Here is a 48058-nt window from a genome sequence, read left to right as displayed (position 1 = left end):
TTTCTTGCCGGAGGTAGAGCACTGGATAGCCGATGGGCCCGACCAGGTTACTGACGTTAGCCAAACTCCGAATGCCGGTAAGTGAGAGCGCAGCAGTGAGACTGCGGGGGATAAGCTCCGTAGTCGAGAGGGAAACAGCCCAGACCATCAGCTAAGGCCCCTAAGCGGTGACTAAGTGGAAAAGGATGTGGAGTCGCATTGACAACCAGGAGGTTGGCTTGGAAGCAGCCACCCTTGAAAGAGTGCGTAATAGCTCACTGGTCAAGTGATTCCGCGCCGACAATGTAGCGGGGCTCAAGTCATCCGCCGAAGCTATGGCATTCATGCGTTAACTAAGCCGCCTTTTGGGTTGGTTCAGGTGTGTGGATGGGTAGGGGAGCGTCGTGTCGCGAGTGAAGCTCCGGGGTGACCCAGGGGTGGACGCGACACGAGTGAGAATGCAGGCATGAGTAGCGAATCACGTGTGAGAAACACGTGCGCCGAATGATCAAGGGTTCCAGGGTCAAGCTAATCTGCCCTGGGTAAGTCGGGACCTAAGGCGAGGCCGACAGGCGTAGTCGATGGACAACGGGTTGATATTCCCGTACCGGCAAAGTAGCGCCCATGACGAACCTGGTGATGCTAACCACCCGAAACCTTGCTTACTGAACCCTTCGGGGGGATGGGGCTTGGCGGAGCGTGGGACCCGAGCTGGTAGTAGTCAAGCGATGGGGTGACGCAGGAAGGCAGCCCAACCACGGCGATGGTTGTCCGTGGCCAAGGATGTAGGGAGCAGTGTAGGTAAATCCGTACTGCTGACTTTGATGTCGATCCTGAGATCTGATGGGGACCCAATTGTGGGGAAGTGGGTGATCCTATGCTGTCGAGAAAAACCTCTAGCGAGCTACGCGCCGCCCGTACCCCAAACCGACTCAGGTGATCAGGTAGAGAATACCAAGGCGATCGAGCGAACCATGGTTAAGGAACTCGGCAAAATGCCCCCGTAACTTCGGGAGAAGGGGGGCCCGATCTGTGATCCCACTTGCTGGGGGAAGCAGTGACGGCCGCAGAGACCAGGCCCAAGCGACTGTTTACTAAAAACACAGGTCCGTGCGAAGTTGTAAGACGATGTATACGGACTGACTCCTGCCCGGTGCTGGAAGGTTAAGGGGACCTGTTAGACGCACTTGTGTGTCGAAGCGGAGAACTTAAGCCCCAGTAAACGGCGGTGGTAACTATAACCATCCTAAGGTAGCGAAATTCCTTGTCGGGTAAGTTCCGACCTGCACGAATGGAGTAACGACTTGGGCGCTGTCTCAACCGTGGACTCGGCGAAATTGCACTACGAGTAAAGATGCTCGTTACGCGCGGCAGGACGGAAAGACCCCGGGACCTTTACTATAGTTTGGTATTGGTGTTTGGTTCGGCTTGTGTAGGATAGGTGGGAGACTGTGAAGCATTCACGCCAGTGAGTGTGGAGTCATCGTTGAAATACCACTCTGGTCGTACTAGATGTCTAACCTAGGTCCGTGATCCGGATCAGGGACAGTGCCTGATGGGTAGTTTAACTGGGGCGGTTGCCTCCTAAAATGTAACGGAGGCGCTCAAAGGTTCCCTCAGCCTGGTTGGCAATCAGGTGGCGAGTGTAAGTGCACAAGGGAGCTTGACTGTGAGACAGACATGTCGAGCAGGGACGAAAGTCGGAACTAGTGATCCGGCGTCGGCATGTGGAAGCGACGTCGCTCAACGGATAAAAGGTACCCCGGGGATAACAGGCTGATCTTCCCCAAGAGTCCATATCGACGGGATGGTTTGGCACCTCGATGTCGGCTCGTCGCATCCTGGGGCTGGAGCAGGTCCCAAGGGTTGGGCTGTTCGCCCATTAAAGCGGCACGCGAGCTGGGTTTAGAACGTCGTGAGACAGTTCGGTCCCTATCCGCCGCGCGCGCAGGAAACTTGAGAAAGGCTGTCCCTAGTACGAGAGGACCGGGATGGACGAACCTCTGGTGTGCCAGTTGTCCCGCCAGGGGCACGGCTGGTTAGCTACGTTCGGAAGTGATAACCGCTGAATGCATCTAAGCGGGAAGCACGTTTCAAGATGAGGTTTCCCACCACTTATGTGGGTAAGGCCCCCAGCAGAACACTGGGTTGATAGGCCGGAGGTGTACAGCAGCAATGCCTAGCCGACCGGTACTAATAGGCCGAGGGCTTGTCCCACAACCACTCAACCAAGACAACAACCACGTTGCATGAGTGCTCGCGTCCACGAATCCAGAACACAGTTCGACCCCACGATAAGTGGGTGCACGACACATGTGAACAGAGGCTTGGCCACACCCGGCTGACAACACGCCAGGGTGTGGACCGCTAGAGTTACGGCGGCCATAGCGAAAGGGAAACACCCGGTCCCATCCCGAACCCGGAAGTTAAGCCTTTCAGCGCCGATGGTACTGCAACCGCGAGGTTGTGGGAGAGTAGGACGCCGCCGGACAACACTTGAAGAACAGCGCCATCCCTCCGGGGATGGCGCTGTTCTGCATTTCCTAGTGGAGTTCGCCCATGCCGTGCGGGCGCCAGTTGTCGTCCACCGAGCCGGCTCGGGCTCGAGCGTCCACAGATGAGGCGGGTCGAGCGTCGGGACGTCGGCGCTGGCACCGAGCGTTGGTCCCGGAGGTGATGTGCAATGTCTGCACGCACGAAGGAGAAGGTCAGCGCTGCCGGGGGCGCCGTCGAGCACGTGAACGAGGTGCGGCTGGTCGGCCGGGTGTCGCTCGCTCCGCACGAGCGGGTGCTGCCCAGCGGGGACGCGGTGTGGGTGTTCCGCCTGGCGGTGACGCGCACGGGGGACCCCGGCCGCTCGAAGCAGACCGTCGATGCGCTGGAGTGCGCGGTGTGGGCGGCCCGCCCACGCCGTTCCGTCGCCGGCTGGCGGGTGGGCGACGTCGTCGAGGTGACCGGCTGCCTGCGCCGGCGGTTCTTCCGTGCGGGCGGAGCCGCCGCGTCCCGGACCGAGGTCGAGGTTCGGGCGGTGCGGCTCATCCGTCGGGCAGCGACCGGATGAGGACCCCGAGGCTCGGCTTGGGCTGGAAGGACGTCGCCTTCTCAGGCAGCAACCGGTCCGCGGCGACGATCCGCAGGACGGTCTCCACCCCCGGGGCGGGCAGCAGCACGGCGGTGCCCGCCTGCGGCGAGGCGTGGGCCAGCGCGTCCTCGGCCGAGTGGTGGTAGCCGATGCGGTGCGGGCCCCGCGGGAGCGCCGGCACCAGGTCCTCGTGCAGGACCTCCACCGGCAGGCGGGAGTGGTCGACGGTCACCTGGAGCGACGCCCAGCGCCGCCCGTCGGTCACCACCAGGGTGTCGGGTGCGAGGGCGTCGACGGCGGCGAGGTGCGCACGCTCGCGGAACCGGGCGCCGACCGCGTCGGCGGCTGCGCGGACGTCGTCGAAGTGGCTCCCGGCCAGGGTCCGGTGGATCGCGCCCAGGAACAGGGGGGTGTCGTCCTGGTCGACCAGCATGGCCAGCCCGCGGTCGTGGGCCGTGCCGGGGAAGCGTCGCTGGAGGCGGAGGTAGGCGCCGTACCGGTGGTGGCCGTCGGCGATGAGCGCCCGCGCGCCGCGGAGCTGCGTCGCGACGGCCCGGAGGCGCTCGGGGTCGCGCACCGCCCAGACCCGGTGCTGCTGCTGCGCGCGGTCGGTGAACTCCGACTCCGCCGGTTCGGCCTGCACCCTCGTCAGGAGGTCGCGCAGCTCGGAGCTGCCGCGGTGCACGAGCAGGATGGGTGCCGGGTTGAGCCGCATCTGCTCCATCCGGTCGGCCAGCTCGTCGGCCTGGGTGGGGTGAATGCCCTCGTGGGGGAGGACCGCTCGGTCCTCGGGCCTCCCGGCCCGCCTCGAGACGTCGAGCGCGCCGACCAGCCCACGGACGGTGATGCCGCCGGCGGTGTACTCGTGGAGGTACAGGGCGGGCTCGTGGTCCCGGGTGAGGTGCCCGCGCTCCTGCCACTGGGCGAGCCGGCCCGGCACGGCGGCGTACGGACGGGCGAAGGCGCGCGCCGACGCCGGGTCGCCCACGCGGCGGGGAGCGAGCCGGAGGGCCGCGAAGGGTCGGAGCTCCAGGGGACCCGCCACGTAGGGCGGTGTCACCACTGCGCTGGAGTCCATCGACGCATCGTAGGGTGCGTCGACAACGACGCCCGGAGGAGGCAAGCGTGCTCGGCAGCTCGGTGACCGCCCTGGTCGAGGCCCACGACCTGGCGATGCTCGACCTCGACGGTGTCGTGTACGTCGGCGGCGAGTCGGTGCCCGGAGCGCCCGACCACCTGGCTCAGGCCCGTGCTGCTGGCATGCGCCTGGCGTTCATCACCAACAACGCGTCCCGCACGCCCGCGACCGTGGCCGAGCACCTCACCCGGCTCGACGTGCCCGCGGGCCCGGAGGACGTCGTGACGTCGGCGCAGGCCGCTGCACGCGTGCTCGCCGAGCGACTTCGCGCGGGTGCCTCGGTGGTCCTGCTCGGTGCCGCCGGGTTGGAGGAGGCGGTACGGGCCGAGGGGCTGGTCCCGGTCGGCGTGGAGGACGAGGCCGAGGCGCTGGTCACCGGGTACGGCCCGGACGTGCTGTGGCGGGACATCATGCGGGCGTCGGTCCGGGTCCGCGACGGCCTGTGGTGGGTGGCGTCGAACACCGATATGAGCATCCCGACGGCGTACGGCGCGGCTCCGGGGCACGGCGTGCTGGTCGACACCGTCCGCCGGTTCGCCGGGGTGGACCCGGTCGTGGCCGGCAAGCCGCAGCGTCCGCTGCTCGACGAGACCGTGCGTCGTGTCGGTGGCGAGCGACCGTTGATGGTGGGCGACCGGCTCGACACCGACATCGAGGGTGCGCGTGCTGCGGGGATCGACTCCCTCCTGGTGCTGACCGGCGTGACCGGCCTGCCCGAGCTGCTCGCCGCGCGGCCCGAGGAGCGTCCGACGTACCTGGCCCCGGACCTCGCCGGCCTGCTCGAGGCGCACCCGTGCGCGGAGCCGGCCGAGGACCGGTGCGTCGTGGGCGGCTGGACCGCGGGGGTGGTCGACGGCCGGTTGCAGGCGCGTGGTGACGGCACCCCGGGTGACTGGTGGCGTGCCGTGGCGGTGGCGGGCTGGGCGCACGCCGACACGACGGGGGAGCCGCCCGACGCCTCGGGGCTGACGCCGCCCGCGACCGGCGGCGAGAGGTAGCCTCGCCCGCATGAGCGAGCAGCCCGACCTCCCTGCCGAGGGGACGAGCCCGTCCGAGCCCGTCCGCACCGGCGTGGAGCGGGTGGACCAGGTGATCGCCGCCGTCGAGGGGCTCGAGGAGCGCCCGCTCGAGGAGCACGTCGGCGTGTTCGAGACCGTCCACGACGAGCTGCGGCGCGCGCTGGACGCCGACCCGGGACCCGCCGACGACGCCGCCCCGCCGGCCGGCGACCCCGCCTGAGACCGCCGTGCCTCCTCGTCGCCTGCGGCTCGACGCCGAGCTGGTCCGCCGTGGGCTGGCGCGCTCCCGCGAGCACGCCAGCGAGCTGATCGCGGCGGGCCGGGTCACCGTCCAGGGCGCCCGGGCCACCAAGGCGGCGACCGGTGTGACCACCGACGTCGCGCTCGTCGTCGCGGACGACCCCGACCGCCCCGACTACGTCTCCCGGGGTGGCCACAAGCTGGCCGGTGCCCTCGCGGCGTTCGAGCCGCTCGGCCTGGCGGTCGCCGGCCGGCGCTGCCTGGACGCGGGGGCGTCGACCGGCGGCTTCACCGACGTCCTGCTCCGGCACGAGGCCGGCCAGGTGGTGGCCGTCGACGTCGGGTACGGCCAGCTCGCCTGGCGGCTGCAGCAGGACGAGCGCGTCGTCGTGCACGACCGCACCAACGTGCGCGAGCTCACCGTCGACCTGATCGGCGGTCCGGTCGACCTCGTCGTCGGGGACCTGTCGTTCATCTCCCTCGAGCTGGTGCTGGACGCGCTGCTCGGCGTGACGGCCGAGGACGGCGACCTGGCGCTGATGGTCAAGCCCCAGTTCGAGGTCGGCAAGGACCGGGTCGGCAAGGGCGGAGTGGTCCGGGACCCGGGCCTGCGCGCCGAGGCGGTGCTCGCGGTCGCCGACGCGGCGGCGCGGCGCGGCTGGGGTGCGCGGGCGGTGACGGTCAGCCCGTTGCCCGGTCCGTCGGGCAACGTCGAGTTCTTCCTGTGGCTGCGCCGCGGCCCGGCCACGGTGACCGCGGAGGACGTCCACAGCGTCGTGCGCGGCGGTCCGCCGTCGTCGGTGCCGGGTGAGAGGGTTGACCCGTGACCACGACCGAGCCGCCGACCCGGCGCGTCCTCATGCTCGCCCACACCGGGCGCGAGGAGGCGCGCGAGGTGGCGCTCGAGTTCTGCAAGGCGCTGAGCGCCAGCGGGATCGTGGTGCGCCTGCTCGCGGGCGAGGCGGCGGACCTGGGCCTCGACCCGACGGCGTACGACCCCTGCATCGAGATCGCCGAGGGCGAGGACGGCGCCGCGGCCGACTGCGAGCTGGCCGTCGTCATCGGGGGCGACGGCACGATCCTGCGGGCCGCCGAGATCACCTACCGCAGCCGGACGCCGGTCCTCGGGGTCAACCTGGGCCACGTGGGGTTCCTGGCCGAGGCCGAGGTCGACGACGTGGCCTCCACGATCGAGGCGGTCGTCGAGCGGCGGTACGTCGCGGAGGACCGGATGACCCTCGACGTGCGGGTCTTCCGCGACGGCGAGCTGGTCACCAGCACCTTCGCGGTCAACGACGCCAGCGTCGAGAAGGCCGCCCGCGAGCGGATGCTCGAGGTGGTCGTCGAGGTCGACGGCCGTCCGTTGTCCCGGTGGGGCTGCGACGGCGTGGTGTGCGCGACCCCGACCGGCTCGACGGCGTACAACTTCAGTGCGGGCGGCCCCGTCGTGTGGCCGGGCGTCGAGGCGCTGCTGATGGTCCCCATCAGCGCCCACGCGCTCTTCGCGCGGCCGCTGGTCGTGGCGCCCACCTCGGTCCTGGCGGTCGAGGTGCTGGCGCGGACCGAGGGCGCGGGCGTCCTGTGGTGCGACGGCCGCCGGACCGTGGACCTGCCGCCGGGCGCGCGGATCGAGGTGCGCCGCGGCGAGCACCCGGTGCGGCTGGTGCGGCTGCACGACTCGCCGTTCACCGACCGGCTGGTGGCCAAGTTCGGCCTGCCGGTCGAGGGCTGGCGGGGACAGGCAGAACGACGACGACGGGAGGTCTGAGGTGCTCGAGGAGATCCGCATCGGGTCGCTCGGCGTCATCGACTCCTCGACGCTCGAGCTCGGACCCGGCCTGACCGTGATCACCGGCGAGACCGGTGCCGGCAAGACGATGATCGTGACCGCGCTCGGCCTGCTGCTCGGCGGCCGGGCCGACAGCGGCGCGGTCCGCTCCGGCGCCCGCGCCGCGCGGGTCGAGGGCGTGGTCGACGCCCGTGCGCTGGCGTCGTTCGCCGCAGCGGTCGATGAGGCCGGGGGAGCGGTCGAGGACGACCGGGTGGTGCTCGCCCGCAACGTGGCGGCCGAGGGCCGCTCGCGCGCGTTCGTCGGCGGGGCGTCGGTCCCGGTCGCGACGCTCGCCGAGCTCGCCGAGCCGCTGGTCGCCGTCCACGGGCAGTCCGACCAGCACCGCCTGCTGCAGCCCCGGGCCCAGCGCGAGGCGCTGGACCGGTTCGGCGGGGCCGTGGTCACCGAGCTGCGCGAGCGCTACCGCGAGACCTACCGCCGGCTCGAGGCGACCGAGCGAGAGCTCGGCGAGGTGGTCGCCAGTGCCCGGGACCGTGCTCGCGAGGCGGACCTCCTGCGCTTCGGCCTCGAGGAGGTCGAGCAGGTCTCGCCCGAGCCCGGCGAGGACGAGACCCTCGCCGCGGAGGAGACTCGTCTGGGCTTCTCCGACACGCTCCGGACCGCCTCCGAGGTCGCTCGCGAGGCGCTGTCCAGCGAGCAGGGCTCCCCGGACGCGCTCGCGACCGTCTCCGCCGCCCGGTCCGCGCTCGAGGGCGTGCGCGAGCACGACGCCGAGGCCGGTGAGCTGGCCGACCGGTTGGCGGAGATCACCTACCTGCTCTCCGACGTCGCCGCCGACGTCGCGTCGTACGCCACACGCATCGAGACCGACCCGGCCCGGCTGGCCGCGGTCTCGGAGCGTCGGGCGACGCTGACGGCACTGACCCGGAAGTACGGCGAGACGATCGACGAGGTGCTGGCCTGGGCCGAGACGTCGTCGCGGCGGCTGCTCGAGCTGGACGGCACCGACGAGCGGATCGAGCAGCTGCGGACCGAGCGCGAGTCGCAGCGCACCGAGCTGGGCTCGCTCGCGGCCTCCCTCAGTGTGGCCCGCACCGAGGCGGCGGGCCGCCTGGCCGAGGAGGTCACCGCCGAGCTCGGGCTGCTGGCGATGCCGCACGCGAGGATCAGTGTCGAGGTGCGCCAGACCGTGCTCGACCCCGCCGCCCACCCGGGTGGGCTCGCCGGCCCGCACGCGCCGCTGCCGGTCGATGACCGCCACCTGCGCTACGGCTCGTCGGGCGTGGACGAGGTCGAGCTGCTGCTCGCGGCCAACACCGGGTCGGACCCCCGGCCGCTGCACAAGGGCGCGTCCGGTGGTGAGCTGTCCCGCGTCATGCTGGCGCTCGAGGTGGCCCTGGCCGGCACGAGCCCCGTGCCGACGTTCGTCTTCGACGAGGTCGACGCCGGGGTGGGCGGCACCGCCGCGGTCGAGATCGGCCGCCGGCTGGCCCGGCTCGCGCGCTCGGCCCAGGTGCTCGTCGTCACCCACCTGCCCCAGGTCGCAGCCTTCGCCGACCGGCACGTCGTGGTGGAGAAGTCCAGCGACGGCACGGTGACCAGCTCCGGGCTCACCGTCCTCGACGACTCCGCCCGGGAGCGCGAGCTCTCGCGGATGCTCGCCGGAATGACCGAGAGCGACACGGCGCTCGCCCACGCCCGTGAGCTGCTGGAGGTCGCCTCCACCGCCCGCGCCCTCGCCTGAGGTCGCGCCGGACCGGTCGACGCGGCTCGGGTGACCTCCACCACGCCGACGCGCCCGGCCGGGCACGGTCCGGCGAGGGGCAGGCGGCGCCTGTGACCATGGACGGGCCATGAGACTCACCACCCGACAGCAGACCGTCGACCTGCCCGGGGTGGTCGGGACGGCCCGCACCGACCGCCGTACCCGATCCCTGATCCCGCGGCTGCGGCCCGGCGACATCGCCGTCCTCGACCACCCGGCCCTCGACCGGGCCACGGCCCAGCGCCTCGTCGCCGCCGACGTCGCCGCGGTCGTGAACGCCTCGCCGATGGTCTCGGGTCGCTACCCGAACCTCGGTCCCGACGTCCTGCTCCGCGCAGGCGTGCCGATGGTCGACGGCCTCGGCGCCGCCGGGCTGGACGCGATCCCCGACGGCCGCCCGGTGCGGCTGCACGAGGGCCGGCTGCTCGATGCGACCGACGCCGGTGGCACGCGGGTGCTCGCCGCCGGCCGGGTCGTCGACGCCGACCGGTTGGCCGAGGACCTCGCCCGGGCCCGGCAGGGCCTGGCCACCCAGCTCGAGACCTTCACCCACAGCAGCACCGCCTTCCTCCACCGCGAGCAGGACCTGCTCCTGCACGGCATCGGCGTCCCGGCGCCGGCGACCCGGATCGCCGGCCGGACGGTGGTCGTCGTGGCCGGGGGGCACGACGTGGAGGCCGAGCTGCGGCGGCTGCGGTCCTACCTGCGCGAGCAGGAGCCGGTCATCGTCGCCGTCGGCCGCTCCGCCGACACGGTCGGGGAGGCCGGTCGTCGCGCGGACGTGGTCGTGCTCGACGCCGCCGAGCCCGGCGACGTGCCGACCGCGCGCTCGCTCAAGGCGGCCCGGGACGTCGTCGTGCGCACCGGCCGCGGCACCGACGGCAAGGAGACGGTCGACTCGCTGGACCGGCTCGGGGTCCGCGGGCTGCTGATGGAGACCGACGCCACCGCCGAGGACGCCGCCCTCGTGCTCGCCGACGCCGGGGACGCCTCGGTGGTCATCGGCGTGGGGATGCACGCGACGCTCGAGGAGTTCCTGGACCGCGAGCGCTCCGGCCTCGCCAGCACCTACCTCACCCGCCTCAAGCTCGGGCCCCGGCTGGTCGACGCCACGGCGGTGCCCTACCTCTACTCCGGGCGGGTGCGCCCCCACCACCTGCTCCTGGTCATGCTCGCCGGCCTGGTCGCCCTCGTCGCGGCCGTGGGCGTGACCCCCGTCGGCCAGGAATGGGCCGACCAGCTCTCCGACACCCTGCAAGGACTCCTCCCGTGATCACCTACCGCCACCACGTCGTCTCCCTCGTCGCCGTCTTCCTCGCGCTCGCCGTCGGGGTCGTCCTGGGCGGCGGGCCGCTCAGCGAGCTCGGCCGTGACGACGACCAGCAGGCGCCGGCCCGGACCGTCACCCAGCAGGCGCGCCTGGCGGCGGGGTACGGCGACACCTTCGCCGAGTCCGCCGCCGAGCGGCTCTACGACGGCGGTCTGGCCGACCGCCCGGTCGCGCTGCTCGCGATGCCCGGCGCCGACGACACCACCGTGGCCGGGCTGACCGAGCAGGTCGAGCTCGCCGGCGGGTCGGTGACCGGCCGCTACGACGTGCAGCCCGCGCTGGTCGCCGCGTCGGAGAAGGCCCTGGTCGACACGCTGGGCAGCCAGCTCGCCGCTGACCTCGGCACGGGCGTCGTGGACGCCGAGGCGTCGACGTACGCGCGGATGGGCCAGCTGGTCGGCGTGGCCCTGGCCACCACCGGCGACGAGGGCAGCCCGGCCACCGACGAGGCCGAGACCGTCCGCCAGAGCCTCGCCGCGGCCGAGCTCGTGGTGTCGCCGGAGGGCGAGGTCTCGCGCGCGCCGGTGGTGCTCGCGGTGCTCGGGGACACCGCGGCGACCGAGGGCGAGCTCGCGGTGCTCGACGGGTTGCTGGGCGGGATCGCCGAGACCTCCGCGGGTGTCGTGACGGTCGGGGACACCGACTCCGCGCGCACCGGGGGAGTGCTCGCCGCGCTGCGCCGCGAGCCGGTCGCCGACGTCGTCACGACCGTCGACGGGGTCGAGTCGGCGCTGGGACAGGTCACCGCGGTGCTCGCGGTCCTGCGGCGTCTGTCCGGCGAGGGCGGGGCGTTCGGGGCCTCGGGAGCAGACGGCGCCGTGCCGTTGGGCTGACCGGGACGATCCTGGGATAGCATGGAGTCCCGTGAAGAACCCGACGCCCACCAAGCACGTGTTCGTGACCGGAGGCGTCGCCTCCTCGCTGGGCAAGGGTCTGACGGCCTCCAGCCTCGGTCGGCTGCTCCGCTCGCGCGGACTGCGCGTGACGATGCAGAAGCTCGACCCGTACCTCAACGTCGATCCCGGGACGATGAACCCGTTCCAGCACGGCGAGGTCTTCGTGACCAACGACGGTGCGGAGACCGACCTCGACATCGGTCACTACGAACGCTTCCTCGACACCGACCTCAACCAGATCGCCAACGTCACCACCGGGCAGGTCTACTCCAGCGTCATCGCCAAGGAGCGCCGCGGCGACTACCTCGGTGACACCGTCCAGGTGATCCCGCACATCACCAACGAGATCAAGGACCGCATCCGCGCCATGGCCGGCGAGGGCGACGACGCCGTCGACGTGGTCATCACCGAGGTGGGCGGCACGGTCGGCGACATCGAGTCGCTGCCGTTCCTGGAGGCCGCCCGACAGGTCCGGCACGACGTCGGCCGCGACAACTGCTTCTTCATCCACGTCTCGCTGGTGCCCTACATCGGTCCCTCGGGCGAGCTGAAGACCAAGCCGACCCAGCACTCGGTCGCCGCGCTCCGCCAGGTCGGCATCCAGCCGGACGCCGTCGTCTGCCGCGCCGACCGCGAGCTGCCCGAGAGCATCAAGAAGAAGATCGCGCTCATGTGCGACGTCGACGAGGAGGCGGTCGTCACCTGCGCCGACGCCCCCTCGATCTACGACATCCCCAAGGTCCTGCACCGTGAGGGCCTCGACGCCTACCTCGTGCGGCGCCTCGACCTCCCTTTCCGCGACGTCGACTGGACGGCGTGGGACGACCTGCTGCGCCGGGTGCACCACCCCCGCGAGGAGGTCACGGTTGCGCTCGTCGGCAAGTACATCGACCTGCCCGACGCCTACCTCTCGGTCGCCGAGGCGCTGCGCGCCGGCGGCTTCGCGCACGAGGCGAAGGTCAACCTGCGCTGGGTGCCCTCCGACGGGTGCCAGACGCTGGCCGGTCAGCAGCGGCACCTCAGCGACGTCGACGCGATCTGCGTCCCCGGCGGCTTCGGCATCCGCGGCCTCGAGGGCAAGGTCGGCGCGCTGACGTACGCCCGCACGCACGGGATCCCGACCCTCGGCCTGTGCCTGGGTCTGCAGTGCATGGTGATCGAGTACTCCCGCAACGTCGGCGGTCTCGAGAAGGCCGACTCCACCGAGTTCGACCCCGGCACCGCCGAGCCGGTCATCGCCACGATGGCCGAGCAGAAGGAGTACGTCGAGGGCGCCGGCGACCTGGGCGGCACCATGCGGCTCGGGCTCTACCCCGCGCGCCTGGCCGACGGCTCGATCGTCCGCGAGCTCTACGGCGCCACGGAGATCCAGGAGCGGCACCGCCACCGCTACGAGGTCAACAACGCCTACCGCCAGCAGCTGCAGGACGCCGGGCTCGTGTTCTCCGGCACCAACCCCGAGCTGGACCTCGTGGAGTTCGTCGAGCTGCCCCGTGAGGTGCACCCGTTCTACGTCTCCACCCAGGCCCACCCCGAGCTGCGCTCGCGCCCGACGCGCCCCCACCCGCTCTTCGCGGGCCTGGTCGGCGCGGCGATCGAGCGGCAGCGCGAGTTGCGGTTCCCGATCGACGTGGACGCGCCCGCCGAGGCATCGGTCGAGGCCTGACCCGCCGGCCCGCCACGGCGGCCGGGGGAGTGGTCTCCCGGTCCGCGGTGCGGCCGACGCGACCTGGTGGGCGCCGGTCCGGAGGGGGCTGGGTACCGTCGCCGGCATGTCGACGCACCCGCTGGAGGACCGCCCCGAGCGGTGGTCGGTGACCGAGAGCAGCTACCTCTACGAGGGCGACTGGGTGGTCTCGCTCCGCGCCGACCAGGTACGCCGCGCAGGGGCCGATGGCGAGGAGCCGTTCCGGCGGCTGGTGCTGGAGCACCCCGGCGCGGTGATCGTGCTGGCTCTCGACGACGGCGACCGCGTCCTGTGCCTGGCGCAGTACCGCCACGCCGCCGGCCGCCGGTTCGTCGAGCTCCCCGCGGGGCTGCTGGACGGCCCGGCCGAGGAGGAGCCGCTCGACGTCGCCCGCCGCGAGCTGCGCGAGGAGGCGCTGCTGGAGGCGGAGGACTGGACGCACCTGGCGACGACATGGTCCTCGCCTGGGATCTCCGCGGAGGTCATGCACCTCTTCCTCGCCCGCGGCCTGAGCACCGTCGACCGGGGGGACTTCGTGCTGGAGCACGAGGAGGCCGACATGGAGACCTTCTGGGTGCCGTTCGCCGAACTGCGGGACGCGGTGCTGGAGGGCCGGGTCGGCGACGGTCCGCTCGTGCAGGCGGTGCTCCTGGCCGAGGCGAAGGGGCTCGTCCCCGGGGCCGAGAACGACTCCGCACTGTGACCTGTGTGACACCTCCGAGCGGTAGGGTCGCGGCGTCGCCACAACGGTGTGGCGGCGTCCCCGGAGCAGACAGGAACCCACGCCCGTGAAGGTCGGTGTCCCGAAGGAAGTCAAGAACCACGAGTACCGCGTCGCGATCACGCCGATCGGGGTGCACGAGCTCGTCGCGCACGGCCACGAGGTGCTGGTCGAGGCGGGTGCAGGTGTGGGGTCGTCGATCCCGGACGAGGAGTACGTCGCGGCGGGCGCGAGGATCGTCGGGGACGCCGACGAGACCTGGGGTGCGGCGGAGATGGTGCTGAAGGTCAAGGAGCCGGTGGCCGAGGAGTACCACCGGTTGCGCGAGGACCTGACGTTGTTCACCTACCTGCACCTGGCGGCCGACAAGCCGTTGACCGAGCAGCTGTTGGCCGCCAAGGTCACCGGCATCGCCTACGAGACGGTGCAGCTGCCCTCGGGCGGGCTGCCGTTGCTGTACCCGATGTCGGAGGTCGCGGGTTGCCTGGCCCCGCAGGTCGGTGCCTACAGCCTGCTCAAGGCCGAGGGTGGCCGTGGGGTGCTGATGGGTGGTGTCGGTGGTGTGGCGAACGCGAAGGTCGTCATCATCGGTGCCGGTGTGAGCGGGCAGAACGCCGCGAACATCGCGTTGGGCATGGGTGCGGACGTGACGCTGCTCGACACCGACCTGGACAAGCTGCGGATGTCGTTCTGGCGCTACAACAACCGGGTGCACGGGTTGGCGTCCTCGAAGCTGGCGATCGAGCAGCAGGTGACCGAGGCCGACCTGGTGATCGGTGCGGTGCTGATCCCGGGTGCGGCGGCGCCGAAGCTGGTGACCAACGAGCTGGTCTCGCGGATGAAGCCGGGTTCGGTGCTGGTCGACATCGCGGTGGACCAGGGTGGGTGCTTCGAGGACACCCGGCCCACGACGCACGCGGACCCGACGTACCAGGTGCACGGGTCGACGTTCTACTGCGTGGCGAACATGCCGGGGGCGGTGCCGAACACCTCGACGTATGCGTTGACCAACGCGACGTTGCCCTACGTCGTGGCGCTGGCCGACAAGGGTTGGGCGCGGGCGTGCCGGGAGGACGCCTCGCTCGCGCTGGGCCTGAACACCCGTGCGGGGCAGCTGACCAACGCCCCGGTCGGGGAGGCCGTCGGGATCGACGCGGTCGCGCTCGACGAGGTGCTGGCCTGAGCACCACGCAGAGGGAGCAGCGGGAGCAGCAGGAGCACCCGGAGCAGCACCCGGGACGGCAGCGGGCGAGTGCGGTCGCGCGGGCGGTCCGCACCTACCTCGACCACCTGGCGGTCGAGCGGGGCCTCGCGGCGAACACGCTCTCGTCGTACCGCCGGGACCTGCGCCGGTACCTCGAGCACCTCGACACCGAGGGGGTCACCGACCTCGCCGGGGTCAGCGAGTCGACGGTCTCGGGCTTCCTGGCGCGCCTGCGCGAGGGCGACGCGGACCACCCGCCGCTCAGCTCGACCTCGGCGGCGCGGACGGTCGTCGCCGTGCGCGGCTTCCACAAGTTCGCGGTGGCCGACGGACTGGCCGAGGTCGACCCGGCCAGCGCGGTCAAGCCGCCGACGCCGGCCAAGCGCCTGCCCAAGGCGCTGCCGCTCGCGGACGTGGAGGCGATCCTGGAGGCGGCCGGTGCGCCCGGGACCGCCCTGGCGCTGCGCGACCGGGCACTGCTCGAGGTGCTCTACGGCACCGGGGCGCGCATCTCCGAGGCCGTCGGCCTCGACGTCGACGACCTCGACGGCGTCGACGGGACGGTGCTCCTGCGCGGCAAGGGCAGCAAGGAGCGGCTGGTGCCGGTCGGGTCCTACGCCCGCGAGGCCGTCGACGCCTACCTCGTGCGCGGCCGCCCCGAGCTGGCGCAGGCCACGTCGCCGACCGGCAACGGCGGCGCGCTCTTCCTCAACGCGCGAGGCGGCCGGCTCTCCCGCCAGTCGGCGTGGGCGGTGCTCGTCAAGGCCGCCGAACGGGCCGGCGTGACCAGGGACGTCTCGCCCCACACGTTGCGCCACTCCTTCGCCACGCACCTGCTCGACGGGGGCGCCGACGTGCGTGTCGTGCAGGAGCTCCTGGGGCACGCGTCGGTCACCACCACCCAGGTCTACACACTGGTCACCGTGGACAACCTGCGTGAGGTCTTCGCGACCGCCCATCCCCGAGCCCGCGACTGATGGCGCGGCTCGAGGTACCGACCACCTCCGACCCCGACGAGGTCTACGACGCCCTGAGCGGGTGGGTGGAGTCCCAGGGGCTCGAGATGTACCCGCACCAGGACGAGGCCCTCATCGAGCTGCTCGGCGGCAGCAACGTCGTGCTGGCCACGCCGACGGGCTCCGGCAAGTCGCTGGTGGCGGTCGGCGCGCACGCCGCGGCGCTCGCCACGGACCGGGTCAGCTTCTACACCGCGCCGATCAAGGCGCTGGTCAGCGAGAAGTTCTTCGCCCTCTGCGAGGTCTTCGGCGCCGACGACGTCGGCATGCTCACCGGCGACGCGTCGGTCAACCCCGACGCCCCGATCATCTGCTGCACCGCCGAGGTGCTCGCGAACCTCGCTCTGCGCGAGGGCACCCGCGCCGACGTGGGGCTCGTGGTCATGGACGAGTTCCACTACTACGCCGACCCGCAGCGCGGCTGGGCCTGGCAGGTGCCGCTGCTCGAGCTGCCCCAGGCGCAGTTCCTGCTCATGTCGGCGACCCTCGGGGACGTCACCGAGCTCGCCTCCGACCTGACCCGGCGCAACGGCCGCGAGACCGCGGTGGTCGACCAGGCCGAGCGTCCGGTGCCGCTGCACCCCAGCTGGTCGCTGACCCCGATGGCCGAGCAGCTCGAGGAGCTGGTCACGACCGGCCAGGCGCCGGTGTACGTCGTGCACTTCACCCAGGCCGCGGCCGTCGAGCACGCCACCTCGCTGCTGGCCGCCAAGAGGATCGAGAGCTCCGACAAGGAGGCGCTGGCCGAGCGGCTCGCCGGCTTCCGGTTCGGTGCCGGCTTCGGCAAGACCCTCGCCAAGCTCCTCAAGCGCGGCATCGGCGTCCACCACGCCGGCATGCTGCCGCGCTACCGGCGCCTGGTCGAGCAGCTGGCCCAGGCAGGCCTGCTGACGGTCATCTGCGGCACCGACACCCTCGGCGTCGGCATCAACGTCCCCATCCGCACCGTGCTCTTCACCGGGCTGGCGAAGTTCGACGGCACCCGGCAGCGGGTGCTGCGCTCGCGCGAGTTCCTGCAGATCGCCGGGCGCGCCGGCCGGGCCGGCTACGACACCGTCGGGTACGTCGTGGTGCAGGCGCCCGAGCACGTCATCGAGAACGAGAAGGCCAAGGCCAAGGCCGAGGCCAAGAACGCCGCGATGAGCGAGGAGAAGCGCGCCAAGCGCAAGTCCAAGGCGCAGCTGAGGAAGGCGCCCGAGGGCGCGGTGGTGTGGACCGAGCAGACCTACGAGAAGCTCGTCGCCGGCACGCCCGAGCCGTTGACCAGCCGGATGAAGGTCGACAACGCCATGCTCATCAACGTCCTCGCCCGCGAGGAGGACGCCTTCCCCGTGCTGCGGCGCCTGGTCCAGGACAACCACGAGGACCGGCGCAGCCAGCTGCGGCTGAGCCGGCGTGCCGTACGCCTGGCCCGGAGCCTGGTCCGCTCCGGCGTGATCACCCGGCTCGACGAGCCCGACGAGCACGGTCGTCGCTACGTCCTCACCGTGGACCTGCCGCCGGACTTCGCGCTCAACCAGCCGCTCGCCCACTTCGCGCTGGCCGCGCTCGACGTGCTCGACCCCGAGGCCGAGGAGCACACCCTCGACATCGTCTCCGTCGTCGAGGCCGTCCTCGAGGCGCCCCGGCAGATCCTCTTCGCCCAGCAGCACGCCGCCCGCGGGGAGGCCGTCGCGGAGATGAAGGCCGACGGGCTGGAGTACGACGAGCGGATGGCGCTGCTGGAGGAGATCACCTGGCCCCAGCCGCTGCGCGAGCTGCTGGAGGCGGCCTACGAGCTCTACCGGGAGGGCCACCCCTGGCTCCCACCGGTCGAGCAGAGCGAGTCGCTGGCACCGAAGTCGATCGTGCGCGAGATGTACGAGCAGGGCATGACCTTCACCGACTTCGTCTCCCGCTACCAGCTGGCCCGCTCCGAGGGGCTCGTGCTGCGCTACCTCACCGACGCCTACCGGACGCTGCGCCACACCGTCCCCGAGAGCCACCGCACCCCCGAGCTCGAGGACCTCCTGGAGTGGCTGGGGGAGACGGTGCGCCAGACCGACTCCTCGCTGCTCGACGAGTGGGAGGCGCTCAACGACCCCGCGCACGTACGCCGCGACGTGGCCGAGCACGCCCCGCCGCCTCCGCCCCGGCCGATCTCCAAGCAGGACCGGGCCTTCCGCGTGATGGTCCGCAACGCGATGTGGCGCCGGGTCGAGCTGGTCGCCCGCGACGACCTCGACGGCCTCATGACCATGGAGCGCGCCGACGCCGACCGGACCGACCCGCCCGCGGAGGTGGTGATGACCCGCTCGGCCTGGGACCAGGCGATCGAGGCCTACTACGCCGAGCACGACACCGTCCTGCTCGACGCCGACGCGCGGGGTCCCCAGCTGCTGGAGACCCGGCCCGGCGACCCGCAGGAGGGTCGCACCTGGCACGTGCGCCAGACGCTGCACGACCCCGAGGACCACCACGACTGGGTCGTCGACGCGGTGGTCGACCTCGACGCCTCCGACGAGGCCGGTGAGCTGGTGCTGCGGACCCGGGCCTTCCACCGGCTCGGCGGGTAGCCGGCCCCGGGGCCCGGGTTTGGTCCAGGGGGCCGCAGGCAAACGGGGGGTGTGACCGAGAACCACCTGCAGCCCCACGTCCTCGTGCTCTTCGGCGCGCGGGGCGACCTCGCCAAGCGCAAGCTGTACCCGGGCCTCTACCGGCTCGCGGCCGCCGGCCGGCTCCCCGCGTCGTACGCCGTCATCGGCAGCGGCCGGCACGCGCCGGACTCGCGCGAGGAGTTCCAGGACCTGGTGCGCGACGCCGTCCGGGGCAGCCTCGACGAGGTGGACGAGGGGACCCTCGAGGACCTGGTCGGCCGGGTGTCGTTCACGGCCTCGTCGGCTGACGACGGCTCGGACCTCGCCGCCGCCGTGCGTGACGCCGAGCAGGAGCTGGGTGACGGCGTCCGTCGCCTCGTCTACCTCTCGGTGCCGCCGTCGGCGATGCAGGGCATGGTCGGGATGCTCGGGCGCGAGGGGATCGCCGAGCGGGCCCGCCTGGTGGTCGAGAAGCCCTTCGGGCTGGGCCTGGAGTCCTCCCGGGAGCTCGACCGCACCCTCAAGGAGGTCGTCGAGGAGGACGCGATCTTCCGCATCGACCACTTCCTGGGCAAGGAGGCGGTGCAGGACATCCTCGCGCTGCGCTTCGCCAACCGGCTGCTCGAGGCGGCGTGGTGCGCCCGCGACGTCGCCTCGGTGCAGATCGACGTGCCCGAGGCGCTCGGCCTCGAGGGGCGGGGCGGGTTCTACGAGGGCACCGGCTGCCTGCGCGACATGATCTCGACCCACCTGTGCCAGCTGCTCGGCTTCGTCGCCATGGACCGCCCCCGCGACTTCAGCGCCGAGGCCCTGCGCGACGCCAAGTCCGAGGTCTTCCGGTCGCTCCAGCCGCTCGACCCGGGTCGTGCCGTCTTCGGCCAGTACGCCGGCTACCGGGACGAGGAGGACGTCGACGACGACTCCCAGGTCGAGACGTTCGTGGCGCTCGAGGCCCGCGTCGACAACGACCGGTGGCGCGGGGTGCCGTTCTACCTGCGCACCGGCAAGGCCCTGGCCGAGGGACGACGCACCATCACGCTGCGGTTCCGCGAGCCCGACGAGCAGCTCTTCGAGCAGGTGGCCTGCCCGCACGAGCTGGTCTTCGAGCTCACCGACGAGCCCGAGGTCAAGGTCGACGTGCGCGCGAAGCGCCCGGGCCCGGAGATGGTCGTCTGTGCGGCGACGATGCGGCTCGACCTCGAGCGCGAGTTCCCCGACGCCGAGCCGCTCGAGGCCTACGAGCGGCTGCTGCTGGACGTGATGCGGGGCGACCAGATGCTCTTCACCCGCGCCGACGAGGTCGACCGGCTCTGGGAGGTCTGCCAGCCGCTGCTGGACGACCCGCCGGCGCTGCAGTCCTACGAGCAGGGCTCGTGGGGCCCCGACGCCGCGCTCGCGCTGGCCGAGGGCGGCTGGCGGCTCGGTGGCTGACCCGCCCGAGCGCGACCAGCCCGACCAGCCAGACCGCCCGGACCGGGGACCGACGTACCCGCCCATCGCCGACCACGGGCTGATCGGCGACCTGCGCACGTGCGCGCTGGTCGACGCCCACGCCACGATCGACTGGCTCTGCGCGCCGCGCTTCGACTCCCCGAGCGTCTTCGGCGCCCTGCTGGACCCCGACGCGGGCTCGTGGCGGATCGAGCCGGTCGGCGGGACCACCACGACCCACCAGTTCTACCTGCCCGACACCACGATCCTGATCACCCGGTTCCACACCGAGGAGGGGGTCGTGGAGGTCCACGACTTCATGCCGGTGCTGCGCGCCGACGACCCCGACCACCGGCAGCGCGTCGTACGTCGCGTGGCGGGCGTGCGGGGGACCAGCCGGCTGCGGATGGTGCTCGAGGCGCGGCCCGACTACGGCCGGGCGGCGGCCGAGGTCACCGAGGTCGAGGGTGGCCTCCTGGTGACCGGCGACGGGGTGCGCCTGGGGTTGTCGGCCACCACGGGCCTGGAGGTCGTCGACGGCACGGTCAGCGCCGAGGTCGAGGTGTCCTCGGGCGAGCACGTGCTGTTCGTGCTCGAGGTGCTCGAGGAGGGCGGCGAGGTGCACCCGGGGGAGCGGCTGGACACCGACGAGCTGTTCGAGGCGACCTCCTCCTTCTGGCGCGGCTGGCTCTCGCAGTCGACGTACGTCGGGCGCTGGCGGGAGATGGTCAACCGCTCCGCGCTCACCCTGAAGCTGCTCACCCACGAGCCGTCCGGCGCCATCATCGCGGCCCCGACGACCAGCCTCCCGGAGGAGATCGGCGGCACCCGCAACTGGGACTACCGCTACGTGTGGATCCGCGACGCCGCGTTCAGCCTCTACGCGCTGCTGAAGCTGGGCTTCACCGAGGAGGCCGCCCGGTTCATGGCGTGGCTCTCCGAGCGGATCGGCGAGGACGCCGAGGTCGATCCCGAGACCGGACCGCTGCGGGTGGCCTACGACATCGACGGCAACGTGCCGCAGGAGCGCGAGCTGGGCCACCTGCGCGGCTACCGCGACTCCGCGCCGGTGCGGGCGGGCAACGCCGCGACCGGACAGCTGCAGCTCGACATCTACGGCGAGCTCTTCGACTCCGTCTACCTGTTCAACAAGTACGGCCCCGGGATCAGCCACGACGCGTGGGCCGACCTCACCCGGCTGCTGTCGTGGGTGATGGAGAACTGGGACCGCGAGGACGCCGGGATGTGGGAGGTCCGGGGCGAGCCGCAGAAGCACACCGTCTCCCGCCTGATGTGCTGGGTGGCGGTCGAGCGGATGATGCGCACCGCCCGCCAGCGCGGGCTCCCCGGCGAGCTGGCCGAGTGGGCGGAGGTCCGCGACGCGATCTACCGCCGGATCATGGACCACGCGTGGGACCCCGACCTGGGCTCCTTCGTCGCCCACGAGGGCGCCTCGACCGTCGACGCGAGCGTGCTGCTCATGCCCATGGTGAAGTTCGTCGCGCCGAACGACCCGCGCTTCCTGTCCTCCCTCGCGGTGGTCGAGGAGCGGCTCGTCTCCGACACCCTCGTCTTCCGCTACGAGCCGGAGGCGACCGACGACGGCGTCGACGGCGAGGAGGGGACGTTCTCGATGTGCTCGTTCTGGTACGTCGAGGCGCTGACGCGCGCCGGCCGGCTCGACGACGCGCGGCTGGCGCTGGAGAAGATGTTCACCTACGCCAACCACCTCGGCCTCTACGGCGAGCAGGTCGGCCTCACCGGCGAGCAGCTGGGCAACTTCCCGCAGGCCTTCACCCACCTCTCGCTGATCAGCGCGGCCACCAACCTCGACGAGGCGCTCGGCTGACGCGACGTACGGTGGCGCCATGAGCGACGAGACGCCCCAGGTCCGCAACGACACGAGCGAGCACCGGTGGGTGGCCGAGCTGGACGGCCGGCTCGCCGGGTACGCCGAGTACCACCGCGACGGCGACACCGTCACCTTCACCCACACCGTCGTCGACGAGGACTTCGAGGGCCGCGGGGTCGGCTCGGCGCTCGCCCGGGCGGCGCTGGACGACGTGCGCGGCGAGGGGTCGGCGAAGGTCGTCGCGCAGTGCTCGTTCATCGCGGGCTGGATCGACAAGCACCCCGACTACCAGGACCTCCTCGCCTGATCCGGGCCGCCGGTGGCGGCGGTCGTCCTCCACAGGAAAGTGCACAGGAGGCGCCCCGCCTGTGCACCTGAGCGGGACCCCGTGCACACGTCGTGCACAGATCCGGGCCGGTGCCTGGGGGATTGCGCCGTCGTGTTGTTGCGCGTCGGAGAGCGGTCCTAGGGTGCGCGGGACGGTCACAAGTCGTGATGTCGACAAACGACCCCGCCGGCAGCGGCGTGGGTCGGGAATCAGGAGCAGCTGATGAGCGATGGTGGGTTCCACGCCGGTTCCGGTGCACCCGAGATGCCGCCCCTGATCCGCACCCCCACCCCGCCCGCGCGACCCGCGACCCCCGTGGAGGACGATTCCCGCGTGACCGAGCCGCTCCCGTTCGAACGTCCCGTCGTCCCCGCCCGCCAGGCGCGGGGGGCGGCTGGCGACGGGCCGGCGCTCGGCCCCACCGGGCGCCCGATGCCGGTGTTCCCGGACCCCCAGCCGGTGGCCGAGCACGGCCACGCCCGCGTGATCTCGATGTGCAACCAGAAGGGTGGCGTCGGCAAGACCACGACGACCATCAACCTCGGCGCCTCGCTGGTGGAGTACGGCCGCAAGGTCCTCCTCGTCGACTTCGACCCGCAGGGCTCGCTCTCGGTCGGGCTGGGCCTCAACCCGCACGAGATGGATCTGACGGTCTACAACCTGCTCATGGAGCGCGACGTCACGCTCGAGGACGTCGTCGTGCCCTCCGGCGTGCCCGGGATGGACCTGCTGCCCTCGAACATCGACCTCTCGGCCGCCGAGGTCCAGCTGGTCCACGAGGTCGCCCGTGAGCAGACGCTGCAGCGGGTGCTGGCGCCGGCGCTCGCGGAGTACGACGTCATCCTCATCGACTGCCAGCCCTCGCTGGGCCTGCTCACGGTCAACGCGCTGACCGCGAGCCACGGCGTGATCGTGCCGCTGGAGTGCGAGTACTTCGCGCTGCGCGGCGTCGCCCTGCTGAAGACCACCATCGACAAGGTCCGCGAGCGGCTCAACCCCGGCCTGGAGATCGACGGCGTGCTCGGCACCATGTTCGACGGCCGCACGCTGCACTCCCGCGAGGTGATGGAGCGGCTGGTCCAGGCCTGGGGCGAGAAGGTCTTCCACACCGTCATCCGCCGCACCGTGAAGTTCTCCGACTCGACCGTCGCGGGCGAGCCGATCACGACGTACGCCTCGAGCTCGGCCGGTGCCGACTCCTACCGCCAGCTCGCCCGGGAGGTGATCGCGCGGTGGCCCGCCGAGTGAGCCTGCCCTCGGCCGACGACCTGTTCCGCCCGACCGCGGTCCCCGACGAGGAGCCCGCGCGCAAGGCGGTCCGCGCCGTCCCCGACCGGCCCGAGGAGCCCTCCGACGCCCCGGCGCAGCGCGAGGACGGCCCGGCGAAGCCGGCCAAGAAGCCCAGCGGCCGGGTCCGCCACGACGAGAAGATGACGGTCTACGTCACCTCCGAGGAGCTGCTCGAGATCGAGCACGCCCGGCTCTCGCTGCGCCGTGCCCAGGGGCTCGCGGTCGACCGGGGCCGGCTGGTCCGGGAGGCGGTCGCGCTGGTGCTGGCCGACTACGAGGCCCACGGCGAGGACAGCGCGCTGGTCCGCCGGCTGAGCGAGTGACGGGCCGGGGGATGACCCGGGGATGACGGCCGTCGAGCGGGAGGAGACCGCGTCCACGGCCGGCTTCGAGCTGCACCTGGACAACTTCGACGGGCCCTTCGACCTCCTGCTCAGCCTCATCGCCAAGCACAAGCTCGACGTCACCGAGGTCGCGCTGTCGAAGGTCACCGACGAGTTCATCGCCCACGTCAAGGCCGGCGGCAGCGTCTGGGACCTCGAGCAGACCACGTCCTTCCTGCTGGTCGCCGCGACGCTGCTCGACCTCAAGGCGGCCCGCCTGCTGCCCCAGGGCGACGTCGAGGACGAGGAGGACCTCGCGCTGCTGGAGGCGCGCGACCTCCTCTTCGCCCGGCTGCTGCAGTACAAGGCCTTCAAGCAGGTCGCCGCCGTCCTCGAGACCCGCCTGGCGGGGGAGTCGCGGCGCCACCCGCGGGCCGTGGGGCTGGAGGAGCGGTACGCCACGCTGCTGCCCGAGGTGCTCATCGGCATCGGGCTCGAGCAGTTCGCCGCGCTGGCCGCCAAGGCGCTCGCGCCGAAGCCGGGCCCGCCCGAGGTGAGCCTGCAGCACATCCACGCCCCTCGGGTGAGCGTGCGCGAGCAGGCGGCCCTGGTGGTGGACCGGCTGCGGCGTACCGGCACGATGACCTTCCGCACCCTGTGCGGCGACAGCCCCGACACGCTCACCACGGTGGCGCGGTTCCTGTCGCTGCTCGAGCTGTTCCGGGAGGGAGCGGTCGCCTTCGACCAGGTCACCCCGCTCGGCGAGCTGACCGTGCGGTGGACCGGGGAGGACGACGCGGACGTCGACGACCTGGTCCGCGACGAGTTCGAGGGTGCGCCGCCGGCGGAACACCCGCCCGCAGACGAGGAGGCCGGTTCGGATGAGTGAGGCCAGCACGGACCACGGCCCCGAGGCCGGGACCGGTGACGGGACCGGCGCCGAGACGCTGGAGGTGCCGCTCGTCGACCTGCGCCCGGCGCTCGAGGCGGTGCTGATGGTCGCCGACCAGCCGCTCGACGTGCCCACGTTGGCGGCGGCCGCCGGCCACCCCGCGCCCGACGTGACGGCCGCGCTCGCGCAGCTCGCCGCGGAGTACGACGAGCAGCAGCGCGGCTTCGAGCTGCGCAACGTCGCCGGGGGATGGCGGTTCTACACCCGCGAGGCGTTCGCCGGGGTGGTCGAGCGCTTCGTGCTCGAGGGCCAGCAGGCCCGGCTCACCCAGGCGGCGCTCGAGACCCTCGCGGTGGTCGCCTACAAGCAGCCGGTGTCCCGGGCGCGGGTCTCGGCCATCCGCGGCGTGAACGTCGACGGTGTGATGCGCACCCTGCTCAGCCGCGGCCTGGTCGAGGAGGCCGGACAGGACCCCGAGACCGGTGCGAACCTGTACCGCACCACCGCCTACTTCCTCGAGCGGATCGGCGTCACCTCGCTGGACGACCTGCCCGAGCTGGCGCCGTACCTGCCCGACATGGACGACCTGGAGGACGAGCTGTCCGAGATGAGCGCCCCGGCGCCCGAGCCCCCGACCGAGCCCGAGCACGAGCCCGAGCACCTTCCCGAGCCGGCCCCGGAGACGGGGCCGGGCACCGAGCCCGACGGAGGGACCGAGCCCGCATGAGCACCGGAGGCAGGGAGATCCAGACCGACGAGGACGGGCTGGTCCGGCTGCAGAAGCTGCTGGCGCAGTCCGGCGTCGCCTCGCGGCGGCGCTGCGAGGAATTGATGCTCGAGGGTGCGGTCGAGGTCGACGGGGAGGTCGTGACCCGGCTCGGCACCAAGGTCGACCCGCGCACCGCGGTGATCCGTGTCGAGGGCAAGCGACTGCCGCCGGTCTCGGCGCACGTCTACCTCGTGCTGAACAAGCCGCGCGGCGTCGTCTCGACGATGTCCGACCCCGAGGGACGCCGCACCTTGCAGGACCTCGTCGACGACCGGCCCGAGCGGCTCTTCCACGTGGGTCGCCTCGACACCGACACCTCCGGTCTGATCCTGCTGACCAACGACGGTGACTTCGCCCAGCGGATGGCCCACCCCTCCTACGAGGTCGACAAGACCTACGTCGCGGAGGTCGAGGGCGAGGTGTTCCGCCGCACGACCAAGGCCCTGCTCGAGGGCGTGACCCTCGAGGACGGCCCGGTGACGGTGAAGAAGGTCCGGGTCGTCGAGACGTACAAGGACCGGTCGATCGTCGAGCTGGTCATCCACGAGGGCCGCAACCGGATCGTGCGCCGGCTGCTCGACCACGTCGGGCACCCGGTGCGGCGGCTGACCCGGACCGCGATCGGCCCGGTGCAGCTCAAGGGCCTGGCCCCCGGCGAGCTGCGCGACCTGACCCACGACGAGCTCGGCGAGCTGCTGGACTCCGCGAAGCTCTGACCGGCGGCCGCCGGCGACGGAGGGCGGTGCCCGGCGGTGCCGGCGCGCCACCTAGTGTTCGGCCGGTGGGAGGGGTGTTCGCGGGGTACGCGACGATCGCCTCCCTCATCGCCCTCGGGGTGCTCCTCGCCCACCTGCGGGTCATCGACGCGGCCGGGCAGCGCACGCTCTCGACCCTGGCGTTCTACGTCGCGAGCCCGGCCCTGCTGGTCACCGTGCTCGAGGACAGCGACCTCGGGGCGCTCTTCTCCGGGGCCCTCGTGGCGACCACGGGCGCGGTGCTGCTCACCGGCCTCGCGTACGTCGCGCTCGCGGCGCTGCGCCGTCGGCCGCTGGGCGCGACCGTCGTGGGGGCGCTGTGCGCGGCGTACGTCAACGCCGGCAACCTCGGCCTGCCGATCGCGGCGTACGTCCTGGGCGACCCGGCCCTGGTGGCCCCGACGCTCCTCCTCCAGCTCCTCGTGCTGCAGCCGCTGGCGCTGACGCTGCTCGACGTGGACCGCAGCGAGACCCGGCTGTCGGTACGGCGCATCCTCGCGCGGCCGGTGACGAACCCGATCACCGTCGGCTCCGCCCTCGGCCTCGGCTTCGCGCTGACCGGGCAGCAGCTGCCCGCGGCCGTGCACGACCCGCTGGCCCTGGTGGGCGGGATGGCCGTGCCCTCGATGCTGCTCGCCTACGGCATCAGCCTCCGCCTGGGACCGCTGCCGGGCAGAGGAGTGCCGCCGGTCGAGCTGGCCGGGGTGGTCGGCCTGAAGCTCGTGCTCCAGCCGGTCCTCGCCTACGTCCTCGGCCGCTACGCGCTGGACCTGTCCTCGGCGGGGCTGCTCGCGGTCACCGTCCTCGCGGCGCTGCCGACCGCGCAGAACGTCTTCGTGATCGCCTCCCGGTACGAGCGCGAGCCGATCCTCGCCCGCGACGCGATCTTCGTCAGCACCCTGCTGTCGGTGCCCGCCGTCGTCCTGATCACCGCCCTCGTGGCCTGACCGGGTCGCGGTGGCCACGCGTCGAGCCACCCGGCGGCGGGACGGCGGGCGGCCGATAGCCTGACCCGGTCGGTGAGGGACCAGGCGAGTGCGGGCGAGAAGGAGAGCGAGACGTGGCGGTGCGGGCGATCCGGGGAGCGACCCAGCTCGAGGAGGACTCACGCGACCACATGCTCGAGCGGGTCGCGGAGATGGTCACCGACGTCATGGAGGCCAACGGGCTGGTCGTCGACGACGTGATCTCGGTGATCTTCACCGCGACCTCCGACCTGGTCTCGGAGTTCCCGGCGTACGCCGCCCGCCAGCTCGGCTTCGGCGAGGTCCCGCTGATCTGCGCCCGCGAGCTGGAGATCGAGCGCTCGATGCCGCGCGTGGTCCGGATGATGGCGCACGTGGAGACCGACCTCCCGCGGGCCGACGTCACCCACGTCTACCTGCACGGCGCCGCAGCGCTGCGGCGCGACCTGACCCGCACCCGCGACCTGCCGGATGCCTGAGCCGCTGCCCGGGAGCACCGGGACGAGTGGGATCGCCGGGCCGGTCGAGGTCGTCGGTGCCGGGCTGCTGGGCACGTCCATCGGCCTGGCCTGCCGCCGCGCCGGCCTCGAGGTGCTGCTGACCGACACCGCGGGGGAGAACGTCCGCACGGCCTCCGGCCTGGGCGCCGGCCGCCCGCGCGCGGTCGGCGACCGCCCGGCGCTCGTGGTCGTGGCGGTCCCGCCGGACCACCTCGGCGAGGTGATCGCGGCCGCCCTCGACGCCACCGAGGGCACCGACGCGGTCGTCACCGACGTGGGCAGCGTCAAGAGCGTCCCGCTCGCGGCGGTCGCGGACCACCCCGGTGCCGCGCGGTACGTCGGCAGCCACCCGATGGCGGGCAGCGAGCGGTCCGGCCCGCTGGCCGGCTCCGCGTCGCTCTTCGACGGCCGCCCGTGGGCGATCACGCCGCACGCCGGCTCCGCACCCGCTGCGGTCGAGACGGTCGAGGCGCTGGTGCGGCTCGCCGGCGGCGTACCCGTCTGGCTGACGCCCGCCGAGCACGACCGTGCCGTGGCACGCACCTCCCACGTGCCCCACCTGCTGTCCGCGCTCGTGGCCGCGCGGCTCGCCGCCGGACCCGAGAACCACCTCGCGCTCTCCGGCCAGGGCGTCCGGGACGTGACCCGCGTCGCCGCGGGCGACCCCCGGCTCTACGGCCAGATCGTCAGCGCCAACGCCGACGCCGTCGTGGCGCTGCTCGACGAGGTGCGGGCCGACCTCGACCGGGTCCGCGACGCCGTGGGACGCGGCGACCGGGGTGCGCTCGAGGAGGTGCTCGCGCACGGCGTGCAGGGCACCCGGGTGATCCCCGCCAAGCACGGCGGGCCGGCCCGGCCGATGGCGTCGGTCTGGGTCTCGGTCCCCGACCACCCCGGCGAGCTCGCCCGGCTCTTCGCCGACGCGGTCGCCAGCGAGGTCAACATCGAGGACGTCCGCATCGACCACGACCCCGGCCGACCGGTGGGTCTGGTCGAGCTGCTGGTCGAGGAGTCGCGCGCCGAGCACCTGGTGACCTCGTTGGAATCACGGGCCTGGTCCACCCACCGGTAGGCTGCGCGTCCGTGACCAGCACTGCCGCGGACCGTTCCGACCTGTTCCCCGACAGGCTCGTCGTCGCCGTCGACGGCACCTCCGGCTCCGGCAAGTCCAGCACCTGCCGCGGCGTCGCGACCCGCCTCGGCCTGCGCTACCTCGACACCGGGGCGATGTTCCGGGCGATGACCTGGTGGATGCTCGAGCACGGCGTCGACGTCCACGACCCCGCCGCGGTCGCGGCGCGGGCCGACGAGCCGGTCATCGTCTCGGGCACCGACCCCGCCGGACCGACCATCACCGTCGACGGCACCGACGTGGCCGCCGCGATCCGCACCGACGAAGTCACCGGCTCCGTCTCGCCGGTCAGCACCGTCCCGGAGGTCCGGGCCCGGCTGCTGCGGCTCCAGCGCGACATCATCGGCGCCGACGTCGACCCGACCGGGATCGTCGTCGAGGGGCGCGACATCGGCTCGGTCGTCGTGCCGGACGCCCCGGTCAAGCTGTACCTCACCGCGGACGCCGCCGCCCGCGCCACCCGTCGCGCCGCCGAGCAGGGCGCCGCCGACATCGCGACCACCGAGCAGCTCCTGCTCTCGCGCGACGCCATCGACTCCGGCCGCGCCACCGCGCCGCTGGTGATGGCCGACGGCGCCGTCCACGTCGACACCACCGGCTACACCCTCGACGAGGTGATCGAGCTGGTGGTGGGCATGGTCGACCGGGTCGGGACGTGACCCCGGCGGCGCCGGCCGTCCACCGGGAGCGGCCGCGCAGCGACCAGGTCCGCTTCCCCCCGCGCTACCTCCTCCACCCGCTGCGCCCGGTCGCGCGCGGGCTGGTCCGACGGCGGTACGACGTGCGCGTCCTGGGCAGCGACCAGGTCCCCGCCTCCGGCCCGGTGATCTTCGCCGCCAACCACCTCGGCGTGGCCGACGGGCCGTTCCTGGCGATGTTCGCCCCGCGCCCGGTGCACGCGCTGACCAAGCTCGAGATGTTCCGCGGCGCCCTCGGCCGCTTCCTGCTCGCCTCCGGCCAGGTGCCGCTGGACCGGTTCAACCCCGACCCGTACGCCGTGAAGGTGTGCCTGCGCGTGCTGCGCGACGGGGGAGCGGTCGGCATCTTCCCCGAGGGCGCCCGCGGCGGCGGTGACCTCGGCCGCTTCCACCGCGGCGCGGCGTACTTCGCCCTGGTGACGGGCGCTCCCGTGGTGCCCGTGACCTTCCTCGGCACCCGTGCGCCGGGGGCCCACATGGGCCAGCTGCCGCCGCGCGGGACCGCCATGGCCGTCTGCTTCGGTGCGCCGTGGCACGTCGGCGCCGTACCGTGGCCCCGCACCCGGGAACAGGTCGAGCACGCCTCGTTGTTGTTGAGGGAGCACATGTTGGTCCACCTGGACCACGCACGCAGGTCGACCGGGCTGGAGCTGCCGGGTCCGTTGCCAGCCACCGATGTCGAACCCGACCCCGCCACCGGGGTCACCGAGCAAGGAGCACCATGACCGAGGTCCTCGGACCCGTCCCCGTCCTGGCCGTCGTCGGCCGCCCCAACGTCGGCAAGTCGACGCTGGTCAACCGCATCATCGGCCGACGCGAGGCCGTCGTGGAGGACGTCCCCGGCGTCACCCGCGACCGCGTGCCGTACGACGCCAACTGGGCCGGCCGCGCGTTCACCGTCGTCGACACCGGCGGGTGGGACCCCGACGCTCGGGGGCTCGCCCACTCGATCGCCGCGCAGGCGGAGGTCGCGGTCAGCCTGGCCGACGCCGTGCTGTTCGTGGTCGACGCCACCGTCGGCATCACCGACGCCGACGAGGCCGTCGTCCGCATCCTGCGCAAGTCCGGTCGCCCGGTCGTGCTGGCCGCGAACAAGGTCGACGACGCCCGCACCGAGGCCGAGGCGTTCGGTCTGTGGAACCTCGGCCTCGGTGAGCCGTACCCGGTCTCAGCCCTGCACGGCCGCGGGTCCGGCGACCTGCTCGACGCCGTCCTCGCGGCCCTGCCCGAGGCGCCGCCGGAGCGCGAGCCCGAGGTCGGCGGCCCGCGCCGGATCGCGATCGTGGGCAAGCCGAACGTCGGCAAGTCCTCGCTCCTCAACCGCCTCGCGGGCGAGGAGCGGGTCGTCGTCGACAACGTCGCAGGCACCACCGTCGACCCCGTCGACGAGCTGATCGAGCTCGGCGGGCGCGAGTGGCGCTTCATCGACACCGCCGGCATCCGCAAGCGCGTCAAGGAGGCCTCGGGGCACGAGTACTACGCCTCGCTGCGCACCAGCACCGCCATCGACCGCGCCGAGGTCGCCGTGCTGGTCCTCGACGGCTCCCAGTCGATCTCGGAGCAGGACGTCCGGATCCTGCAGACCGTCCGCGAGGCCGGCCGCGCGCTGGTCATCGCGTTCAACAAGTGGGACCTCGTCGACGAGGAGCGTCGCTACTACCTCGATCGAGAGATCGAGCGCGAGCTCGTGCAGGTGCAGTGGGCGCCGCGGATCAACGTGACCGCCCGCACCGGGTGGCACGTCGACCGGCTCGTGCCCGCGCTCGACAAGGCGCTCGAGGGCTGGGAGACGCGCATCGGCACCGGTGCGCTCAACACCTTCCTCGGTCGGCTCGTGGCCGAGCACCCGCACCCGGTGCGCGGTGGCAAGCAGCCGAAGATCCTCTTCGGCACCCAGGCCTCGGTCGCGCCGCCGACATTCATCCTGTTCACCAGCGGCAAGCTCGAGGCCTCCTACGAGCGGTACGTCGAGCGCCGGCTGCGCGAGGAGTTCGGCTTCGTCGGCACCCCGATCGTGCTGCAGCAGCGGCCGCGGGAGAAGCGCAAGCGCTGACCTCCCCGGGTCGTGTGCCCCACGACGCGTCTCGCCGCGTCCTCGGGCACACGACCCCGGATTCCGGTCCTGGCCGAGGGCTGCGGTAGTGTTCACGCGCCCGCTCAGGCGGGCACTCGGGCTGTGGCGCAGCTTGGTAGCGCACTTGACTGGGGGTCAAGGGGTCGCAGGTTCAAATCCTGTCAGCCCGACCGAGAAGCGGCCCCTGACCTGCGGAAACGCAGATCAGGGGCCGCTAGCTTTTTGAACTGGATCGTCTTATGTCGCGTTTATGTCCCGAAAACTCGCGCTGATGACCCAGCTTGCGTGGCAGCCCGACGTCAGGCCGGCACCCGAAACAGCCGGAGTCAGTCGTCCGATGCGGTCGCTGTGGCCCGGCCGGCGAAGGATTGCAGGATGTGCGTCACGTCGGGTGTGGTCCGGTCCTTCTCGATGTAGAACTCCTTGGTGATCGCATCTGAGGAGTGACCGAGGACGCGGGCTGCGGTGTCGGAGTCGACCAGGCGGTTGATCAAGGTCGCCACGGTCTTGCGGAAGGTGTGTGGCGTCACCCAGTCGAAGCCGGTGTCTTCGCGGATCGTGCGCCACCTCCGCTCGATGTTGCCGACCTGGTGCCAGGTGCCGTTGCGCGTGGCGAAGACCGCGTTGTAGTGGTTGGGTCGTTGCTCCAGTCGGCGTGTCATCAGAACGTCGACGGCAAATGGTGGTAGCGCGATGGTGCGCTTCGACGCGTCCGACTTCGGCTTGAGTTTCCGATAGGTGCCCTTACCCGTCTCCGTCTTGATGGTGCCGGTGATGGACACCGTCGGCGGGGTGGCCTTCAAGTCGATGTCTGTCCATCGGATCGCGAGTACTTCCCCGATCCGGCACCCTGTGGCGAGCAGCATGTCGACGATGTCTGGCATGTCCTGGTTCGGCTTCGGACCTGGCCGCTTCTTGGTCATCCAGGCGTCGACAGCGGAGCGGACCGCATTGAGATCGTCCACGGAGAGCGCTTGGACCTCCTTCTTTTGGCCCCGCAGTCGGGACGTGGAGGAAACCGGGTTGGCCGGAAGCGCATCGTCGATGACTGCGACGTCGAACATCATCTTGAGGACCGTCTTGGTCTTCTTGCGGCGGCTGTGGGAGTCCTGAGATCTGATGAGCCGCTCCAGGCGCCCAGCTGTCGCCTCGCGCAGGCGAATGCTGCCAATGGCCGGATTGATGACGTTGTCGATGATGCGTTGATACTCGTTCGCGGTGGTTGCTTCGGAGCGCTGTTCGGCGCGATATAGCGAGAGCCAGATCTCGGCAACCTTGCTGATCCGCATGTCGGGGCCGATGAGGTCACCCGTTGGCGCGTTTCGATCGGCGATCTTGGCTTTGAGTTCTCGCACTGCTGCGGCGGTACTTCGACCGGTGCCCTTGACTTCGCGCGTGACGCCGTCGAAGTCGCGGAAGCGCGTTCTTGCGCGGTAGACGCCGGGACGCACCTCGTTTGTCGTGATGGTCCCGAATGTCCCGATGGGCAGCGGGGGGCGAGCCATGGGCGTTCCTTACTGACGTCTGTGCTTTACCGATGTCGTGGACGCGTCCGTCGCGACATGGAGCTTTGCCGCCCGGACGTCGTCACTTGGTCGGCCCCAGGGCCTCGATTATCGCTTGCGATGCTCTCCTCGGTTTCGAAGTCGGGGGTCTCGGCATGATCCTCGATCCACGAATCGAGATCTGAACGGCGGTATCGCAGTGCGCTGCCTACCTTCACTGCGCGTGGTCCGAACCCCGGGCGTCGGGTGCGCCACGTGTAGAGCGTCGACTTTGCGATTCCGATGTAGGCGGCCGCTTGATCGATATTCATGGTGGCCGGGGTGAGGGCGAACCGGACGCGTTCTGCCGGACCGGCCCCGTCGGTCGCCGGCGTGGCACGTTCGCTCATGCTCGTCATGGTGTCCTCAGAACCGCGTTCGCTCTCCGGAGCCGGCGGCGGTCGGTGACCGCCGACGTTGAGTACTTCCTCTGCCGTTGTCATCTCGTGTCTCCTTCGGATTGCTGGGGTCTCGGTGGTCTCAGTCCACGTGACGTCTGACGTTCACCTAAGTGGTCCGACAGGCGCTGGGCGATCAATGCCACCCGGGGGCTCTCCGAATGGCTTGCCGTGGTTCGGCGAAGATGTCGTGACGCCGTGGCCGCCTTGGTGGGCGGTGTCTGCCTCGTTGGGCCGAGGGGGAAGGTGGCTGTTGTCGTTCGAGCGCGCGAGCATCGCCGTGGTGGCGGCAACAGACGCTGCGGATGCGGTTGCCGTACTCACGGAACGCAAGGCATCCGCGACCGGCTGGGGCACCGTGACGACGCGTCGGGCGAGGATGTCGGCGGGGGAGACCCATACAACGTCGCCCTCGGTCGGCGGGCTGGCCAGCCCGGACTCGACGTCGTTGTGCGCTCGGCGGGACAGGGCACGCGCTGGGCCGGTCAGGTTGGGGGTGTCGGCCTTCTCGGCGATGACGTGCGCGAGCTCGGAGCCGGCCTCGATCGCGCGGAGGCTTGCCATGGTGGCCTGGGGGAGTTCGGGGCAGACGGCGATGGCCTCTGGTGTCGCCAGGGTGGCGGTGTCGTGGGTGATGTGGCGATAGGCGGCTCGGACCTCTGCGGCCGCGCGAGCCAAAGGCTCGTCGAGGTGGGCGGCCGGGGGAACCAGGTCGCCCCAGCGGCTGGCCAGGTTGCTCCAGGAGCGGCCTGCGTCGGCGATCGCGGGCACCAGCCGCTCCGAGAACTCGAGGACGCCGGCGGTGGCGGCCGAGTTGACGAGGACCATGCTGGCGCCGGCGATTAGCCCTTCTGTGCGGGTGATGAGCAGGACGTTGGCCGGCGCGAGGTGGCGGGCCAGGGCGCGGTGAGACTGGATGTCCCAGTTGGCCAGCGCCTGCGCCAGTCGGCCGGGGTCGTCGACAGGGCGGATGGCCTCGCCGGCGAGAGCGTGGGGGAACCGGTCTGTCAGGTAGCTGCGGGCGGTGTTCTCGCACGCGGACATCCGGTCGACCCAGACCCCGGTGGGTGCCACCGCGTAGGGGGAGTGGTGCTGGGCCAGCTGGACGCGGCGGCCTGATTCGCGGGCGTCGGTGACGCGGTCGCGGCCGTTGTCGTGCAGGGCGACGTTGGCGGCGTGGGCGGTGAGGTAGAGGCCGTGCATGATCCTGGTGCGCGCTGCGTCGAGGTCGCGGTGGGCCTCGGTCTGCTCGTGCGGGATCTCGGCGCCGTAGCGGCGGACCAGGGCGGCGGCGGTGAGGAGGGTCTGGGTCATGTGGTCAACGCGGGGGTTGGTCGGCCCCTGACCTGGCCAGGCTTTCCGGCCGGACAGGCTGGACTCGATGGTGGCGGCCTGGGCGGAGAGGCTGGTGATGGGGCGGTCGCGCTCGTCGACGCCAGGTCGCCGGCCAGGGAGGGATGCCCACAGGTCCTCGGCGGCCGCGACCATCGTCGGCCAGCTGCGCAGCAGCGTGCCGGCGTCGTCGCCTCCTACGTCCATGAGCAGCTGGCGGGCCAGGTAGTCGACGTCGAAGAGCATCTCGCCGACGCTGCGCACGTCGCGCGAGGTCATCGGGATCTGGTCGACGTCGAAGAGCTCCTGGTCGATGTCGGCGTACGCCGGGCGCAGGTCAGTAGCCAAGGCCGCGGGCTTCCCGGATGAGGTCGCACAAGTCGACGACCAGCTGCGAGCCGTGGACGAGGTCCGGCTGGTGCAGCGGCAGTGGGCGGGTCAGCTCCTCAGCTTCGGTGAGCAGCTGCAGCGGGGTGCGCTCCTCGAGGTCGGCGAGCAGGTCGACGACCTCGGGCAGCTCGTAGTCGTCGGGCAGCAGGGCGCTGGCCCGGGAGTGGGCGAGGTAGACACCCAGCCCGAGGTCGTGGAGCGGGGAGTCGGCGGCGGCCGCGGCGAGGTCGGTCCACACCTGGGTAGTGGCCTGGTGCAGCAGCTGGGCTATCGAGCCGAGGCGGTCCCAGGTGCCGTCAGCGTTGAGGGTGTCCACGGGCGTTCCTTTCGGTTGGAGGTCGGTCTGGCCGATGAACCCACGTCCCGGTCGCGGCCCGCTGCGCCGAGCGGCGGGCTGTGGATAACTCGGGGTGCTGTCGGCACCTGGGCACAAACTGGTCTCGTTCGCCTATGTCGTCCGGCGGGTGTCGGACGATCACCGCGAGCAAGGTCAAGAGATCGGCACTAGTGCTGAAAGATGGAGGAGGGTCGAGATGAGGTTCCCGATGACCGTGCTGAGGGTGGTGACGCTTGGGCCGGCACTGCTGGTGAGCTTCGTCCTCACGGTGGTGGTGTGCGCCCTGCTCCCGCCGGCACTTGGCCTGGTGGTGTTCATGGCTGCGGGCGGTGTGCTGGTCGCGCTCGCGCTGGGGCAGCTGCAGGAGCCGGCGATCGCCGCGCTGACTAGGTCGCGGCCGGCGACCGAGGCTGAGTACGGCGTGCTGACGCCGGTGCTGGCCGAGTTGGGTGGCCGCGGCGTCGACGTCGGCGCGCTGTTCGTACGCCGTGTGCAGCGGCCGAGCACCCCGGTGGCGGTGGCGATGGGCCCGCGCATCGCGGTGGTTAGTCCTGGGCTGGTCGAGGCGACGTACCGCGGCGGCGTGACTGCCGCGGAGGCGGCCGCCGCGGTGGCTCATGCTGTCGGCCGACGTCAGGCGCTCCGGCCGAGGCTGGAGCTGGCCGTGCTTGCGGCGACGACGCCGTGGCGGGTAATGGTGGCGACGTTCCGCGGCGTGGGCCGGCCGTTCGTCTGGCTTCCGTTCATGCGGCTGGCCTGGACGCTGCGGGGCGTCGTGGGGGTTATCTGCGTGGTGCAGTCGGTCGCCGAGGGGCGTGCTGCTCCCGGGCTTCTCGGCGGCGCTGTCATCGCGCTGACCTACCTGGTGCCGGCAGCAGGCCGGCGTATCGAGCTCCGCGTCGAGGCCGAGGCAGACCGGTTCGTGCTCGCGCTCGGTCTCGGTCCCGTGCTGGCAGGCCTGCTGCGGCGCTTCGGGCACCCGATGACGCTCGAGCGGATGCGGCAGCTGGAGGCGGCCGTGCAGTCTCAGCGGCCGCGGCTGCACTTGGTGCGCGGCTGAGGCTGTTCGCTGGCAGGTCTCGCGGCAGCCGGGCAGTGGGCTACTGGTCGTCGGCGAAGCCGGACGTGGAGTGATGCACGCAGCCGCGGCCGTCGCCCTCGTGCGGCTTGTGGTTCATGCACGGCAGCGAACCGAGCTTGTGCGAGCAGTCGACCCAGCGGACGGTCGAAGGTCCGGTGGTCGGTGCGAGTGCGGTAGCCATCGCGGCACCCTGTCGGCGCGGGCCGCGGTGGCGGCCGGGCTGGGGCCGCTGGTAGGCGGCGGTGTCGGTGTGGTCGTGCTGGCGGCCGGACCGGTGGACCTGTGCGATCTCGGCGTCGGGGGAGGGGCCGGTGTCGGCGGCCGCGGCCTGCGCGGGTGCTTCCTCGCTGGCGCTGATCTCCTCGGCGCGCTGTCGCGCCTCTTCCTCGAGCGCGGCTCCCTCGCGAGCGGCGTCACTCATGTGAACTCCCATGGGTCCCGTGGACCGGCATGGGCTGCACCGGTCCTCCTGGTCACCTATGTGCGGATCCAGGCTCCGGGCGATCACCGCGGGCCCGACTTGACTGGAAACTCGCAGGGCCGTGCCGGTGCTCAGGCCGGCTGGGCCGGCAGTATGCCCCAGCACTTGTGTCGTGTGCTCGAGGACTGCGTCGAAACCGGTCCCGCTCGTGCGGTCGCAGCACGGATGGGTGTCGAAGCCCTCTTCGACGACGCGGGGGTGCAGTTGGCCATCGCAGGTACGACAGCGCCGGTCGGCGTGGGTGGGGCACCCCTGACCACCACGGCGCAGGGCAGGCACGCCGCGGGCGGCGGGGGAGTCACCTGGTGGTCGCGGTCCCAGTCGCGCTTCTCCCGGTCGACCGCCGCTTTGAGCAGCTGCTCCCTGAGCCGAGGACGCGTTTGTCGACGCCGCGGTTGTAGCACCAGCGGGCTTGTGTAACGAAGTGTATGTCGCCGATCCGGGTCAGCGACTGACGTTGGAGCTGCGTGTCCCAGGCCTGCTGGCTGCGCCTGGCGTGCGCGCTGCGAGTCGACGACGGGCGGCATGGTCGGGGTACTCGCCTGCGGAACCGATCTCGTCGACGCCGCGGCCAGATCGATCGCCGTGCGGATGGGTCGTCTCACTCAGGCAATCGGCCAGGTCCTCGACGCCGACCTCCAGGACCCGCTCGAGGATGTCGGCGATGCCCCCTGGCGAGCCGTCACACTCGGCGACCAAGGCCTCGGCCAGACGATCGAGGGCGGCGTCTCCGCGGGCGGTGAAGGTGACGAGACCGGGGACCGGGTTCTCGGCTGGGGGAATGCTCATGGTCCACCTCGCTTTCTGGTCACCTAGGTGCGAAGGAGGTTGGTAAGCGATCAGCCCGATCTGCGACACCAGGAGAATCCGCCGGCTATCGCGCGGGAGAACTCGCGGCCCTGTACGGGGCTTGCGCCGGGCGGCCAGCGGGGGCAACGCCACCGAGGGTGACACCGAGGCTGGGCGCGACTTCGTGCCCAAAGTCATTCGCCGAGCGGCGAGGAGTGTCCGCGTGGCCAGCGGCGCACTCACTGAGAGACGGACGGGCTCCGCGGCTCACGTCGTCGGTCCGGGGCGACCCAGACTGACCGATCCCGCAGGCGATCGGTACCGCTAGTGTTCGTCGGCGATGGCCTCCGGAATCGACCCCGACGCGTTGAGGGCTGCTCGCGAGGAAGCGGGGTTGACTCAGCATGAGTTGGCGCGCTTGGTGGGAGCGGCTGGGGGTGAGCGCATCTCTCGCTGGGAGTTGGGCACGTCATCTCCGCGCCCCGACTTCCTGGTCAGACTCGCCAAGGCCCTCGACATCCCGACGCTGCGTCTGATCCACCTCGACGGTGAGGTCCCCGACCTCAGGGCGCTGCGCCTGCAGGCAGGGCTCACCGCGCCGAAGCTCGCGATGGCCGTGAAAGTAGCCGTCCCGACCTACTACACCTGGGAGCAGGGGCGGTGGGCCCGACTCCCTGCACCTGAGTCGCTTGAAGCGCTCGCCCGCGCCTACGGGGTGGCCGTCGATGCGGTGGTCGCGGCTTTCCGTGAGTCCCAGCGACAGCGCCAGCGGCGCGGAGACACATCGGGATGACGAGTGCGCAACTGCAGCCGGGTTTCGACGCTATCCACAGGCGAGTAACTGATTCCGGAAGAAGCGGACAATCTGTGGTCCCATGGACTCCGGATCATTCGGAGGCGTTGACGCTAATTCCATCGGGGGAATGAGCTGCGCAACCCTTCCGGTCAGGACTGGGCGATGTCATCTCGGAATCGGTCACCTGTGGAAACCGAGCCGCTCGATAGAAATGCACTAGTGTGGTGGTATCGAGTGAGGCTCGTGGTGATCGCCGAGAGCCCGTCTTGACACGTAGGTGATCGAGACACGAGAGGACTCGGGATCCATGTCGCTGAACACCGCTCAAAGTGCGCCGGGCGAGGCGCCCTCCGCCAGTCGACCTGCGCCTAATCTCAACAACAGTCCACGGCTCAAGCGGCGCCGCAGGCCGTGGGTTTTCGCACTTTGTGCTGCCCTTGTCGCCGCCGGCGCCCTGGGAACCGCGTTCGCGTTCACCGCGGTCAACGACACCCAAGAGGTCCTGGTTGTCAGCCGTGACATCAAGCGCGGCGAGACGATCGAGGCCGGTGACCTCTCGGTGGTGCGGGTGAGCGTCGACCCGGCACTGAGCCCGGTCGCCGGGAGCCAGGGGGCCGAGCTCGAGGGCAGCCGCGCCGCCGTCGACCTGTGGGCCGGCACCCTGCTCACCGAGGAGGCCGTCACCGACAGCCTGGTGCCGGGGGAGGGGGAGTCCCTGGTGGGCATCAGCCTGACCCCGGCGCAGATGCCGTCCGAGCCCCTGTACTCCGGTGACGTCGTCCGGATCGTCACGACGCCCGGCGACCAGGGCGAGATCACTAACGAGGACCCGGTCACGGTCGAGGCAGTCGTCGTTGCTGTTAGCCGCGTGCAGGAGGCCGGCGAGACCGTGGTCGACGTCTCTGTCCCCGAAGGCGACGCCGCCGACCTGGCCGCCCGCGCAGCGACCGGGCGGGTCGCACTGGTCCTGGACACTCGGGAGCGCTGAGCGATGGCGCTGATCGTCCTGGCTTCAGCCAGCGGTTCGCCCGGCGTCTCCACCACGGCGCTGGGGCTCACCCTCAACTGGCACCGTCCCGTGCTTCTGGTCGACGCCGACCCGACCGGCTCCTCCTCGGTCTTCGCCGGCTACTTCCACGGCACCCAGGAACCCACTGGCGGGCTGATTAACCTCGCCCTCGCGCTGCGCGAGGGGACACTGGCTGCAGCCCTTCCACGCGAGACACTGTTGCTGAACCCCGAGGCCCCGGCCGAGCGGGCGCCCTGGTTCCTGCCTGGCATCCGCGCCCACCAGCAGGCCCCGAGCCTGCTGCCGCTATGGGAGCCGCTCGCCGAGCAGCTGCGCGCGATGGACCGCAACGGGCAGGACGTCATCGTCGACGCCGGCCGGCTCGGTCTCGCGGGCTGGCCCCAGCCGCTCGTCGCTGCCTCCGACCTGACCCTGCTGGTCACCCGCAGCTCACTGCCCGCGCTGGCCGGTGCACGCTCGTGGGCCAAGTCGCTGCGCGACCAGTTCGCCACCGTCGGTGGCCTCTCGCGACTCGGCCTCCTCGTCGTCGACGAGGACCGTCGGTGGCCGACGATGCCCACGGGCGTCCCGCGGGTGCGTCCCTACACGCCGCGCCACATCGCCAAGGCGCTCCAGATCTCCGTCGCAGCGTCGGTGGGCTGGGATCCCGAGGCCGCGGAGGTCTACTCCCACGGCGCCCGCAAGCCCCGCAAGTTCGACTCCTCCGACATGGTGCGCAGCTACCGCACCGGAGCGTCCTTGATCCACTCCGTCCTCACCTCCAACCAGGCCGCCCTCGCCCACCCGACCGGAGGCCGCGCATGACCACCAACGGACACCAGCCCGGAGACCGCGAGCCGCTCCGCGCCGACGAATGGCTCGCGGCGCGACACGCAGACCGCGGCCCGCGCTCCCCGTTCGCACGCGGCCGCGGCACCAACGGCAACCCGCCGGCCACGCAGCCACCCCCGCCGCCGGTGCCGACCAGCGAGGACCACGACCCGACGTCGCTGCCGATCTTCGCCGGCGCCTGGACCAGCGAGGACCAGCCGCCGGGCCGCACCCGCTCGGACTTCACGCTGCGCCCGCTCGTCGCCAACCCTGACGACCAGCCGCACGCGAGCGCCGCCACCGACTACTACGACGGCGCAGACGTCGGGGAGGTCGAGCTGGACTGGGAGCTCATCGCCCAGTACCGGGCCGAGATTTCCTCCCGGCTGACCGCCCGGCTGGACAAGGAAGGCGGCCGGGTCACCGACGAGGACCGCGAACAGATGGGCCTTGACGTCATCGAGGAGTTCATCAAGTCCGAGGCCGAGACCCTCGTCTCGACCGGCCGTCCGCCGTGGAGCCGCCAGCAGGAGAACGCGCTCAAGGCCGCGCTCAAGGCCGCGCTGTTCGGTCTGGGCCGGCTGCAGCCACTGGTCGAGCGCGAGGACGTGGAGAACATCATCGTCATCGCCCGTGGCCCCGAATGCGCCGTGTGGCTAGAGCTCGTCGACGGCACCCTGGTCGAGGCCGCCCCGGTCGCCGACTCCGAGGACGAGCTGCGCGAGTTCCTCGCCGACCTCGGCTCCCGGCAGAACCGGCCCTTCACCGAAGCGCGTCCGCACCTGGATCTGCGCCTGCCCGGCGGCGCCCGGCTCGCGGCCGGCTCCTGGGTGATGGCCTACACCTCGGTGGTGATCCGCCGGCACGGGATGCGTGAGGTGTCGATGGACGAGATGGTCTACGACCGCAAGGCGTGCGGCGCGGTCCTGGCCGACTTCCTTGCCGCCTGCGTCCGCGCCGGCAAGAGCATCGTCGTCTCCGGAGTCCAGGGCTCGGGTAAGACCACCTGGGTCCGCGCCCTGTGCTCGTGCATCCCGCCCTGGGAGATGATCGGCACCTTCGAGACCGAGTTCGAGCTGCACCTGCACGAGCTGGTCGACCGGCACAAGATCGTCCACGCCTGGGAGCACCGGCCCGGATCCGGCGAGGTGGGCATCGACGGCCGCCAGGCCGGTGAGTTCAGCCTCGAGGAGGCCATCCACCACTCCTTCCGGTTCAATCTCGCCCGCCAGATCGTCGGCGAGGTCCGCGGTCCGGAGGTCTGGAACATGCTCAAGGCCATGGAGTCCGGCCCGGGGTCGATCAGCACCACCCACGCCCGCAGTGCCGAGCACACCATCGAGAAGCTCGTCTCCTGTGCCATGGAGAAGGGCCCGCAGGTCACCCGCGAGCTCGCGATCAGCAAGCTCGCCGCTGCCATCGACATCGTGATGTACCTGCGCTCCGAAGTCGTCCCCGCTCAGGATCAAGCCGGCGACGGCACCTTCCGCAAGCAGCGCTGGGTCGAGGAAGTCCTGGTCGTCCAGCCCAGCATCGACGCGGCCCGCGGGTATGCGACCACCCCGATCTTCGCCCCGAACCAGCTCGGCCAGGCCGTCGCCACCGGGAAGCTCGACAACTTCCTCGCCCAGGAGCTCGCCCGCCACGGGTTCGCCCTCGAGGCGTACAAGGCCGAGTCCGTCGCAAATGAGGGGGCAGACCCGGGGATGGCGATCTCATGACCGTCTTCCTACCCGCCGTCTTCGGGGCGCTCATCGTCATCGGCCTGATCGGCATGGTCTACGCGCTGATCCCCGCACCTCCGAAGCCGCCGCGGCCCGCCCGGACCCTCACCCCGTTCGGCCGGGCGGGTGGCTGGTTCGCCCGGCTCAACCCGCGCACCCGGATGCTGGTCATCGGCGGCGCTGTCGCCGGCCTCCTGGTCGCGTTGCTGACCGGCTGGGTGATCGCGATCGTGCTGGTCCCGGCCGCGTTCGTCGGTATCCCGCTGCTGCTCACGCCCCCGCCGGCGGCCGCGAGCGTCGAGAAGCTCGAGGCGCTCGAGGAGTGGACCCGGTCACTGTCCGGCAAGCTCACGGCCGGACAGTCGCTGCGCTCGGCTCTCATCAAGTCGCTGCAGTCGGTGCCGGCGCCCATCGAGCGCGAGGTCGGCCTGATGGTCTCTCGGCTCTGGAACAACACCGCCACCACCGAGGACGTGCTGCGCGCCTTCGCTGAGGACCTCAACGACTCCACCGGCGACGTGGTGGCCAGCCAGCTAATCCTCGCCGCCAGCGGTCGCGGGCAGGCCGGCCTGGCCAAGGCGCTGGACGCCCTCGCCGAGACCGTCGCGGCCGACGTGCGCGCCCGCCGCCAGATCGCCGCCGACCAGGCCAAGCCGCGCACCACCGCCCGCACGGTCACCGTGATCACCCTCGGCGTCCTGGGCATGCTCGCCCTCACCGGCGACTACATCGAGCCGTACGGCAGCCCGCTCGGCCAGGTCATCCTTGCCGTCCTGCTGACCGCCTACGTGGCCACGCTGCTGTGGATGCGCCGGATGGCGGTAGCCAAGCCGCTCCCGCGCTTCCTCGACCTCCAGGCTCGCGACGCGCACCGAGCGGCGCACCGGGCGGCGCGCGGGGAGAAGGAAGGAGCACTCGCATGACGGGCCTCCAGCTCGCGCTCGCCAGCGGCACCCTCCTCGGGCTCGCTGTTGCCCTGCTCGTGTGGCGCCTGGTTCCGTCGGACCCCGACCTCGCCGACGCCTTGGACCGGCTCTCGCCCGGCCACGTCGTGCCCCGCCGCAGAGCCGGCCCGCTCGACGTCGAGGAGAGCACCGAATCCGGATCGCTCGTCGACCGGATCGGCGTGTGGGCGATCAAGAACCTGCCCGGGGGAGCGTGGGCACACACGCCGCGCAAGGACCTGGCCATCCTCCAGATCAGCGAGACCAGGTTCTACGGCGAGAAGGTCGTCTGGGCGCTGCTCGGCCTGGCGATGCCGCCGCTGTTCGCGGCGTTCTTCGCGCTGATCGGGCTCCCGCTCCCGTTCGCGATCCCCACCTTCGGGTCGCTCGGGCTCGCCGCACTGTTCTGGTTCATGCCCAACTACAATGCCACTGACGACGCCAAGAAGGCCCGCATCGAGTTCAACCGAGCCCTGGGCGCCTACATCGACATGGTCGCCACCGGAGTCCGCGACGGCTCCAGCGGCCAGCAGGCGCTGCGCTCCGCGGCCGAGGTCGGCGACACCTGGGTGTTCAAGCGGATCGAGAGCGAGCTGCGCCGCGCCCGCTACATGACCCGCGCCCCCTGGGACTCCCTGCACGGCCTCGCCGATGACCTCGGCGTCCCCGAGCTCGACGACCTCGCCGACATCATGCAGCAGTCCGGCCAGGACGGCGCCCAGATCTACAACAACCTCCGCGCCCGCGCCGCCGCACTCCGCTCGGCGATGCTCAGCGCCGAACTCGGGAAGGCCAACGCCGTCTCCGAGCGCATGTACATCCCCGCCAGCCTGCTCGGCATCGTCTTCATGGCGATCCTCGTCACCCCGTCGATGCTCCGATTCGCGACCTAACACCGACGTCAATCCCGGGACACCACGAACTCCACCACCCAGAAAGGAACACCCCGATGTTGAAGCTCTTCATCACCCTCCAGGTGACTGCCCTCGCCGTGATCGCCAGCATGGAGGACCGCATCGTCAAGCACCGACCCGACGAGCGCGGCTCGGTCACGATCGAGCAGGTCATCTGGGCCGGCGCGGTCATTTTCATCGTCGGCATCGTCGTCGCCGCGATCAGGGCGTTCGTGACCAGCGAGGCCGGAAAGATCAAGTAGGTCGTCCATGTTCTCCAGCTCTCGCCGCCGACGTCGGGACGAGCGCGGTTCAGTGGCCATCCAGATGGTCTTCCTGATGCCGGCGCTCTTCGCGGTGATGTTCCTCGGTGTCCAGGGCGCGCTGTATTACCACGCCCGCGAAGTAGCGCTCGCGGCCGCGCAGGAGGGCGCACGCGAAGCGGGCAGCGAGAACGGCAGCCGTGAGTCCGGAGTGGCGACCGCGAACGGCTTCCTCCAGGACGCCGGCGGATCCGACGTGATGACGTCGACCAGCGTCTCCGGGGCACGGACCACGACAACGGCCACGATCACCGTCACCGGCAAGTCCATGAGCGTGATCCCCGGCTGGCACGTGACCGTCAGCCAGAACGCCAGCGTCCCGGTCGAGAGGCTCACCGAATGATGGGGCAGAGCATCTGGGCACGCGCCTTCAACCGCAGCCGGGACGAGCGCGGGACGGTGGCCATCGAGGCCGCGATCGGCGTCCCGGCCTTCGGGCTGTTCGTGGCGATGATCATCCTCGGCGGCCGCGTCGAGATCGCCAAACAGTCCGTGGAAGCAGCCGCGTACGAGGCAGCACGGGCAGCCTCGATCGAGCGAACCCAGAGCGAGGCGATCGCCGCAGGCAGGTCCTCGGCCGCAAGCAGCCTGCACGACCAGGACGTGAACTGCACGAGCACGAACATCACGGTCAACGCTGCGGCGTTCAACGCACCGATCGGGAACACCGCCCAGGTGAACGTCACGGTGACCTGCACGGTCAACCTGTCGGACCTGAGCATCCCGGGCGTACCCGGCACCCGCACGATCACCGCAACCGCGAGCAGCCCCGTCGACGCATACCGGGAGCGCCGATGATGAGGCACCAGATTCGGCGACAGCGCGACGAGCGCGGCGCCATCAGCGTCTGGTTCACCACCGCGTCACTGGTGATGATCATCTTGGTCGGGATGACCGTCGACCTCGGCGGCAAGGTGCACGCCCAGCAGCAGGCCCGCAGTGCCGCGGCCCAGGCCGCCCGCACCGGCGCCCAGGGGGTCCAGGGCTCGACCGCCCTCCGCGGCGAGGAGCTCCGCGTCGACATCAACGCCGCCAAGTCCGCCGCGCAGGGCTACCTCAACGCCGCCGGCGTGGAGGGCAGCGTCACCGTCGTGAACGGCGACACCCTGATCGTGCGCACCACCGACACCTACGACAGCAAGTTCCTCGGGATCGTCGGGCTGGACTCGATGAGGGTCACCGGGGAGGCGTCTGCACGGCTCATCCGCGCCCAAGGAGGCATCGAACGATGACTACGCCCACCCTGCGCCAGCGGCTGACCGGGCTCCTCGCCATGGTCGCCGTCCTCGGCATCATCATCGGCCTGCCGGCCCTCTTCCTCGCGATCGGAGCCAACCCGATCCCCGACCAGGCGCCGAGCTGGGAGAGCGTTAAGGACTCACTCCTCGCACCCGACGACGGCACCCTGATCCTGGGCCTGTTCAAGGTGATCGGCTGGGCCGCGTGGGCCTTCATGACCCTCAGCCTGGTTGTGGAGACCATCGCCCGGCTCCGCAGGGTCGAGGCGCCCAAGCTGCCGGGTCTTGGTCGCCCGCAGGCCGCGGCCCACGGACTGATCGGACTCGCTGCCCTGCTGTTCATCGCAGCGCCGATCGCCGCTCAGGCTGCCAACGCCGGCCCGGCCGCCGCGTCCGCGCCGGCGGCGGTGGGCCATGTCCGGGCCGGGACCGTCGACCAGACGCTCGCCCAGCACGGCGTGAAGGTCGAGGCGAAGCAGGAGCGCGCGACGGTCAATCACTCGGTCAAGCCGGGGGAGAGCCTGTGGTCGATCGCTGAGGACCACTTCGGTGACGGCGCGCGCTATAAGGAGATCGCCGAGCTCAACCGCGAGCTCCTCGGCTCCCGGCCCAGCTTCCTCGAGCCCGGCTGGGTGCTCAAGCTGCCCGCCCCGGACGACGGAGCGCCCTACAACACCAACCGGCACGCCTACACCGTGCAGCCCAACGACACACTCAGCGACATCGCCCACGACGAGCTCGGCGACGCCGATCGGTGGCCGGAGATCTACAACGCGTCCATTGGCATCACCCAGCCCGGCGGCGCCCACCTCGCCGACCCCGACGTGATCGACGTCGGCTGGAAGCTCAACATCCCCGGAGCCCAAACACCGGCCGGTCACGACGACCGGCAGCAGCAGCCGCAACCTCGCGAGGACAAGCCCGAAACCCCCGCCGAACCCAAGACCGAGCAGCAGCCGGTCGACCCGCCGGCCGAAGAGACGCCGCCGGTCCCCGAGACCGAGGCCCCGGAGACCGCCGCGCCCGAGCTCCCGCAGGCGGAGGAGCCGACGGCGCCGGCCGCCGACATCGACCACGTCGACGACACCGTCGACTCGATCCTCGAGGCGCCCTGGGTCCTCGCCGGTCTCACCGGCGGGGGCGTGCTGCTGTCCGGGGCACTGCTGATTGCTCTGCGGTCTCGTCGGCGCTCCGCCTACCGGAACCGGCCGCCGGGTCGAGCGATCGCCGCCCCGCCGCCCGAGCTGGCGCCGGTGGAGATGACGCTGAACGCGACCGGTGCCGCGGCGGCCGCCACTGTGGAGTTCGCCGACGAGGCCCTGCGGCGTCTCGCGGCCGCGGTCGGAGCCCAGGGCACCACGATGCCGCCGCTGGCGGCCGTCGAGCTCGGGAAGGGCAAGCTGACGCTGCACCTGAGCGCCCCGGCCGCCGTCCCGGGTCCCTGGGTGGGCAGCCCCGACCAGACCCACTGGCACGTCAGCACGGACACCGCGGTGGAGGACCTCGGCCCCGACACCGGCAACGTCGAGCCGCCCTACCCGCTGCTGGCCACCATCGGCATGAGCGACACCGGCGAGACCTGGCTGCTGAACTGCGAGGAGCTGTCCACGCTGACCATCAGCGGCGACCCCACCTACGGCCGCGACTTCGCCCGCCACCTCGCTGCTCAGCTGGCCGTCAACCCCTGGTCGCGCCGCGTCCAGGTCGACTGCATCGGCGTGGCCGAGGAGATCGTCGCCATGGACGAGCGGATCCACTACTACCCGACCGGGGCGGCCGCGACGCCGGCGACCGCGGAGATCCTCGCCGCCGCGGTGACCGCGGTCGACCGGGCGAAGCGACACGACACTGACGTGTCCACGGCCCGCACCGGCAGGGTCGACGACGACACCTGGCCCGCCAGAATGCTGCTCCTCGACGCCGCAGCCGGAGACCCCGACGATCTCGAGCAGTTGCTGCAACTGGTCAACGGTCACGTCGGCCAGTCCGCGATCTCCATCGTCGTTGCCGGCGAACGTCCGAACACGCCCGGCGCGCTGCTGCACATGACCAAGACCGGTCGCGTCGTCCTCGAGCACGTCGGCCTCAACCTCATCGCCGTCGGCCTCACCAGCGACGAGGCCCGCGGCTGCGCCCTGGTCTACGCCCAGAGCGAGACCCCGGAGTACGTCGACACGCCCGCGGACGAGACCGCCACCGACGGCTGGGAGGCCTACACCGACTCCTCCGGAGCTCTGCGCCACGAGTACACCCTGCCCCGGAACACCCCCGAGGGAGCCGTCGACGAGCCCCTATCCTCCCTGCTCGAGGGCGAGGACGAGGAGTACATCCGCGAGAGCGCGATCGTGCAGGAGGACCTCGAGGCGCTGGCGCCGAAGGTGCCAGCCCACGTCCGCGCCGAGGTCGAGGAGAAGGACCCCACCCTCGACCACGACATCGCCGACTGGTTCTCGTCCAACTGCGACCGCCCGCGCCTCACCATGCTCGGCCCGGT

Annotated in this window: 45 protein-coding genes, 1 tRNA gene, 2 rRNA genes and 1 pseudogene (2 of these 49 running past the window's edge); 42 read left to right on the top strand and 7 right to left on the bottom strand. The window is 71.5% G+C overall.

The annotated features are described in order from the left end of the window. The 3 genes from OSR43_RS11770 to OSR43_RS11760 form a co-directional block, all read left to right on the top strand. Positions 1-2196, top strand: a 23S ribosomal RNA gene (locus tag OSR43_RS11770) (it extends 945 nt beyond the left edge of the window). Positions 2197-2353: 157 nt separating this feature from the next. Beyond that, positions 2354-2470, top strand: a 5S ribosomal RNA gene (gene rrf / locus OSR43_RS11765). 192 nt (positions 2471-2662) lie between these two features. Continuing rightward, positions 2663-3040: a single-stranded DNA-binding protein gene (locus tag OSR43_RS11760; RefSeq protein ID WP_302266743.1), complete on the top strand. Its 378-nt coding sequence runs from the start codon at positions 2663-2665 to the stop codon at positions 3038-3040. Here OSR43_RS11760 and OSR43_RS11755 read toward each other — a convergent pair. Further along, complete coding sequence (locus tag OSR43_RS11755) at positions 3015-4139, bottom strand: DUF1015 family protein (protein ID WP_302266742.1); 1125 nt, start codon at positions 4137-4139, stop codon at positions 3015-3017. The genes OSR43_RS11760 and OSR43_RS11755 overlap by 26 nt on opposite strands. Positions 4140-4186: 47 nt before the next feature. On the opposite strand from OSR43_RS11755, the gene OSR43_RS11750 reads away from it, so the two are divergent. The 27 genes and pseudogenes from OSR43_RS11750 to OSR43_RS11620 all read left to right on the top strand — a co-directional run bounded on the left by OSR43_RS11750 (position 4187) and on the right by OSR43_RS11620 (position 31624). After that, positions 4187-5197, top strand: a complete 1011-nt coding sequence (locus OSR43_RS11750) for an HAD-IIA family hydrolase (protein WP_302266741.1) — start codon at positions 4187-4189, stop codon at positions 5195-5197. A 10-nt stretch (positions 5198-5207) separates the two neighbouring features. Then, the gene (locus tag OSR43_RS11745) at positions 5208-5438 is read left to right on the top strand and encodes a hypothetical protein (RefSeq protein WP_302266740.1); all 231 of its coding nucleotides are present in this window, start codon (positions 5208-5210) and stop codon (positions 5436-5438) included. 7 nt (positions 5439-5445) lie between these two features. After that, complete coding sequence (locus tag OSR43_RS11740; protein WP_302266739.1) at positions 5446-6285, top strand: TlyA family RNA methyltransferase; 840 nt, start codon at positions 5446-5448, stop codon at positions 6283-6285. Beyond that, positions 6282-7226 carry an NAD kinase gene (locus OSR43_RS11735; protein WP_302266738.1) on the top strand — a complete coding sequence of 315 codons (945 nt, stop codon included), beginning with the start codon at positions 6282-6284 and terminating at the stop codon, positions 7224-7226. Before OSR43_RS11740 ends, OSR43_RS11735 begins: the two co-directional genes overlap by 4 nt. Before the next feature lies 1 nt (position 7227). Further along, positions 7228-8994, top strand: a complete 1767-nt coding sequence (recN, locus tag OSR43_RS11730; protein WP_302266737.1) for a DNA repair protein RecN — start codon at positions 7228-7230, stop codon at positions 8992-8994. 109 nt (positions 8995-9103) lie between these two features. Beyond that, positions 9104-10288: a putative cytokinetic ring protein SteA gene (gene steA, locus OSR43_RS11725; protein ID WP_302266736.1), complete on the top strand. Its 1185-nt coding sequence runs from the start codon at positions 9104-9106 to the stop codon at positions 10286-10288. Next, positions 10285-11178, top strand: a complete 894-nt coding sequence (locus OSR43_RS11720) for a copper transporter (RefSeq protein ID WP_302266735.1) — start codon at positions 10285-10287, stop codon at positions 11176-11178. Before steA ends, OSR43_RS11720 begins: the two co-directional genes overlap by 4 nt. Positions 11179-11209: 31 nt before the next feature. Then, on the top strand, positions 11210-12907 hold the full coding sequence (locus OSR43_RS11715) for a CTP synthase (RefSeq protein WP_302266734.1): 1698 nt from the start codon (positions 11210-11212) through the stop codon (positions 12905-12907). Between the two features lie 106 nt (positions 12908-13013). Next, complete coding sequence (locus OSR43_RS11710; protein ID WP_302266733.1) at positions 13014-13631, top strand: NUDIX domain-containing protein; 618 nt, start codon at positions 13014-13016, stop codon at positions 13629-13631. An 85-nt stretch (positions 13632-13716) separates the two neighbouring features. Beyond that, a complete protein-coding gene (gene ald, locus OSR43_RS11705) occupies positions 13717-14832 on the top strand; it encodes an alanine dehydrogenase (protein ID WP_302266732.1) in 1116 nt (371 codons plus the stop codon). 80 nt (positions 14833-14912) lie between these two features. Next, a pseudogene (gene xerD, locus OSR43_RS11700) lies at positions 14913-15830 on the top strand (site-specific tyrosine recombinase XerD); the annotation flags it as partial. Further along, positions 15830-18424 (top strand): RNA helicase, encoded by a 2595-nt coding sequence (locus tag OSR43_RS11695; RefSeq protein WP_302266731.1) that lies wholly within the window; start codon positions 15830-15832, stop codon positions 18422-18424. The pseudogene xerD and the gene OSR43_RS11695, both read left to right, overlap by 1 nt. Before the next feature lie 51 nt (positions 18425-18475). Further along, entirely contained in the window at positions 18476-19876 is a 1401-nt protein-coding gene (zwf, locus tag OSR43_RS11690; RefSeq protein WP_302266730.1) for a glucose-6-phosphate dehydrogenase, read from the top strand. Next, positions 19869-21725: a glycoside hydrolase family 15 protein gene (locus OSR43_RS11685; RefSeq protein ID WP_302266729.1), complete on the top strand. Its 1857-nt coding sequence runs from the start codon at positions 19869-19871 to the stop codon at positions 21723-21725. Before zwf ends, OSR43_RS11685 begins: the two co-directional genes overlap by 8 nt. 19 nt (positions 21726-21744) lie before the next feature. Then, positions 21745-22035 carry a GNAT family N-acetyltransferase gene (locus OSR43_RS11680; RefSeq protein ID WP_302266728.1) on the top strand — a complete coding sequence of 97 codons (291 nt, stop codon included), beginning with the start codon at positions 21745-21747 and terminating at the stop codon, positions 22033-22035. A 453-nt stretch (positions 22036-22488) separates the two neighbouring features. Further along, on the top strand, positions 22489-23304 hold the full coding sequence (locus OSR43_RS11675) for a ParA family protein (RefSeq protein ID WP_367891529.1): 816 nt from the start codon (positions 22489-22491) through the stop codon (positions 23302-23304). After that, the gene (locus OSR43_RS11670) at positions 23289-23669 is read left to right on the top strand and encodes a hypothetical protein (protein ID WP_302266726.1); all 381 of its coding nucleotides are present in this window, start codon (positions 23289-23291) and stop codon (positions 23667-23669) included. Before OSR43_RS11675 ends, OSR43_RS11670 begins: the two co-directional genes overlap by 16 nt. A gap of 22 nt (positions 23670-23691) precedes the next feature. Continuing rightward, positions 23692-24558 (top strand): ScpA family protein, encoded by an 867-nt coding sequence (locus OSR43_RS11665; protein ID WP_302266725.1) that lies wholly within the window; start codon positions 23692-23694, stop codon positions 24556-24558. Next, a complete protein-coding gene (gene scpB, locus OSR43_RS11660) occupies positions 24551-25288 on the top strand; it encodes an SMC-Scp complex subunit ScpB (RefSeq protein WP_302266724.1) in 738 nt (245 codons plus the stop codon). Before OSR43_RS11665 ends, scpB begins: the two co-directional genes overlap by 8 nt. Further along, positions 25285-26046 carry a pseudouridine synthase gene (locus OSR43_RS11655; protein ID WP_302266723.1) on the top strand — a complete coding sequence of 254 codons (762 nt, stop codon included), beginning with the start codon at positions 25285-25287 and terminating at the stop codon, positions 26044-26046. The genes scpB and OSR43_RS11655 overlap by 4 nt, the downstream gene beginning before the upstream one ends. A gap of 65 nt (positions 26047-26111) precedes the next feature. Further along, positions 26112-27032: an AEC family transporter gene (locus OSR43_RS11650; RefSeq protein ID WP_302266722.1), complete on the top strand. Its 921-nt coding sequence runs from the start codon at positions 26112-26114 to the stop codon at positions 27030-27032. Positions 27033-27145: 113 nt separating this feature from the next. Beyond that, positions 27146-27529 carry a chorismate mutase gene (gene aroH, locus OSR43_RS11645; RefSeq protein ID WP_302266721.1) on the top strand — a complete coding sequence of 128 codons (384 nt, stop codon included), beginning with the start codon at positions 27146-27148 and terminating at the stop codon, positions 27527-27529. Further along, on the top strand, positions 27522-28622 hold the full coding sequence (locus tag OSR43_RS11640; protein WP_302266720.1) for a prephenate dehydrogenase: 1101 nt from the start codon (positions 27522-27524) through the stop codon (positions 28620-28622). Before aroH ends, OSR43_RS11640 begins: the two co-directional genes overlap by 8 nt. Before the next feature lie 11 nt (positions 28623-28633). Then, complete coding sequence (gene cmk / locus OSR43_RS11635; protein WP_302266719.1) at positions 28634-29341, top strand: (d)CMP kinase; 708 nt, start codon at positions 28634-28636, stop codon at positions 29339-29341. After that, on the top strand, positions 29338-30105 hold the full coding sequence (locus OSR43_RS11630) for a 1-acyl-sn-glycerol-3-phosphate acyltransferase (RefSeq protein WP_302266718.1): 768 nt from the start codon (positions 29338-29340) through the stop codon (positions 30103-30105). The genes cmk and OSR43_RS11630 overlap by 4 nt, the downstream gene beginning before the upstream one ends. Beyond that, positions 30102-31433: a ribosome biogenesis GTPase Der gene (gene der / locus OSR43_RS11625; RefSeq protein WP_302266717.1), complete on the top strand. Its 1332-nt coding sequence runs from the start codon at positions 30102-30104 to the stop codon at positions 31431-31433. Before OSR43_RS11630 ends, der begins: the two co-directional genes overlap by 4 nt. A 117-nt stretch (positions 31434-31550) precedes the next feature. Continuing rightward, a tRNA-Pro gene (locus OSR43_RS11620) sits at positions 31551-31624 on the top strand. Positions 31625-31780: 156 nt separating this feature from the next. Here the strand turns inward: OSR43_RS11620 and OSR43_RS11615 are convergent. The 4 genes from OSR43_RS11615 to OSR43_RS11605 form a co-directional block, all read right to left on the bottom strand. After that, entirely contained in the window at positions 31781-32959 is a 1179-nt protein-coding gene (locus OSR43_RS11615) for a site-specific integrase (protein WP_302266716.1), read from the bottom strand. A 26-nt stretch (positions 32960-32985) separates the two neighbouring features. After that, a complete protein-coding gene (locus tag OSR43_RS21310; RefSeq protein WP_367891528.1) occupies positions 32986-33270 on the bottom strand; it encodes a helix-turn-helix transcriptional regulator in 285 nt (94 codons plus the stop codon). A gap of 231 nt (positions 33271-33501) precedes the next feature. Continuing rightward, entirely contained in the window at positions 33502-34974 is a 1473-nt protein-coding gene (locus tag OSR43_RS11610; protein ID WP_302266715.1) for a hypothetical protein, read from the bottom strand. 91 nt (positions 34975-35065) lie between these two features. Further along, complete coding sequence (locus OSR43_RS11605; protein ID WP_302266714.1) at positions 35066-35434, bottom strand: hypothetical protein; 369 nt, start codon at positions 35432-35434, stop codon at positions 35066-35068. A gap of 217 nt (positions 35435-35651) precedes the next feature. On the opposite strand from OSR43_RS11605, the gene OSR43_RS11600 reads away from it, so the two are divergent. Continuing rightward, positions 35652-36515: a hypothetical protein gene (locus tag OSR43_RS11600; RefSeq protein ID WP_302266713.1), complete on the top strand. Its 864-nt coding sequence runs from the start codon at positions 35652-35654 to the stop codon at positions 36513-36515. 40 nt (positions 36516-36555) lie between these two features. Here the strand turns inward: OSR43_RS11600 and OSR43_RS11595 are convergent, their stop codons facing one another. Beyond that, positions 36556-36957: a hypothetical protein gene (locus OSR43_RS11595; RefSeq protein WP_302266712.1), complete on the bottom strand. Its 402-nt coding sequence runs from the start codon at positions 36955-36957 to the stop codon at positions 36556-36558. A gap of 504 nt (positions 36958-37461) precedes the next feature. Next, positions 37462-37806 carry a hypothetical protein gene (locus OSR43_RS11590; protein WP_302266711.1) on the bottom strand — a complete coding sequence of 115 codons (345 nt, stop codon included), beginning with the start codon at positions 37804-37806 and terminating at the stop codon, positions 37462-37464. Positions 37807-38146: 340 nt separating this feature from the next. Between OSR43_RS11590 and OSR43_RS11585 the strand changes: the two genes are divergently transcribed. From OSR43_RS11585 to OSR43_RS11535, 11 genes are all read left to right on the top strand, one after another. Continuing rightward, the gene (locus OSR43_RS11585; RefSeq protein WP_302266710.1) at positions 38147-38599 is read left to right on the top strand and encodes a helix-turn-helix transcriptional regulator; all 453 of its coding nucleotides are present in this window, start codon (positions 38147-38149) and stop codon (positions 38597-38599) included. A gap of 310 nt (positions 38600-38909) precedes the next feature. Further along, positions 38910-39590, top strand: coding sequence for an SAF domain-containing protein (locus tag OSR43_RS11580; RefSeq protein ID WP_302266709.1), 681 nt, complete (start codon positions 38910-38912; stop codon positions 39588-39590). A 3-nt stretch (positions 39591-39593) separates the two neighbouring features. Then, positions 39594-40436 carry a hypothetical protein gene (locus tag OSR43_RS11575; protein ID WP_302266708.1) on the top strand — a complete coding sequence of 281 codons (843 nt, stop codon included), beginning with the start codon at positions 39594-39596 and terminating at the stop codon, positions 40434-40436. Beyond that, positions 40433-42163: a CpaF family protein gene (locus OSR43_RS11570; protein WP_302266707.1), complete on the top strand. Its 1731-nt coding sequence runs from the start codon at positions 40433-40435 to the stop codon at positions 42161-42163. The genes OSR43_RS11575 and OSR43_RS11570 overlap by 4 nt, the downstream gene beginning before the upstream one ends. Then, entirely contained in the window at positions 42160-43089 is a 930-nt protein-coding gene (locus OSR43_RS11565) for a type II secretion system F family protein (protein WP_302266706.1), read from the top strand. The genes OSR43_RS11570 and OSR43_RS11565 overlap by 4 nt, the downstream gene beginning before the upstream one ends. Then, on the top strand, positions 43086-44003 hold the full coding sequence (locus tag OSR43_RS11560; RefSeq protein WP_302266705.1) for a type II secretion system F family protein: 918 nt from the start codon (positions 43086-43088) through the stop codon (positions 44001-44003). Before OSR43_RS11565 ends, OSR43_RS11560 begins: the two co-directional genes overlap by 4 nt. 56 nt (positions 44004-44059) lie before the next feature. After that, positions 44060-44266 (top strand): hypothetical protein, encoded by a 207-nt coding sequence (locus OSR43_RS11555; RefSeq protein WP_302266704.1) that lies wholly within the window; start codon positions 44060-44062, stop codon positions 44264-44266. A gap of 52 nt (positions 44267-44318) precedes the next feature. Then, complete coding sequence (locus OSR43_RS11550; RefSeq protein ID WP_302266703.1) at positions 44319-44669, top strand: TadE family protein; 351 nt, start codon at positions 44319-44321, stop codon at positions 44667-44669. Next, on the top strand, positions 44669-45124 hold the full coding sequence (locus tag OSR43_RS11545; RefSeq protein WP_302266702.1) for a TadE/TadG family type IV pilus assembly protein: 456 nt from the start codon (positions 44669-44671) through the stop codon (positions 45122-45124). The genes OSR43_RS11550 and OSR43_RS11545 overlap by 1 nt, the downstream gene beginning before the upstream one ends. After that, a complete protein-coding gene (locus OSR43_RS11540) occupies positions 45124-45558 on the top strand; it encodes a TadE/TadG family type IV pilus assembly protein (protein ID WP_302266701.1) in 435 nt (144 codons plus the stop codon). The genes OSR43_RS11545 and OSR43_RS11540 overlap by 1 nt, the downstream gene beginning before the upstream one ends. Then, a protein-coding gene (locus OSR43_RS11535) for a LysM peptidoglycan-binding domain-containing protein (protein ID WP_302266700.1) crosses the window boundary here: on the top strand, positions 45555-48058 show its 5' portion. It continues 748 nt past the right edge of the window; 2504 of the gene's 3252 nt are visible here — the first part of the coding sequence; it begins with the start codon at positions 45555-45557; its stop codon lies off the right edge, out of view. The genes OSR43_RS11540 and OSR43_RS11535 overlap by 4 nt, the downstream gene beginning before the upstream one ends.

Source organism: Nocardioides sp. Arc9.136 (assembly GCF_030506255.1).
GTDB lineage: Bacteria > Actinomycetota > Actinomycetes > Propionibacteriales > Nocardioidaceae > Nocardioides.
Note: the sequence above shows the minus strand (reverse complement) of the source record. Positions and strands in the feature narration are given on the sequence as shown.

Bases quoted from the DNA above. Each gene is read 5' to 3' on its own strand.
- OSR43_RS11760 (WP_302266743.1), top strand. From the start codon at position 2,663: ATGTCTGCACGCACGAAGGAGAAGGTCAGCGCTGCCGGGGGCGCCGTC.
- OSR43_RS11755 (WP_302266742.1), bottom strand. From the start codon at position 4,139: ATGGACTCCAGCGCAGTGGTGACACCGCCCTACGTGGCGGGTCCCCTG.
- OSR43_RS11745 (WP_302266740.1), top strand. From the start codon at position 5,208: ATGAGCGAGCAGCCCGACCTCCCTGCCGAGGGGACGAGCCCGTCCGAG.
- steA (WP_302266736.1), top strand. From the start codon at position 9,104: ATGAGACTCACCACCCGACAGCAGACCGTCGACCTGCCCGGGGTGGTC.
- OSR43_RS11710 (WP_302266733.1), top strand. From the start codon at position 13,014: ATGTCGACGCACCCGCTGGAGGACCGCCCCGAGCGGTGGTCGGTGACC.
- OSR43_RS11695 (WP_302266731.1), top strand. From the start codon at position 15,830: ATGGCGCGGCTCGAGGTACCGACCACCTCCGACCCCGACGAGGTCTAC.
- OSR43_RS11680 (WP_302266728.1), top strand. From the start codon at position 21,745: ATGAGCGACGAGACGCCCCAGGTCCGCAACGACACGAGCGAGCACCGG.
- OSR43_RS11675 (WP_367891529.1), top strand. From the start codon at position 22,489: ATGCCGGTGTTCCCGGACCCCCAGCCGGTGGCCGAGCACGGCCACGCC.
- OSR43_RS11665 (WP_302266725.1), top strand. From the start codon at position 23,692: ATGACGGCCGTCGAGCGGGAGGAGACCGCGTCCACGGCCGGCTTCGAG.
- scpB (WP_302266724.1), top strand. From the start codon at position 24,551: ATGAGTGAGGCCAGCACGGACCACGGCCCCGAGGCCGGGACCGGTGAC.
- OSR43_RS11655 (WP_302266723.1), top strand. From the start codon at position 25,285: ATGAGCACCGGAGGCAGGGAGATCCAGACCGACGAGGACGGGCTGGTC.
- OSR43_RS11640 (WP_302266720.1), top strand. From the start codon at position 27,522: ATGCCTGAGCCGCTGCCCGGGAGCACCGGGACGAGTGGGATCGCCGGG.
- der (WP_302266717.1), top strand. From the start codon at position 30,102: ATGACCGAGGTCCTCGGACCCGTCCCCGTCCTGGCCGTCGTCGGCCGC.
- OSR43_RS11615 (WP_302266716.1), bottom strand. From the start codon at position 32,959: ATGGCTCGCCCCCCGCTGCCCATCGGGACATTCGGGACCATCACGACA.
- OSR43_RS21310 (WP_367891528.1), bottom strand. From the start codon at position 33,270: ATGAATATCGATCAAGCGGCCGCCTACATCGGAATCGCAAAGTCGACG.
- OSR43_RS11610 (WP_302266715.1), bottom strand. From the start codon at position 34,974: ATGCTCTTCGACGTCGACTACCTGGCCCGCCAGCTGCTCATGGACGTA.
- OSR43_RS11600 (WP_302266713.1), top strand. From the start codon at position 35,652: ATGAGGTTCCCGATGACCGTGCTGAGGGTGGTGACGCTTGGGCCGGCA.
- OSR43_RS11595 (WP_302266712.1), bottom strand. From the start codon at position 36,957: ATGAGTGACGCCGCTCGCGAGGGAGCCGCGCTCGAGGAAGAGGCGCGA.
- OSR43_RS11590 (WP_302266711.1), bottom strand. From the start codon at position 37,806: ATGAGCATTCCCCCAGCCGAGAACCCGGTCCCCGGTCTCGTCACCTTC.
- OSR43_RS11585 (WP_302266710.1), top strand. From the start codon at position 38,147: ATGGCCTCCGGAATCGACCCCGACGCGTTGAGGGCTGCTCGCGAGGAA.
- OSR43_RS11580 (WP_302266709.1), top strand. From the start codon at position 38,910: ATGTCGCTGAACACCGCTCAAAGTGCGCCGGGCGAGGCGCCCTCCGCC.
- OSR43_RS11575 (WP_302266708.1), top strand. From the start codon at position 39,594: ATGGCGCTGATCGTCCTGGCTTCAGCCAGCGGTTCGCCCGGCGTCTCC.
- OSR43_RS11570 (WP_302266707.1), top strand. From the start codon at position 40,433: ATGACCACCAACGGACACCAGCCCGGAGACCGCGAGCCGCTCCGCGCC.
- OSR43_RS11565 (WP_302266706.1), top strand. From the start codon at position 42,160: ATGACCGTCTTCCTACCCGCCGTCTTCGGGGCGCTCATCGTCATCGGC.
- OSR43_RS11560 (WP_302266705.1), top strand. From the start codon at position 43,086: ATGACGGGCCTCCAGCTCGCGCTCGCCAGCGGCACCCTCCTCGGGCTC.
- OSR43_RS11555 (WP_302266704.1), top strand. From the start codon at position 44,060: ATGTTGAAGCTCTTCATCACCCTCCAGGTGACTGCCCTCGCCGTGATC.
- OSR43_RS11545 (WP_302266702.1), top strand. From the start codon at position 44,669: ATGGGGCAGAGCATCTGGGCACGCGCCTTCAACCGCAGCCGGGACGAG.
- OSR43_RS11540 (WP_302266701.1), top strand. From the start codon at position 45,124: ATGAGGCACCAGATTCGGCGACAGCGCGACGAGCGCGGCGCCATCAGC.